This is a genomic window from uncultured Pseudomonas sp. (assembly GCF_913774235.1).
In the GTDB taxonomy this organism is placed as follows: domain Bacteria; phylum Pseudomonadota; class Gammaproteobacteria; order Pseudomonadales; family Pseudomonadaceae; genus Chryseomonas.
In genome coordinates this window covers 1-56,341 of record NZ_CAJYDW010000009.1, presented here as the reverse complement: position 1 = coordinate 56,341, position 56,341 = coordinate 1, and the positions used below count along the sequence as shown (strand labels likewise).

Below are 56,341 nucleotides of genomic sequence, written 5' to 3'. Positions count from 1 at the left end.
ACGTCCAGTCCCACGACCGGGTCTGGTACCCCACGGCCCGGGAAATCGCCGATTGGTACTACGCCCACCACTACGAGCGGATGGTCGCCTGGCTGGCCACCCTGAGAGGAGCCTATTGATGACGATCAAACCCGTAGGCGACGACTACCTGGTACGCCCGGCCTATCCGCAGGGCCGCATGGATCACGACTTCTATGCCTGGCGCGACACCTGGGCGGGCGAACGGCTGCGCTGGCCGGAAGGCGTCCGCCTGGGCATCTGGCTGCAGTTGGCCATCGAATGGTTCCCCCTCGACATGAGCGGCACGCCGTTCCTGCCGGTGGGCGCCCCAAGCCGCCCCTGGCCGGACACCCAGACCTACACCCAGCGCGACTATGGCAATCGCATCGGCGTCTATCGTCTGCTCGATGCGCTGTCGGAACGCAAGGTCAGCGCCTCGGCCTTTCTCAATGCGCGGGTCGCCGAGCGCTATCCGATCCTGCTGGACCATCTGCTCGACGACGGCCTGGAGATCGTGGCCGCCGGGCTGGATGCCGCGGCCATTCACCACGAAGGCCTCAGCGAAGCGGCGGAGCGCGAGATGATCGCCGAGGCGCTGGCGCTCTTCAGCGCCCGCGGCATCAGCCCGGTGGCCTGGCATTCGCCGTCCTGGTCGCAGTCCACCCGGACGCCGCGCCTGCTGCGCGAAGCCGGCATCCTGGCCATGGCCGACTGGGGCAACGACGAGGCGCCCTATCGCTTCGCCACGGACGCCGGGTCGATCCTCTCGCTGCCCAGCAGTTACGAGCTGTCCGACCGCGAGTTGCTGGCGAACCGTCACTATCGCCTCGACGAATTTCTCGACGCCCTCATCGGGGCGGCGCAGCGCCTGCTCCGGGAGGCCGAGGACAGCGGTCAGGGACGCCTGCTCACGCTCAATCTCTCGCCTTGGCTGATGGGGCAGCCCTATCGGATCGCCGCCTTCGAGCACCTGCTGGAACAGTTGTTCGCCTTGCCGGGGACGGCGAGCGTGACCGTCCCCCAGATCGTCACCGCGAGCCGGAATCTCTGACCATGTCCCGCACGACCGCTGCGCCGGATGAGCGGCGCCTGCTCCTGCTGTCGCTGGCGCTCTCCGCGGCCTTCCTCATGGAGACGCTGGACAGCACCATCCTCGTCGCGGCCCTGCCGGCCATCGCCGCGGATTTCGGCGTGCCCGTCCTCAGCGTCAACCTGACCGTGTCGCTGTACCTGATGGTCATGGCCGCGACGATTCCGGCCAGCGGCTGGCTGGCGGATCGCTTCGGCGCCAAGCGGCTGTTCCTCGGCGCCATGGTCGCCTTCATGGTCACCTCCCTGGGCGCCGCCCTGGCCCCCAATCTGTCGACCCTGGTCGCCATGCGGATCCTGCAGGCCATCGCCGGTGCCCTGATGACCCCGGTGGGGCGCTTGCTGCTGATCCGCAATGCGCCACCCGCGCAGTTGGCAGCGGCCATCGCCTGGATGTCCATGCCCGCCCTGGTCGGACCTATCCTCGGGCCGCTGGTCGGCGGCTATCTGGTCACCTATGCCAGTTGGCCGTGGGTGTTCGCGGTCAAGCTGCCCTTCGGCCTCGCCGGGCTGATACTCGCCGCCCGCCTGCTGCCCGCCGATGAACCTCGCCCGGCGCAGCGCTTCGACAGCTGGGGGTTCCTCTACTGCGCCCTGGTGCTGGGCGCCGCACAACTGCTGCTCGAACAGCTGGTGCACCGTTTCCTGAACGCCGAACAGCTAGCCGCACTGCTGCTCGTGATGACCGTCGCGCTGCTGCTGGCGGTACGCCATTTCCGCCGCTGCGCCACCCCCGTACTCGACCCGAGCCTGCTGCGGCTGCCGTTGTTCCGCACGGCCTTCTGCGCCGGCGGCCTTTCGCGCCTGGGCCTGAATGCCCTGCCGTTCCTCCTGCAGCTCCAGTTGCAACTGGGTTTTGGCTGGTCCGCCGCCCGCGCCGGCTGGGTGGTCCTGTGCATAGCGCTGAGTGCTCTGCTGCTGAAGCCGCTGATGCGCCTGGTGCTGGGTCGCTACGGTTTCCGCCGAACCCTGGCCGGCAACGCGGTCCTCGCCGTGCTGACGATGGTGCTACTCGCCGGCTGCACCGCCAATACCCCGTTGCCGCTACTGGTGCTGGTGGTCCTGGTGTTCGGCGTGAGTCGCTCGCTGCAATTCAATGCGATCAACACCCTGATGTACGCGGAGATTCCCAAGTCCCGGCAGAGCGCGAGCACCGCCCTGGGGAGCGTCGGTCAGCAACTGGCCATGGGCCTGGGCATCTCGGTGGCGGCGGTACTGGTCAGCCAGTTGCAGCAACTGGGCCTGACGCTACCGGCCACGGCCATGTCCGGCGCGATGCTCGCCGTCGCTGCGCTCACCGCCCTGTCCGGCTGGCTGTTCCTGTCGCTCGCCCCCGATGCCGGCGCCGTCGTGAGCGGCGCCGGTTCACCCAAGAAAGCCTGACCCTTTCCCTCTCTCGGTACGCAAGGTTGCCCATGATGACCCCCTCCGACCTGTCCAGCCTGAGTCTCACCGAAGCGGCGCGGCTCATCGCCACCCGGCGCCTGTCGTCCGGCGAGCTCACCGAGCGAATGCTGGCACGCCTCACCGTCGTCGACGCGGAGGTCCATGCCTATCTGCGCCATGACGCCGAGGCGGCGCGACGAGCCGCGGCGGCGGCCGATGAACGGGCCAGTCAAGGCACCTTGCGCGGCCCGTTGGACGGCATCCCCTTCGCGGTCAAGGACAACTTCTATACCGCTGGCCTGCCCACCACCGCCGCCTCGCGCGTCCCGCAGCGGCACGACCCGGACCTGCAGGCCACGCTGGTCACCCGCCTGCAAGCGGCCGGGGCGATCCTGCTCGGCAAGCTCAACACCTGGGAATACGGTACCGGCACGGGCGCCGTCTACGACGACCTGGCCGTCCCGCCCGCCCGCAACCCCTGGAACACGGCGCACTATACCGGCGGCTCTTCGAGCGGCTCGGCGGCCAGCGTCGCCGCCGGCACCGCGCTGTTCTCGCTGGGCACCGATACCGGGGGCTCGGTGCGGCTACCGGCCGCCGCCTGCGGCGTGGTCGGCTTCAAGCCCACCTTCGGCCGCCTCAGTCGCCACGGGATCATGCCCAACTGCTGGAGTTTCGATACCCCAGGCCCCCTGACCCGCTCGGTGGCGGATGCCGCCCTGGTCTACGACGCCCTGGTCGGTCACGATCCCGCCGATCCCGTCAGCTTGACCGCGGCGGCTACCCCGACCGCGCCGCAATTGGAGCAGCCGATCACCGGCTTACGCGTGGGCCTGATCAGCCAGCTTTCCGCCGAGCTGGTCCCCCATCCGTCCATCCAGGCAGCCCTGGAGCAGGCGGCCGAACTGTTCCGGCGCGCCGGTGCCGAGGTGGTCGACATCGCCCTGCCCATCGCACCGGCCGAATACCGGGCGATCAACCTGCCGATCAATCGCAGCGAAAGCTTTTCCATCCACGAGCAGGACTATCTGCAGCACCGTCACCTGATGGGACGCTCCCTGCGCGAAAAGCTGGAATGCGGCTTCTACCTCCGGGCGGCCGATTACCTCGCTGCCCTGCGCCTGCGCCGGCAGATCGTGGCACGCACCGATGAGCTCTTTCGCCAGTTCGACATCCTGTTGCTACCCATCATCCTCGCCCCGGCGCCCCGCCTGGACGATGCCGCCGCGGTGGAGGCCTTCACCACCCGCTCGGCGGGTAGCCCCTTTTCGCTGACCGGCCACCCGGCGCTATCGCTGCCCCTGGGCCTGGCCGCCAACGGCCTGCCCGTGGCGGTCCAGCTCGCCGCCGGCTATTGCCGCGAAGACCTGCTGCTGCGCGCCGCGCGCACGCTGGAACGCGGTGCCACGGCGGCCGGCATGACCTCGCCCATCTTCGCCTACCCGGGAGTTCCCCAGCATGACCGATAACCCCTACCCGCTGGCCGACCTGGAGAGCACGGTCGAACTCCTGTGGCACTACTGCACCGGAGTCACGCCCGACACCCCGGAAATCCGCCACCTCGCGCGCGCCCTGTTGCTCGCGGTCGAGGCCGGCCGCCGTCTGCCCCGCCTCAACGACAAGACCCAGGGGCCGCTGTTCTCCCTCGATGAGTTCATCGAGCCGAGCGCGAACTCGCCGCAACCTTAAACCACCTGCCCTTCGCTCCCTTAGCCGCTCAGGAAGATCATCATGCGCTCAGCTCCCCAGATTGCCGCCTGTCTCGCCGCCCTGTTCATGACCTGTCAGACCTTCGCCGCCGATGCGCTCAAGAGCGCACTGGACGGCAATGCCCCGCCCTATGCGATGCCGCGCCTCGATGGCAGCGTGGAAGGCCTGAGCGTCGACATGACCGCGGAGATCGCCAAACGCCTCGGACGCCCCATCACGCTCGACAAGCTGCCCTTCACCAATCTCATCCCGGCCTTCCAGGCCGGCGCCTACGACATGCTGTCGGTGCCCCTGATGGTGACCGAGGAGCGGGCACAGAGCTTCGCCTTCACCGAAGGCCTGTGGTCCGCGGATCTGCAATTCCTGCAACCGCGCAGCAAACCCAGGATCACCGATTTCAGCCAGTTGCGCGGCCAGATCATCGCCACCAACAAGGGCAACGCCTACGACCGCTGGGCCCGCGACAAAGCCGGCGAGTACGGCTGGAACGTGGAGTCCTACGGCTCGCTGAACGAGGCCGCGCTGGCGGTCCAGGCCGGCCGGGCCGCCGCTGCCCTGGTCGATACCGCGACCGGGCTGACCATCGCCAAGCGCCTGCCGACCTTGCAACTGTCCGAACTCAAGATCGCCACCGGCAAGTTCTACAGCTACGCCGTCTCGACCCGCGACCCCGGCCTGCGTAACCAGATCGAGCAGGCCATCGAGTGCATCAAGCGCGACGGCACCGCGGCCAAGCTCTATGAGAAGTGGCTGGGCGTCACCCCGCCGGCGGGCAGCCTGGAGGTCACCCCACAACCCGGGGTCGGCCCCGTCGGCTTCGCCCACTACGACCCGACGCCCCTGCCGTCGACCTGCCAGTGATCCACGCTAGGAATCGACCATGAGCGCACAACCCCTGCTTAACATCCAGGCCCTGTACAAATCCTATGGCGATCAGCAGATCCTCAAGAACGTCACCCTCAAGGTGGCCAAGGGCGAGGTGGTCTTCCTGATCGGGCCCTCGGGCTCGGGTAAATCGACCCTGCTGCGCTGCTGCAATCGCCTGGAAGAGCCCACGGACGGGGCCATTCTCATGGAAGGCACCAACCTGCTCTCGCCCAAGACCGACCTGAACCAGATGCGCCAGCGCATCGGCATGGTCTTTCAGCAGTTCAATCTCTATCCGCACCTCACCGCCGAGGAAAACGTCATGTTGGCGCTGCGGCTAGTGCAGAAGAAGAGTCGCGAGGAGGCGCGCAGCATCGCCCACCGCGAGCTGGACCGCTTGGGCCTGTCGGCGCGCCGCACCCACTACCCCGCGCAGCTCTCCGGCGGCCAGCAGCAGCGCGTGGCGATCGCCCGCGCCCTGGCGCTGGGCCCCTCGCTGATGCTGCTCGACGAGCCGACCTCGGCCCTCGATCCGGAGTTGGTGGGCGAGGTGCAACAGGCGATCCAGGACCTCAAGCAGGCCCAGATGACGCTACTGGTGGTGAGCCACGAGATGCGTTTCACCCGGGAATTCGCCGATCGCGTCGCCTTCATGCAAGGCGGCGAAATCATCGAGCTGGGTACACCGGCCGAATTGCTGGCCAAGGGCCCCGACAATCCCGCCTATCGCTTTCTCGCCCAGGGACTCTGACCGCCATGGACACACTCGGCTTCCTCCATCTGTTCTTCGATCCGGGAATCGCCCTGCGCTATCTGCCGCAACTGCTCGCGGGTGCCTGGGTGACGCTATCGCTGTCCGTGGCCATCATCTGCAGCGGCCTGCTGCTGGGCCTGGCGCTGGCCCTGCTCAGGCTCGTCGCCCACCGCGTGGTCGTCGAGCTGCTGCGGCTGCTGATCGACGCCCTGCGCGCGGTGCCTCCGCTGGCGGTGATCCTGCTGTTGTTCTTCGGACTGCCCAGCCTGAATCTGGTGCTCTCGGCCTACGGCGTGATCTGGCTGACCCTGACGCTCATCCTCGCGGCCTTCGCCGAGGAGATCTTCTGGGCCGGCATCAGCGCCATTCCCCGCGGGCAATGGGAGGTGGCGCGCAGTACCGGACTCACCCAGACCCAGACCCTGACCGCGGTGGTACTGCCGCAGGCGGTGCGGCTGTGCGTACCGCCGCTGACCAACCGGGCCATCGCCATCACCAAGAACACCGCCCTCGGCAGTGTGGTGGGCATGCCCGAACTGCTCAACGAAGCCCAGACCGCCCTGTCGTTCTCGGGCAACGCCACCCCGCTGATCGTCGCCACCGTTGGCTATCTGCTCATCTTCATGCCGCTGATGGCACTCGCCGGCCATCTGGAGAAACGCATGCACTGGGGGCGCCGCCGATGAACGAGCTGCTGGAGCAATTTTTCAACCTCGACATCATGCGGGAGGCCCTGCCCTACCTGCTCAAGGGGCTGCTGACGAGTCTCGCGCTGACCCTGGTCCTCACGCCGCTGGGCGTGCTCCTGGGCCTCGGCCTGGCGCTCGCCTCCAAGCACCGCAATCGACTGCTGCGCAGCCTGGTGCGGATCTGGGTCAACGTGTTCCGCGCCATTCCGCCGCCGGTGCTGATCATCCTGCTGTTTTCCAGCCTGACCTTCATGCAGTTGAACCTGCCCGCGCTGGTGTGCCTGGTGGTGGCGCTGGCGCTGAACAGCTCGGCGTACTACTGCGAGATCTACCGCGCCGGCCTGGACTCGGTCCCGCCGGGCCAGGCGGAGGCTGCCCTGGCGACCGGCTTGAACCGCTTCCAGGTGCTGGTCTTCGTGGTCCTGCCCCAGGCGACGCGCACGGTATTGCCGGATCTCATCTCCAACACCATCGAAGTCGTGAAGAGCACCTCGCTGGCGGCGCTGATCTCGGTGACCGATCTGCTCTATGCCGCCAACACGGTGCGCTCGGTGACCTACAACACCTCTCCGCTGACGCTGGCGGCGCTGCTCTACATCGTCATCCTGCTGCCGGCGGTGCGCCTGGCGACCCGTCTGGAGCGACGACCGTCCGGTTGAGAGGGTAGCCCTGGGCGCGCCGGCCCCTAAACGGCACCGACGGCCGCGCCTGGCCCACGAACCGAACCGTACGGGGGTACGCCGGTTCCGGGCGCGGGGCGTCGTTCACCAATCCCTGAACCAGCAATCGAGCGCCCAAGGTCGCTCGGGCGCCCGGCCGTGCCTGGACCGCGGATAGACACGGCTCTCCTTCAACAAGAAGCCTCGGGCCACGCCCCGTCGACAACAACAACCTCTGCCATCTCTACCGCTGCCAACTATAAACTTCAGCAAGGGCAAATCATCATGGATCGTTTCGTAAGCGGAATAGTTCTGGCCAGTCTTTTCTCCAGCAGCGTAGTTCTTGCGGACAACGCCCAGGAAAACAGCAAGGGCTTCATCGAAGACTCGAAAGCCACGGCGCTGTATCGTAACTTCTACTTTTATCGAAACTATTTGAACGAGAGTCCGCAACAGCAAAACTATGTCAAGGAGTGGGCCCAGGCACTCATGCTCAATTACCGCTCCGGCTATACCCAGGGCCTGGTCGGCTTTGGCCTGGATGCTCAACTCTACGAGGCACAAAAGCTCGACGGTGGTGCCGGTACCGGGGGCTCCGGCCTGATGCCACGCGAGCCGGATGGCAATTCCCGCAGCGACCAGACCAAGGTCAACGGCGTGGTCAAGGCCCGCATAAGCAATACGGAAATACGCTATGGCCAGCAGCAACCCCTCAACCCGGTGTTCGGCTATTCCGACTTGCGCCTGCTGCCCCATAGTTTCACCGGCTGGAGCCTGAACAGTAAGGAAATTGCCAACATCCAGATAGAAGCAGGCCACTTCACCGCGTCCAGTCCGCAAACCGCGGAAAATCACGACGCAGAACTGGGCTTGGCGTTCACCAATAATCGCTTTCTTTACACCACGCGTTCGGCCACCTATGGCGGAATGATCTATACGCCCACCAAGACGTCCACGATTTCGCTCTACGGCCTGAACTACGAGGACATCTGGAATCAATATTATCTGGGCTACATCTTCACTCATCCGATAAACAAGGATCTGGCTTACGACCTGGCGTTCAATCTCTATCGAACGCTGGCCAGCGGCGAGCGCAAGGCGGGCGACATCGATAACACCACTAGCAGCCTGACCCAGGGGCTGTCCTATCGCGGCCACCGGCTGGGCTTCTCCTACCAACAGGTATGGGGCGACGAGCCCTTTGATCACGCCGGCTCGCCCGGCTCCTATGGGCAGATCTGGCTGGCCAATATCAACCAGTATCAGGAGTTCAACGGGCCGAACGAAAAGTCCATGCAGCTGCGCTATAGCTACAACTTCGCCAATCTGGGACTGCCGGGGCTGACCTTCATGACCCGCTATACCAAGGGGTGGGATATCGACGGCACCCGGGCGAGCGTCGCCTATGCCGGACGCTATGGCGCTGGCGTCAAACAGTGGGAGCGCGATATGGATATCAACTACGTGGTGCAATCCGGGAAGGCCAAGGGCTTGTCCTTCCAGTTGCGCTACGCCGTGCATCGCACCTCGGGCGTCTCGGCCTTGCGCGATCTGGACGATGTCCGCTTCATCACCCAATACCCCTTCAACCTGTTCTAGCCCGTGCCCACCCAGACGAAGCGCAACCTGTTGCGCTTCGTCAGGGCACCTCGCCCGGTACGACCAAACGGCTGCCTGTCCTGACCGGCCAGGACAGGCTTCAGCCCCGCCGCAACCTGATCAGGGTGATCTCGCTCGGCGCGCCGAAGCGCAGCGGCGGGCCCCAGTAGCCGGTGCCGCGGCTGATGTAGACGGTGAGTCGGCCCAGGCGGTGGATGCCGGCTACCCAGGGTTGCTGGAAGCGCACGAAATACATCCAGGGCCAGAACTGGCCGCCATGGGTGTGACCGGAGAGCTGCAAATCGGCGCCGGCGGCCTCGGCCTTGGGCGCCGAGCGCGGCTGGTGGGCCAGCAGCAGGCGGAACAGCCCTTCCGGGGCGCCGGCGAAGGCAGCCGCGGCATCGCTTCTGTGGCTGGGGACGTAGAGCGGCGCCGAGTAGTCGGTGATGCCGGCCAGCACGAAGGGCGTGCCCTGATATTCCAGCACCCGGTGCTCGTCGATCAGCATCGCCAGGCCCTGCTCGCGCCAGGCGCGTACCCAGGCTTCGGCGCCGGAATAGTATTCGTGGTTGCCGGTGATGGCGTAGGTGCCCAGGCGCGCCTTGAGCCCTTGCAAAGGCAGGAATTCGTGCCGCAGCTCGGCCACGCTGCCATCCACCAGGTCGCCGGTGATGGCCACCAGGTCGGCGTCCAGGCCGTTGACCCGGTCGACGATGCGTTGCAGGTAGCCGGCCTTGATCGTCGGACCGATGTGCAGATCGCTCAGCTGCACGATGCGCAGCCCATCCAGGCCGGCGGGCAGCGCCGGCAGGGCCAGCTCCACCTCCTTGACCTTCGCCGTGCGCCGGGCGTTGTAGACACTGCGCAGCGCCACCAGCAGCACCAGGCCCAGCACCGCCCAGGCGCTGCCGCTGCGCCAGGCGGCGTCCAGCGGCTGGCCGACCAGACTGGCCAGTGCCAGGACCAGGCCGCGCAGCAGGCTGAAGATCGCCAGGCTGGAAAACACCCCCATGGCGATCAGCGCCGCCCAGGCCAGGAGTCGCGAACTCATGTCCCGCGAGCGAAAGCCCAGGGGGACCAGCACGAAGGACAGGAGCAGCAGGAGCCAGAACGGCAGCTGTCCGGCCAGCGACAGGCCGAGATCGCCGATCAGGCTGACGCCGATGAACAGGTGCAAGGCAAAGAGGACCAGGTACATCGCGGTACGGGAGCGGAACATGGAGGGCCCTGGGGCAAGGAGAAGGTCTTACCTTAGCACCCTACCGGTCACGCTCCGGAGCCCCGGGTTGTTTCCGACTACAACGATTCAGCCGGTATTCAGCACCGCTCCGTTTCCCCTGCCTGGACGGCCCGATCCGCCCGGCGCCCCAGGTAGAAGCCCAGCCAGGCCCAGAGCGCGGCGCAGCCGGCGCCGACCAGCGCCGGCAGCCAGGCGCCGTGGCCGAGCAGGTCCAGCAGGCTCTTGGCCCAGCCGCTGGCGGCGTCGCCGGCGCGATAGACCACGGTGTCGATGAAGTTCTTGGCCTTGTACTTGGTCTCGGCGTCCAGCGGCGCGAAGAGCATCTCGCGACCGGGACGGATGAAGGCGTATTCGCCGATGCGCCGCACGATCATCAGGCCCGCCAGCATGGCGAAGGTGGGCAGCAGCGCGAGCCCCACGAAGCCCACGCACATCAGCAGCGGCACCCCGGCCAGCAGCACCCGCACACCCAGGCGCTGGGCCAGGCGGCCGGTGATCAGCACCTGGCTGGCCAGGGCGCCGGCCTGGACCACGAAGTCCAGCAGGCCGAACACCTGCACCTGGCGCGCGCGGTCGGGGAACAGCTCGGCCACCAGTCGCGCCTGCTCGAAATAGAGAAAGGTGCTGACCGTGGCCAGCAGGATGACGAAGGCGCTGACCGCCAGCAGATAGGGCGATGCCAGCACCCGGGTGAGACCACTGAAGGGATTGCCGGCCACCGGGCGCCGAGGACTTTCCGTCGGCGGCGCATCCGGCCGCCCAGCGCCGCGGGTCTCGCGCCAGTCCATCAAATAGGCCTTGAGTGCCAGGGCCAGGAGCAACAGCGCGGCGGCCAGCAGCGCGAGGCCCGCCTCACCGACCAGGGGCGCCAGGGCGGCGGCCAAGACAGGGCCGAGCAGGCCACCGACACTGGCCCCTGCGGCGATGAAGGCGAACAGCCGCCGCGCCTGGGCGCCGTCGAAGACATCGGCCATCAGACTCCAGGCCACCGAGACCACGAAGAGGTTGTAGACCGAGATCCAGACGTAGAAGGTGCGCGCCAGCCAGACGCTGTCGCCCAGGCTGGCGAAGCAGGCGGCGAAGGCCAGCAGATTGAGGGCGAAGAAGCCGTAGACCCAGTCGACGAAGCGCCGCCGTGCCACCCGCGAGTTGAGCCAGGCGAACAGGGGTACGGCCAGCAGCATGACCACGAAGGTGGCGGTGAACAGCCACTGCAGATTTTGCACTCCGCCGGCGATGCCCATGGCCTCGCGGATCGGCCGCAGCATGAAATAGCCGGCGAACAGGCAGAGGAACAGCGCGAAACCCGCTAGGGCCGCGGACGACTCGCCGGCGCGGGCGTCGAGGACGCGACCGAGCCAGTCCTTCATCTAGGCGAACAGCCCGGCGATGGCCTCGCGCTGGCGCGCATCCGGCAAGCGCCCACGGCCGGCCTGGAGGTTGTCGACCATGTAGCGCGGATTGCTGGTGGCAGGAATCACCGCGGTCACCGCCGGGTCGGCGAGGATGAACTTAAGTAGCAACTGCGCCCAGCTGGTCGCGCCCAGTTCGGCCGCCAACGGCGGCAGCGGCTTGCCGCGGGTACCGGAGAGCAGGTTGCCGCGCTGGAAGGGCCGGTTGATCAGCACAGCGATGCCCTGGTCACGGCAATAGGGCAACAGGTGCCGCTCGGCTTCGCGCTCGCCCACCGAATAGTTGAACTGCACGAAGTCGACCTTCTCCTTTTTCAAGGTGGCGAGCAGATCGTCCAGTGCCGCCTCGCGATAGTGGGTGACGCCCACGTAGCGCACCTTGCCAGCCTGCTGCTGTTCGCGCAGCAGGGCGAGCTGATTGGCGGTGTCCTGCAGGTTGTGCACCTGGACCAGATCCAGGCGCTCGGTCTGCAGGGCCTGGAAGCTGGCGGCCAGTTGCGCCGCGCCGCGTTCGCGCCCGGTGGAGGACACCTTGGTGGCGAGAAAGACCCTTTCTCGGGCCTTGGCCCGCTTGACCAGTTCACCAGCCACCCGCTCGGAGTTGCCATAGCTGGGCGCCGTGTCGATGAGGCTGCCACCGCCGTCCAGCAGCGCCTGGAGCACCTCTTGCAGCGGCGCCAGGGCGGCGTCGTTCAGCTCGACGTTCAGGTTGCCCGAGGTGCCCAAGCCAATGACGGGCAAAGCCTCGCCGCTGCGCGGGATCTTGCGGGTCAGCAACGGCTCGGCGGCCTGGGCGCTCTGCCACAGCCAGGGCGCGGCCGTCACGGCGGCGGCCAGGGCGGTGGTGGTCTGCAGAAAATGGCGACGGGTCGGCATGACGGGCCTCGCGACGGGCAGTTAGGAAGGATGACCTTTGAGTTAAGCGGTTCTTCCAACCGATCGCCCGTTGGGCTCATTGCGGCATGTTGCGAGGAGATGACAGTCGAAGCCGCCTACTCGGCTGGCTCCCGTAGTGTGGACACCGGCGCAGCCTTGTCCACTAATGGCGTTGGCGCTCACCTGTGGAAAACGCTGCGCGGTTTTCCACGCTACGAATCGCTCTGGCTCTCCCTGTAAATACCGTAGCCTCAGGCTAGCGTCCCGTCCCCGTCAGTGAGGCCGAGTGCAGGTGTCGTGGAGGGGGATGCGAGGCAGGACGCCGAGCAAGGCGCGAGGGGCAGGAGGCCCCTTCGTGCCGTGCCCCCGGAGCGGCACCGGAGTGAGGGGACCCGGAGCGCAGCGGAGGGCCGATGCGTGGGGACAGCGGTTTTGGTTACTTTTGCCGCGACTGGCAAAAGTGACTCGCCCGGGTGGGCGAAACAAGGGGCATCCAGACACTCGATAACCAGCTGATGCACCCGCCCCCACAATGTATTTCCTACCCAGCAAGAATGCCGTGATCCACCGGAGGCAGGCTGCCGTCACCGCCCAGGTAACGATCATAGAAATCCCGCACCGTGACGTTCTTGTGCTTGGCCTCGAACATGATGTCGAAGCGGTCGAGGAACTGGCAGGCGTAGCGATTGCACCAGTCGTTCCACATCATGTCGCTGTGGCCGTAGAGCAGCCGCTTGCTGATCTGCTGCAGCAGGAACTTGATGTCGATCCGCTCGCTGGGCGAAACGCCCATCTCCATCAGAGCCTCCGGTGGCTGGGAGTAGTGCATGGCCGGGCGCACGCCGCGCCAGCTGTCGATGATCCGCGCCACCCGCGGCTCCCAGGGATCGATATAGGCCTCTTCGTGGATCCAGCAGTGGTGGATGTCCAGCACCACCGGCGCGAGGTCGGCCAGTTGCAGGCAGTCGTCGACGCCGTAGGTCTTTTCATCGTTCTCGAAGGTGATGCAGTTGCGCGCCTCGGTCGAAAGACGCGGCCAAACCGCGCGGATGCCGGGCACGCCCAGGCGACCGGCGATATGCACGTTGCACTTGAAGTCCTGGAAACGCTGGCCGTAGCCCATCAGGCGGATCATGTCGGCGTGGTACTCGAATTCCGCCAGGCTGTTCTCCACTACCTCGGGGCGATCCGAGCCCAGCACGCAGAATTGCCCGGGGTGCAGCGACAGCCGCACATCGCGGCGGCGTGCCAGTTCGCCCAGCCGGCCGAAGCGATCTTCCAGCAGCGCCTGCAGCTCCTGGGAGCGATAGAAGTAGGCGAATTCGGCGTGGCTGTAGAAGGGCAGCAGGTCGCTGCTCAGGCGCAGCATGCGCAGGTTTTCCGGCTGATCAGCGACGTGCTCAACGAATCTGAGCTGGGCATCCAGGTTATGGGTGACCACGTCCAGCAACTTGGCCTCGGCGGCGGCGCGCTCGACGCTGCCCAGCCAGCGCAGGGTGGTGGTGCGGGTATTGAAGGCCCGCTCGACCTGCTCCAATTCCTTGAGCGACAGGCTGCGCTCGGGGTGACGGTACATGCAGGCGAAGCCGATTCGATACATGGGACGCTCGGGACAAGGACTATGAGTGTTAGTCCGCAGGGCGCCGCTTGGGTGCGGGTGGGGTGATGGGTGGAGGGCCTTGGCGTTTGGCGTCCGGGTTTGCCCTCACCCCGGCCCTCTCCCGGAGGGAGAGGGGGTGGTCCGGTAGGAGGTTGGCTATAGGTGTTCGGGACAATCGCGGCCATGGGCCGCTCCTACAAAAGCCTCGTCCCTGTAGGAGCGGCCGCATCGGCGGACCGCCATGGCCGCGATAAAGCCCCCTACCCCGGCCCCAACCAGACCGTCAGGGCATGCAGTACCAGCCCCACCAGGCCACCGACCAGGGTGCCGTTGATGCGGATGAATTGCAGATCCTTGCCGACGCTCTGCTCCAGTTGCTGGACCAGTTCGCCGGTGTCCCAGGCCGCCACCCGGTCGGCGATGTAATCGCCGATGCGCTGGCGGTTGCGGTCGATGAAGGGCGGGGCCACGGCGATCAATTGTTCGTTGATCCAGAGGCGCATGGCCTCGTCGCGACTCAGAGTCTCGCCCAGCTCGGCCAGCAGCCGGCCCAGGCGGCGGCGGATGCGGGAATCCGGCGCGGCAAGATCGGCCTGCAGCCAGTTCACCAGCTCGTCCCACAACTCCTGCAGATAGCCGGCCAGCGCCGGGTGCTCCAGCAGGCGGTCGCGCAACTGCTCGCCGCGCAGGCGAAAGGCCGGGTCCTGCTTGAGGCGCTCGATGAAGCCGACCAGATAGCCATCGAAGTGTCGGCGCAACTCGTGCTCGCGATCCTGGCTGACTTCGCCGATCAGCCGCGATACCGCCTGCACCACCTTGATCGCCGACCAACGCCCAACCCGCTCGTCCAGGCCCAGGTACTTGAGGGTGCGCAACTCGCCGCCGATGGTGCGGGCGATCAGCGCCTGGGTGTCCTCGTTCTGCAACAGGCGGTCGATCTCCTGCAGCACCTCGTCGAGCACCGCCTGGTGGCGGCCGTCGGCGGTCAGCACATCGAGCAACTCCCCGGACAGCGCCGCCACGTCTAGGCGTTGCAGCCGCTCCACCGCCACCCGGCGGATGAAGGCCTGCACCCGCAACTCGCGCAGGGCTTCCAGGGAATAGCGGGCGACACCGGTGGCCTGATTGGCTACCGCGACGGCATTGGCCGGCTGGCGCAACCAGCCGGCCAGGCGCCCGGCGGCGTCCAGTTCTTCCAGCTTGGCCAGTACCTGGGGCGTGGCGAGGAAGTGCAGGCAGATGAAGTCCGACAGCTTGCGCCCGACCCCCGCCTTGTTGCGCGGAATGATGGCGGTATGGGGGATCGGCAGGCCCAGGGGATGGCGGAACAGAGCGGTCACCGCGAACCAGTCGGCGATGGCGCCGACCATGGCCGCCTCGGCGAAGGCGGCGGCGTAGCCCCAGGCCGGATGGCGCGCCTCCAGGGCGGTGGCCAGGCAATAGAGCGCGGCCGCGAGAAACAGCAGCAGCAGAGCGATGAGCTTCATGCGCCGGACCGGGGTAAGGCGGTCGCGGGAGAGCGTGGTCATGACGATGGGGCGGTCCTCTTGCGTCGAGCGGAGTGCTGGGTAGAAAGCGGCGCCCGGGCGGAGTTTCCGGCGCGCCTTCACGGTGCGACCCGGCTCCATCCTAGCGCAGCCCCCGGGGAGCGGGCGCCGAAAGGTTCGCCCTCGCGCGAACCAATGGCGAAGGTCCGCTTCGCGACCGGGCTTTCGCCATCGTGCCAGAGCCTCGCGCCGAATGACGCAGCGAACCAATTTTCAATGGCATCGGCCTTGCACCCGTCCCTGGTATCCGGATTCCCCGGCGATTGCGCTGGCAGCGCGTTTCGCGCCGGGCGATCGCCCAGACCTAAGAGGCAAAGGTTCGATGCAGATCCATACCGACGACAGTGCCCGCCTGGCCCTGGATGCCCTGCGCAACCTGGTGGCCCAGCAGAGCAGCGTTCCCGACAAGCCGCTGCCGCCGGAGCGCGAGCTGGCCAGCGAATTCGGCGTCAGCCGCCGCTCCATCCGCCGCGCCCTGGCCGTGCTCGAAGCCGAGGGCCAGGTCTGGCGTCGCCAGGGCAAGGGCACCTATGTCGGCCCCACGCCGCCCAGCGCGGCCCTGACCCTCGCCCAACTCTCCGGGCGCACCAACTTCAGCGAGGTAATGGAGGCGCGGCTGCACCTGGAGCCCAATCTCGCTGCTCTAGCCGCCCAGCGCGCCAGTGGCGAGCAGCGCGCCCTGATCCGCCGCATGGCCGAGCGAACGGCCTTCGAACGCCTGGGCAGCAGTGAGGACGCCGATGCCATCGAGTTGTGGGACAGCGCCTTCCACCGCAGCATCGCCGAGGCCGCCGGCAACCGCCTGTTGCTGGACCTCTTCGAGATGCTCGACGCCATCCGCCTGGACCCGATCTGGCGCGACCTGCGCCACCGGGCGCGCAACGCCCAGCGCCTGCTGGCCTACCACGACGACCACCAGGCCCTGGTGGAAGCCCTCGATGCCCGCGATCCGGTGCGCGCCGCGGCGGTGATGCGCGCCCACCTGCGCGCCCTGCAACTGGCCCTGGACAGCGTGCTGCAACAGACCCTGGAGCAGGCCCTATGAGCGCCCCGGTATTGGTGGTGGACGACCTCAGCGTACGCTTCGCCGGCGCCCCGGCCGCGGTGGTGGAAGGCCTGAGCTTCACCGTGCAGTCGGGCCGTACCCTGGCCCTGGTCGGCGAATCCGGCTGTGGCAAGAGCGTGACCTCCATGGCGCTGATGGGGCTCCTGCCGCCGAGCGCCCGCATCCAGGCCCGCCAGGCGAGCTTCATGGGCGAAGACCTGCTGGCCATGCCAGCGGCGCGCCGCAGCGACCTGCGCGGCGATCGCCTGGCCATGGTGTTCCAAGAGCCGATGACCTCGCTGAATCCGGCCTTCACCGTCGGCGAGCAGTTGATGGAGACGGTGCTGCGCCATCGCGGCGGCAGCACCCAGGCCGCCCGCCAGCGCGCCCTGGAGATGCTGGAAAAGGTGCGGGTGCCGGCCGCGGCCCAACGGCTGGCGGCCTATCCCCACGAACTCTCCGGCGGCATGCGCCAGCGGGTGATGATCGCCATGGCACTGGCCAACGATCCGGCGCTGATCATCGCCGACGAACCCACCACGGCGCTGGACGTGACCATCCAGGCGCAGATCCTCGAACTCATCGCCGGCCTGCAGGCCGAGACCGGCAGCGCCATGATCCTCATCACCCACGACCTCGGGGTGGTCGCCGAGGTGGCCGACGAGATGGCGGTGATGTACGCCGGCCGGGTGGTGGAATCCGGGCCGGTCGCCCAGCTGTTCGACGATCCTCAGCACCCCTACACCATCGGCCTGATGGGCTCCATGCCCTCGCTCGGTCCGCGCACGGGGCGTCTGGCGACCATCACCGGCCGGGTACCGACGCCCGCCGAGATGCCCGCCGGTTGCCGCTTCGCCAGCCGTTGCCCCTTCGTCCTCGACGCCTGTCGCCAGGCCCCGCCACCGCTCGTGGAACTCGCCCCGGGCCAACAGGTGGCCTGCCTCCGCGCGCCCCTGGAACAGCACCTGGAGACCAGTGCATGACTGCCGTGGAACGCCCCATCCTCGAAGCCATCGGCCTGACCAAGCACTTCGGTGGCCAGGCCGGTTTCCTGCAACGCCCGCGGCTACCGGTACAGGCGGTCAGCGATGTCTCCTTCGCGGTGCGCCGCGGCGAGACCCTGGCGCTGGTGGGCGAGTCTGGCTCGGGCAAGTCGACCCTCGGCCGGCTACTGCTCAACCTGCTCGCCCCCACCGCCGGCGATGTCATCTACGAAGGCCGCAACCTGGGCAACCTCAGCCCGACGGCGCTGCGCCAGGTCCGCCAGGAATTGCAGATCATCTTCCAGGACCCCTTCGCCTCGCTGAATCCGCGCATGAGCGTGGCCGACATCGTTGGCGAGCCGCTGTGGCTGCATAAGCCGCTGGATCGCCACCAGCGCGGGGAGCGGGTGGCCGAGCTGCTGCGCACCGTGGGCCTGGCGCCGGAACTGGCGGGGCGCTATCCCCACGAATTCTCCGGCGGCCAGCGCCAGCGCATCGGCATCGCCCGTGCCCTGGCCGCCGAGCCGCGGCTGCTGCTCGGTGACGAACCGGTCTCGGCGCTGGACGTCTCGGTGCAGGCCCAGGTGGTGAACCTGCTGGAAGACCTCAAGGCGCGCTTCGGCCTGACCCTGATCATCGTCGCCCATGGCCTGGGCGTGATCCGCCACATGAGCGACCGGGTAGCGGTGATGTACCTGGGCGAGATCGTCGAGCTGGCGCCGGTAGAGGCGCTGTTCGAGACGCCCCTGCATCCCTACACCCAGGCGCTGCTGGCCGCGGTGCCGGTCAGCCATCCGCGGGCGCGGCGACCACGCACCCTGCTCGGTGGCGACCTCCCCAGCCCCACGGCGCCGCCCAGCGGCTGTCGCTTCCACACCCGTTGCCCCCACGCCCGGCCGCTGTGCCGCGAGGCCAAGCCGCTGCTCGAAGCCACCCCCGGCGAGGCCCGCGTGGCCTGCCACTTCTGGCGCGAGATCGCCGGCGCCGGCGCCGCACCGCCGCCCGTGATCGCCAGCAGCCCGGCCTTCACCCGCCGCCTGGCCCTGTTCAACCGTCATCAGTCCCTTCTGGAGTCCACCCTATGAAAGCCTCCGCCTGGCTCACCGCCACCCTTCTGCTCCTGGCCGGCGGCTCCGCCCTGGCCGAGACCACCCTGCGCATCGGCATCCAGGACGATCCCGACGTGCTCGATCCGCACCGCTCGCGCACCTATTCCGGGCGGCTGGTCTACACCGCCCTGTGCGACAAGCTGGTGGACGTCTCGCCGCAACTGGAGCTGGTCCCCCAGCTGGCCACCGCCTGGCAGTGGAGCGACGACAACCGCAGCCTGACGCTGCAACTGCGCCCCGGCGTGACCTTCCATGACGGCGAGGCCTTCGACGCCGCCGCGGTGAAATTCAACCTGGACCGCGCCCGCACCCTGCCCGACTCCCTGCGCAAGAGCGAACTGGCTTCGGTGGATACCGTGGAGGTGGTCGATCCCCAGACCGTGCGCATCCGCCTCAAGCAACCCGACGCCACCCTGCTCGCCCAGCTTTCCGACCGCGCCGGCATGATGCTGGCGCCCAAGGCCTCCGCGGGCGACGTGGGCAGCAAGCCGGTCTGTTCCGGGCCCTATCGCTTCGTGCAGCGGGTGCAGCAGGACCGCATCGTGCTGGAGCGCTTCCCGCAGTACTGGAACGCCGCCGCCTACCACTTCGACAAGGTGGTCTTCCTGCCCATCCCGGACACCTCGGTGCGCCTGGCCAACCTGCGCTCAGGCGACCTGGACATCATCGAGCGGGTCGCCCCCACCGACGTCAAGGGCCTGCAGGGCCAGGCCGGCTTCACCCTCTACAACACTCCGGGCCTGGGCTACATGCAGTTGATGGTGAACATGGCCAACGGCGACCGGGCGAAGAATCCCTTCGCCGGCGACAAGCGCGTGCGCCAGGCCTTCGACCTGGCGCTGGATCGCGACGCCCTCAACCAGGTGGTGTTCGAGGGCCTCTATGCGCCCAGCGTGCAGCCCTTCCCGCAGAGCAGCCCCTACTTCGACAAGGCCTTCGCCGTCCCGGCCCGCGACGTGGCGCGCAGCCAGGCGCTGCTCAAGGCCGCTGGGGTCAGCCTGCCGGTCAAGGTGGAGCTGAAGATCGCCAACAACCCCATCGCCCAGCAGGTGGGCCAGCTGATCCAGGCGATGGCCGCCGAGGCCGGCTTCGAGGTCAACCTGGTCGCCACCGAATACGCCACCCTGCTGGCCGAACAGCACGCCGGCAACTTCCAGCTCGGCCTGAGCGCCTGGTCCGGCCGCCCCGATCCGGATGGCAACGTGCATCAATTCGTTACCTGCAAGGGCAACCAGAACGACGGTCGCTACTGCAATGCCGCGCTGGATCAACTGCTCGACCAGGCTCGCACCATCAATGACCAGGCCCAGCGCAAGGCGCTCTATGCCCAGGCCCTGACCCTGCTGCGCGAGGAACTGCCGGTGTTCTACCTCTATTTCGACCCGCGCATCATCGCCACCCGCGCCGACCTCAAGGGCTTCATCCCCAATCCCGACGGCCTGATTCGCCTGGCCGGCGTCAGCCGCGGACAATAGCCATGCTGCGCCTCTTCCTGCGTGGCCTGCTCAGTGCCCTGCCGACCCTGCTGCTGGTGTCGCTGTTCGTCTTCACCCTGCAGCAACTGCTGCCGGGCGATCCGGTGCTGGCCATGGCCGGCGAGGAACGCGATCCCCAGGTGCTGGAATTCCTGCGCGAGAAATACCGGCTCAACGATCCCGTGCCGGTGCAGTACCTGCACTGGATGGGCGGGGTACTGCGCGGCGATCTGGGCATCTCGCTGCGCACCGATCAGCCGGTGACGGCGCTGATCGCCGAGAAGCTGCCGGTGACCCTGGAGCTGTCGCTGCTGGCCATCCTCATCGCCCTGGCCATCGGCATCCCCACCGGCATCCTCGCCGCGGTGCGCCGCGGCACGGCGGTGGACTACGGCGCCAACCTGGTGGCCCTGTCCGGCATCTCCATCCCGCACTTCTGGCTCGGCATCCTGTTGATCCTGCTGTTCGCGGTGAAGCTGCAATGGCTGCCGGCCTCCGGCTTCGTGCCCTTCCACGAGGACCCGCTGCGCAACCTGCGCACCCTGATCCTGCCCGCCTTCGTGTTGGGCGCCGGACTCTCCGGCACCCTGATGCGCCATACCCGGGCGGCCATGCTGGAGGTACTGCGCGCCGACTACGTGCGCACCGCCCGGGCCAAGGGCCTGCGCGAGCGGGTGGTGATCCTGCGCCATGCGCTGCGCAATGCGCTGATGCCCATCGTCACCCTCACCACCCTGCTGTTCGGCGAATTGCTCGGTGGCGCGGTGCTCACCGAGCAGGTCTTCAGCATCCCCGGCTTCGGCAAGATGATCGTCGACGCCGTGTTCAACCGCGACTACGCGGTGGTCCAGGGGGTGGTGCTCTGCGTGGCGGTGGGCTTCGTGCTGCTCAACCTGGTGGCCGACCTGCTCTACCGCCTGATCAATCCGCGCCTGAGGCAAGCCGCATGAACGCCCTGACCCTGCCCCGCCCGGCTACCCTGAGACCCGCCCGCTCGCCCTTCTGGCGCAAGTTCAGCGCCAACCGCGGCGCGCTGCTGGGCGCCGCGCTGATCCTGACCTTCGCCCTGGCCGCCCTGCTGGCGCCCTGGCTGGCCCCCTTTGATCCGCTCAAGACCAGCTTCCTGGCGGTGCGCAAGGCACCCTCGGCGCTGAACTGGCTGGGCACCGACGAACTCGGCCGCGACCTGCTCTCGCGGCTGCTGTGGGGCGCGCGCAGCTCGCTGCTGGCCGGGGTGGTCTCGGTGGCCATCGCCCTGCTGGTGGGCGTGCCCCTGGGCCTGGTGGCCGGCTACTTCGGTGGCTGGCTGGACGCCCTGGTCTCGCGCCTGGTGGAAGCCCTGCTGTCCTGTCCGTTCCTGGTGCTGGCCATCGCCCTGGGCGCCTTCCTCGGGCCGAGCCTGGGCAATGCCATGATCGCCATCGGCCTTTCCGCCATGCCGGTGTTCGCCCGCCTGACCCGTGGCCAGGTATTGGCCATCCGCCACGAGGACTACCTCGAAGGGGCGCGCGCCATCGGCCTGCCGGATCGCTGGATCCTCTGGCGCTACGTGCTGCCCAACATCCTCTCGCCGCTGGTGGTGCAGGCCACCCTGACCATCGCCGCCGCCATCCTCGCCGAGGCCAGCCTGTCGTTCCTCGGCCTCGGCCAGCAACCGCCGATGCCCTCCTGGGGCTCCATGCTCAACACCGCCAAGAACTTCATGGAGCAGGCGCCCTGGATGTCCATCGCCCCGGGGGTCTGCATCTACCTCACCGTGCTGGGCTTCAACCTGCTGGGCGACGGCCTGCGCGACGCCCTCGATCCTCGTCACCAATGAGATCCCTACCCATGCTCGATCTGGACTATCACAACCCCTATTCCTCCGCTCGCTCGCCGGTCATGGGCCGCAACCTGGTGGCCTGCTCCCAGCCGCTGGCCGCCCAGGCCGGAGTGGAGATGCTGCGCCGCGGCGGCAACGCGGTGGACGCCGCGGTGGCCGCCGCCATGGTGCTCACCGTGGTGGAACCCACCGGCTGCGGCATCGGCAGCGACGCCTTCGCCATCGTCTGGGACGGCAAGCAGGTGCAGGGCCTCAATGCCTCCGGCCGCGCGCCGCGGGGCTGGACGCCCGACTTCTTCGCCGGCCAGAGTGCCATGCCGGCCCGCGGCTGGGGCGCCGTCACCGTACCCGGCGCCGTCTCCGCCTGGGTCGCCCTGGCCCAGCGCTACGGCAAGCTGCCGCTGACCACTCTCGCCGCCCCGGCGATCCACTATGCCCGCGACGGCTTCCTGCTCACCCCGGTGATCGCCGAACTCTGGCGCCGCGGCGCCGAGCAGCTCAAGGACCAGCCCGGTTTCGCTGCCTGCTTCCTGGCCAACGGCGTGCCCCGCGCCGGCACCCTGGTACGCCTGCCCGATCATGCGCGAACCCTGGAGGCCATCGCCGCCAGCGAAGGCGCCGCCTTCTACCAGGGCGAACTGGCCCAGGCCATGGCCCGCCATGCCCGCGAGCACGGCGCGGTGCTGGACGAAGAAGACCTGCGCGCCCACCGGGCTGACTGGATCGACACCCTCTCGTTGCCCTTCGCCGGCGCCGTAGTGCACGAGTTGCCGCCCAATGGCCAGGGCATCGCCACCCTCGCAGGCCTCGGCATCCTGGAAGCCGCCGGCATCGGCGACGACCCGGTGGACAGCCCCGCCACCCTGCACCGCGCCATCGAGGCCATGAAGCTGGGGCTGGCCGATCTCTACCAGCACGTCACCGATTCCGCGCACATGCGCGTCCAGGCCGAGCACCTGCTGGATCCGGCCTACCTGCGCGAACGCGCCGGGCTGCTCGGGCCGCGCGCCGGCGATCCCGGCTATGGCGCGCCACGGCCGGGCGGTACCGTCTGTCTGTCGGCAGCTGATGAGAGCGGCATGATGATTTCCTTCATCCAGTCCAACTACATGGGCTTCGGCTCGGGCGTCGTCGTGCCGGGCACCGGCATCAGCCTGCAGAATCGCGGCGCCGGCTTCACCCTGGCGCCGGACCACGTCAACAGCGTGGCGCCGGGCAAGCGGCCCTTCCACACCATCATCCCCGGCTTCGCCATGAACGCCGACGGCACCCCGCTGATGTCCTTCGGCCTGATGGGCGGCCCCATGCAGGCCCAGGGGCACCTGCAGCTGATGCTGCGCATCCTCAAGTACCGGCAGAATCCCCAGGCCGCCGCCGACGCGCCGCGCTGGCGTCTGGAGGGCGGCCGCCGGGTCGCGGTGGAAAGCAGCCTGGACCCAGCCACCCTGGCAGCCCTGCGGGCCCTGGGCCACGAGTTGACCGTGGAAGAACCGTCGGGCGTGTTCGCCTTCGGCGGCGCCCAGATCATCCAGCGCATCGCCGGCGGCTACGTGGGTGGCTCCGACCCGCGCAAGGATGGCCTGGTGGCGGGGTACTGAGGCCTCGGCGTCAGCCGTCCAGCCTGACCCAGCGCTCTTCCTGCGCCGACTGGCGCGCGGCCTGGGCCAGGCGTTCTACCTCCCAGGCTTCCTGGAAGTCGACCCCGGTATGGTCAGGGTTGCCGCCCAGGGCTTCCAGCAGCGAGCGGACCTCCAGGGTCTTGAGTTCGTTGTAGCCGAGCTGATGGCCGGGGGCCGGGCAGAAGGCGGCGTAGTCCGGCAGGTGCGGGCCGGCCAGCAGGGTGCGAAAGCCGGCCAGGCCCGGGCGGTCACCCACCTGGTAGAGGCGCAGTTCGTTGAGTCGCTCCTGGTCGAAGACCAGGGTGCCGCGGGTACCGCAGACCTCGACCGCCAGGCGATTCTTGCGGCCGTGCTTGAGCCAGCTGGTGGTCAGGGTGCCGCGGGCGCCACTCGCGAAGCGCAGCAGCAGGTGCGCCTGGTCGTCGATCTCCACCGCCCGGGTGCCGCCCTGGTGCGGCCGCTGGCCATGGGCGGTGTGCAGATCGGCGCAGAGCGCCGCCACCGGGCCAAGCAGGAAGCGCGCCAGCGACAGGATATGGCTGCCCAGGTCGGCCAGGGCGCCGCCGGCCTGGCGGGTCTCGCAACGCCAGGTGAAGGGGCCCTGGGGATCGCCCATGAAGTCTTCGCTGAATTCGCCGCTGAAGCTCACGATCTCGCCCAGTTCGCCGCTCTCGATCAGCTCACGTGCCTGCTTGAGCATGGGGTTCTGCAGGTAGTTGTAGCCGACCCGGTTGACCACCCCGGCCTGGCGCGCCGCGTCGCGCATCCGGGTGGCTTCCTCCAGGCTCACCGCCAGGGGCTTCTCGCAATAGACCGCCTTGCCCGCCGCCAGGGCGGCCAGGGCCATGGGCGCGTGCAGCAGATTGGGCGTGGTGATGGCCACCAGTTCGACCTGCGGATCGGCGATGAGGCGTTCCCAGTCGCAGCTGCGGATGAAGCCCCAGTCATCGGCGCACCGCGCGGCGCGCTCTGGATCGGCGTCGGCCAGGGCCACCAGCCGGGGGCGTACCGGTAGGGTGAAGCTGCTCGCCGCATGCTGGAAGGCCTGGGCGTGGGCGTGGCCCATGAAGCCGGTGCCGATCAGACCGATGCCGATGTCGCGCATGTCGTTCTCCGTCAGAGGGGGATAGAAAGACCCGGCAGACGAAGCCTTAGCCTGCCGGGTAAAAGAATGGGTGAGTGATGGAAGAGCACCCTCACCCCAACCCTCTCCCAGGGGGAGAGGGGGAAAAGCAGTCGGGTGCAAGGCTGGCTCTCACCCCGGCCCTCTCCCAGGGGGAGAGGGGGAAAAGCAGTCGGGTGCAAGGCTGGCTCTCACCCCGGCCCTCTCCCAGGGGGAGAGGGGGAACGCGGCGGGTGCAAGGCTGGCCCTCACCCCAGCCCTCTCCCGGAGGGAGAGGGGGACAAACTAGCCTCAGCGCTTGGCTTTGCGCTTGTTGCGGTACTGGTCGATGACCACGGCGACCACGATGATCACGCCCTTGATGATGTCCTGGATGTAGGCATCGACGCCGAGGAAGGTGAAGCCGCTGGCCATCACCCCGAGGATCAGGGCGCCGATCACGGTGCCGGTGATGCGCCCTACCCCGCCCGCCAGGCTGGTGCCGCCGATCACCGCCGCGGCAATGGCGTCCAGTTCGTAGGACATACCCATGCCGGCCTGGCCGGTGGCGGCGCGGGCCGAGGCCACCACCCCGGCCAGTCCCGCCAGCAGGCCGGCGATGCTGTAGACGATGATCAGGTGCTTCTTGACGTTGATGCCGGAGATGCGCGCGGCCTGCATGTTGCCGCCGATGGCATAGGTGTACTTGCCGTACTTGGTGTAGCGCAGGGCGATGTGGAAGATCACCGCCACGACCAGGAAGATGATCACCGGCATGGCACCCGCGCCGATGGCGGTGTAGCTGTCGGAGAGCATGCTGATGGGCTGGCCTTCGGTGTAGTAGCGCGCCAGGCCGCGGGCCGAGACCATCATGCCGAGGGTGGCGATGAAGGGCGGGATGCCGGTGACGGCGATGATGCTGCCGTTGATGGCGCCGGCCAGCAGCCCCACCCCGAGGCCGGCCATGACCGGTACCCACACCGGCAAGTCGGTCAGCGAGGGAAACACCGCCCGGCCGAAGTCCGAGGTCTGGGCCAGGCTCGCCGCCACCATGGCCGATAGCGCCAGCACCGAGCCGGAGGAGAGATCGATACCGGTGGTGATGATCACCTGGGTCACGGCGATGGCCAGCAGGCCGATCACCGACACCTGCAGGATCATCAGCACCAGGCGCTGGGAATTCATCAGGAAACTCTGGTCGCGCAGGACCCAGCCGAAGGCCTCGAAGGCCAGGCCGATGCCGAGCAGCACCAGCAGGATGCCCAACTCGGTGGGGATGCGGCGCCGGGAGCGCGCGGCGGGTAGCTCGGCGGTTTTCTTGTCCAATAGGGCACTCATCTTGTTCTACCTCTTTGTATGCCGGGAGCGGTGGGCACGGGCCCGCCGCGGGTGATGCGTTCTAGTGCAGGACGGGATTGCCCGAGGCCAGGTGCATGACCCGCTCCTGGGTCGCCTCACCGCGATCGAGAAAGCCGGTGACGGTGCCTTCGTGCATCACCATCACCCTATCGCTCATGCCCAGTACCTCGGGCAATTCGGACGAAATCATGATCACCGCCAGGCCCTCGGCGGCCAGCTTGGCGATCAACCGATAGATCTCGGCCTTGGCGCCGACGTCGATGCCGCGGGTGGGTTCGTCGAGGATGAGGATGCGCGGCCGGGTCATCAGCCAGCGGGCGATGAGCGCCTTCTGCTGGTTGCCGCCGGAGAGGTTGGCGATGCACTGGTCCAGCGACGGCGTCTTCACCCGTAGTTGCTGGCGCATCTCCTCACACAGCTGATCGAGGCGCTGCTGCTGCACGAAGCCGCCACTGGCGAAACCGTTCAGCACCGCCACCTCCATGTTTTCCCCCACCGAGAGGCAGGGAAAGATGCCGGTGTCCTTGCGGTCCTCGGTGAGCAGCGCCAGGCCTTTCTGGATCGCCACATGGGGGTCGCTCATCCGCACCGGCTGGCCGTCGATGCGGATCTCGCCCGCCGTGGCCGGGGTCACGCCGAACAGGGTCTCGGCGACATTGGTGCGGCCCGAGCCCATCAGCCCGGCGATCCCCAGCACCTCGCCGGCGCGCAGATCGAAGGAGACCCCGGAAAACACCCCGTCCAGCGCCAGGTCGCGCACCGCCAGCAGCACCTCGTCGCGCGGCGCGGTCCGTTCGGGAAACAGCTGGGTCAGCTCGCGGCCTACCATCATGGCGATCAGGCCATCGCCGTTCATAGTGTCGGCGCGCTGCAGGCCGATGTACTGGCCATCGCGGAACACCGCCACCTCGTCGGCGATCTGGAACACCTCGTCCATCTTGTGGGTGATGTAGACGATGCCCTTACCCTGGGCCTTGAGGTCGGCGATGATGGAAAACAGGTGCGCCACCTCGGTCTCGGTGATCGCCGAGGTCGGTTCGTCCATGATCAGCACCTCGCTGTCGTAGGACACCGCCTTGGCGATCTCCACCATCTGCCGCCCGGCGATGGACAGCTCGCCCACGTTGTCATCCGGGTCCAGGGCGATGCGCAGGCGGTCCAGCAGCGCCTGGGTCTGGCGGCGCATCTTGCCGTGGTCCACCAGGTGCAGGGCATTGAGCGGTTCGCGACCCAGCCAGATATTCTCGGCGACGGTCATGAAAGGCATCAGGTTGAGTTCCTGGTGGATCATGGCGATGCCCGACTGCAGCGCCTGCAGCGGTGTCTCGAAGCGCACCGGCACGCCGCGCAGCCGCACCTCGCCGGCATCCGGCTGGTAGATGCCGGCGATGATCTTCATCAGCGTCGACTTGCCCGCGCCGTTCTCGCCCATCAGCGCCAGCACAGTGCCGGGGCGCACCCGTAGCTGGACATGGGACAGCGCCTTGACGCCAGGAAACTCCTTGGTGACGTCGACGATCTCGAGCAGGTATTCGCTGGACGCTGCGGTGGCTGGCAGGACGCCCGGCGCGGCGGCGGTGGCAGAACTTAGCATGGTCACGCTCTCCTCGCGGCCCGCCACCGGGCGGCCCGCGGCTTAGGTCATAGACGCTGGAACTGCGGGTAGTGGTCGGGGGTAGCGGCTGGATCGACGTTGCGGCCCTGGAGCTGCTGGGCGCGAATCAGGCCGACGAGGCAATGGGTAACGGCGACGCCCAGGCGCAGCGCGGCCACGGCGACCGCGCTGAAGGTCAGCAGAAGGCCGAGGCAACAGGTGAACGGAATGCGGACAAGCGCGAGCGCCAGGAGAGCGGACGACATGATCACACCTTCTTATTGTTGTGGCGGCCTGCGCGAGCGAAGGCCTCATCGGATCTAGCCAATGCCTCGACTTTGATTGGAATTTATTTTCCAGTCAACAGATTTTTGGAAATTATTGTACTAACGGCAAGCAATAAAAAAGGCTCCCTCACGGGAGCCTTTTACGGGCGGGAGCCACTCTCTTCAGGGTGCCCGTAGCCGTCACGCCCGCACCTTTGCAGACGTGACGACCAGCAGTGTTCCCTACTGCTTGAGCTTGGCCTGGAACTCGGCCACGTTCTCCGGGGTGATGAGCTGGTAGGGAATGGTCACGTTCTGTTCCACGTTTTCCTTCTTGGCCATCTTTTCCGCCGCGCTGAGGGCGCCCTCGGCCTGGCCGCGCGCATCCTGGTACACCGAGACGCTCATCAGGCCGCGTTTGATGGCCGCCAGGGCATCGGGGGTGCCGTCCACACCGCCGACCAACACGCCCTGCTTGCCGGCCTGCTTGAGCGCCATGGCCGCGCCGATGGCCATTTCATCGTTGTTCGACAGGATGGCATCGATCTCCTTGCCCGCCAGCAGCCAGTTGCTGGTCAGGTCCATGCCCTTGTCACGCAACCACATGCCGGTTTGCTCCTCGACGATCTTGATCCCGGGATACTTGGCCAGGATTTCCTTGAAGCCGGCCGTCCGTACCTGGGTCGAATTGTTCGATAGCTCACCCAGCAGGATCGCCACCTGACCCTTGCCGCCCAGCTTGTCGGCGATGTACTGCGCCTGCAGATGCCCGGCCTCCAGGTCGTTGGAGGTCACAGTGACCACCCCGGCGGGCAACTTGGGATCGTTCGGCTTGCGGTTGACGAACACCAGGGGAATGCCGGCCTTGGTCGCCGACTCGATCAGATTGCGCGTGGCCGCGGTATCCACCGGATTGACGATCACCGCATCGACCTTCTGGCTGATGAAGCTCTGCACCTGGTTCAGCTGCTTGACCACATCGTTGCGGGCATCTTCGAACTGCAGCGAAATCCCATCCTGCTTGGCTTTCTTGCTCATGTTTTCGCGCAGGTAGGTCAGGTAGTTATCGTCGAAGGTGGGCATGCTCACGCCGATCTTCAGATCGGCCAGCACGGAGGTGCTGGCCAGCAGCAGAGAGACGGCGAGAGCGGCGAGGCGAGGTGTACGGGACATGGACGAAACTCCGTTCGGTAGGCGGGATGGCAAGGCAACAGCGCTGCGCCGACGCGAGGCACACCTGGGCACGCACCGACCTACCCGGGTCGGCGCCTTGTAGGGTGAGCTCGCGATCGACTCAGGCGCGCGTCACTTGAGTCGGTAGAGGACAGGCGCGCCAGGCATGGCGCCGATCACGGCGCCCGACTGTTCGTGACTGCACAGCCGGAGCAGCCAGGCCAGGATGGCCGGCAGTGGCGGAGCGAGTTCGGACGCGGAGGTGTAGCTAACCGAAGGAGAGCTGGAAGTCTTCATGGGGACGGCACCTGATCTTGTTCTTGTTGGTTTACGCCTTGGCCTGGAGACACAAGGTCGTGGTCGTGCAGCTACCTGAAATCACTGTATTGGAATTTTATTTCCAATACAAACGCTATAGAAAAAATATACAGAAATCTTCAGTGCGGGATGAAAACCCTCGCCAGAGCACTGCCACTCGCCATTGGCGCGGACTTTCTACCAGTCCTCCAGCGGGCTAACGGCGGACATGACGGAAACCGCGGCCCGGTCACGAAAGCACCCGGCCGAGGCTGCTTGCACCCTAGCGTCGGACCGCGCTTAGCCGTAGAACGCCGGCCGGCTGGGCAGGCTGATGGGTTCGATAGCGCCACTGTCCTGCGCCTTGACGCAGGCATCGGCGGTCACGGCAGCGATGTAGCCGTCCCAGGACGAGGGCCCGGTCAGCACGCCGGCAGCGAGATCATCGATGAAGGCCTGCAGTTCCACGTCATAGGCAGCGATGAATCTGTCCTTCCAATCCATGAGGATCTCGTTGGACAGCCGCGCCTCGCTGCGCAGTTGTACTGAGGTCGGCTCGGGCAGGCGGGCGATGCCGCGCTCGCCGACGATCTCGCACTGGATGTCGTAGCCGTACTGGCAATTGACGAACACCTCGACGTCGATGCGTACGCCCTTGGCCGTCTCCAGCAGCACCACCTGGGGATCGCGCAGGTGCTCGCGGGCGGCGGGCGCCTTGCGCGGAAAGACCACCTGGGCGGACACATAGTGGTCGTCCAGCAGCCAGGCCAGCACGTTGATCTCGTGGATCAGGGTGTCGGTGATGGCCATGTCGGTGCTGTAGTGCTCGCTCACCGTGGGGTTGCGGTGGGCGGCGTGGATCATCAGCGGCGCGCCGATGCGATCGGCGTCGACCACCGCCTTGAGCTGGCGATAGCCGGCATCGTAGGGCCGCATGAAGCCCACCTGCACCAGCCGCTTGCCGTGGGCCTGCTCGGCCTCGACGATGCGCTTGCAGCCCGCTGCGGTGGTCGCTAGAGGCTTTTCGCAGAACACCGGCTTGCCGGCGGCGATGGCGGCCAGCACGTATTCCTCGTGGGTCGGCCCCCAGGAGGCGACCACGATGGCCTGGACGTCCGCCGCGGCGATCAGCGCATGGCCGTCCGGGTAGACCTCGGCGGCGATGCCCAGCTCCTGGACCACCCGGGTGGCCTGCTCGGCATTGATGTCGGTCACCGCCACCACGCGACTGCCCAGCAGGGTATGGCTCAGGCGCCGGATGTGTTCGCGGCCGATGGCGCCGGTCCCGATGACACCGATGTTCAAGGTCATGACTGCAATCTCCTCATTGGAATTGTTGTGGAGCGAACGGCGATCAGTACTGGCGCGCCTGGGCGGCTTTTTCCTTGAGCACCTGGGCGACGGCGGCGATCTTCTCACTGGTGGAGACCTCGGCCCCGCCCACCCGCCACCAGGACAGGTAGCCGTGCAACATGGTCTTGGGCAGCACCTTGATATCGATGAGGGTGGAGACGGTCTGCCGGCGGGCATCGGCCAGGGCGGCGTCCAGCTCCTCCAGGGTCTTCACCCGGTAGGTCTTGCAACCGTAGGCGGCGGCGCTCATGGCGAAGTCCACCGGCACGAAGTCGCCGTCGAGCCGGCCGGTCTCCGGGTTGCGGTAGCGGAACTCAGTGCCGAAGCTGCCCATGCCGTGACCGACCTGGAGGTTGTTGATGCAGCCGAAGGCCATGTTGTCCAGCAGCACCACGTTGATCTTGCGGCGCTCCTGGATGGAAGTGGCCAGCTCCGAGTGCAGCATCTGGTAGGAGCCATCGCCGACCAGGGCATAGACCTCGCGCTCGGGCTCGGCCAGCTTCACCCCCAGGGCAGCGTTGATCTCGTAGCCCATGCAGGAGTAGCCGTACTCCAGGTGATAGGTGTTGACGCCCTTGCTCTGCCAGGCACGTTGCAGGTCACCCGGCAGGCTGCCGGCGGCGGCGACGATGATGGCGTCATCGTCCAGCCGTTCGTTGAGGCGGCCGAGCACCTGGCTCTGGGTCAGGGAGGAACCGGTCAGGCGGACGAATTCCTCCAGCACCGCGCGCGGCAGGTCGTCGTCGATCTCCGGGACGAAGTCGGCGCCGGTGTAGCCGGCCGCATAGACCCGCTCCACCTCTTGGCGATAGCGCTCTCGGGCCTCCCCCACCTGGGCGCCCCAACCGGCGCGGTAGTCGGTAGCCCCTAGCGCCTCGGTGAGGGCCAGAAGCGCCTCGCGGGCATCGGCCACCACGGCCAGGCCGTCGAGCTTGCCGGCGTCGAAGGCGGCCACGTTGAGGTTGAGGAATTCCACCTCGGGATGCTGGTAGAGCCATTTCGAGGAGGTGGTGAAATCGGTGTAGCGGGTGCCCACGCCGATGATGAGGTCGGCCTCCTTGGCCAGCAGGTTGGCGGCCAGGCAACCGGTCTCGCCGATGCCGCCGACATTGAGTTCGTGGCTGGAGACGATGGCGCTCTTGCCGGCCTGGGTCTCGGCGAAGGGGATCTCGAAGCGTTCGGCGAAGCGCTGCAGGGCCGCGGCGGCCCCGGAGTACTTCACCCCACCGCCACAGATCAGCAGCGGCTTGCGCTTGCGGGCCAGCAGCCGCACGGCGTCCTCGATGGCGGCAGCCACCGGCGGCCGGCGATCCAGGCGGTGCACCCGCTTGGCGAAGAAGTAGTCGGGATAATCGTAGGCCTCGCCCTGGACATCCTGGGGCAGCGCCAGAGTCACGGCGCCGGTCTCGGCCGGATCGGTCAGCACCCGCATGGCATTGATCGCCGCGCTCATCAGTTGCTCGGGTCGATTGATGCGATCCCAGTATTTGCTCACCGCGCGGAAGGCGTCGTTGGTGCTGATCGACAGGTCGTGGAATTGTTCGATCTGCTGCAGCACCGGATCGGGCTGGCGACTGGCGTAGACGTCCCCGGGCAGCAGCAATAGCGGGATGCGGTTGGCGGTGGCGGTGGCCGCGGCGGTCAGCATGTTGGCCGCGCCCGGGCCCACCGAGGAGGTGCAGGCATAGATCTGCCGGCGCAGCTTCTGCTTGGCGAAGCCGGTGGCGGCATGGGCCATGCCCTGCTCGTTGCGGCCCTGGTGCACCACCAGCTCGCCGGCGTCCTGCTCCAGCGCCTGGCCGAGGCCCAGTACGTTGCCATGGCCGAAGATGGTGAAGATGCCGGCGACGAACTTGGTCTCGACACCGTCGACGCTGAGGTACTGGTTATCGAGAAATTTCACCAGGGCCTGGGCCATGGTCAGACGTTGGGTGCTCATGGATTCACCTTGTTGTTATGGGAGTCGCGGACTGGCCGATCACGCCGACGCCGCGGTGCAGCTTAGCCGCTCCTGCAACAGGCGCATGCTCTGCGCCAGCGCCGGCGCGACATCAGGTAGCGCCTGGACACTGGCGGCGAAGGGTTCGAAAGACAGCGCACCACGATAGCCATCCTCCAGCAGGCGCTCGAGCTGGGCCGCATTGCCCAGGCGATCGACCGCCTCGACCAGCACCCGATGGGCATCGCGCAACTGCTCCACCGGCACCTCGGCGGCTACCCCGGAAATATGCACCAGTCCGGTCAGTTCGGCGAAGTACTCGGTCTCGCCGGCCAGGTGGTGATGGAAGGTATCGTGTACCAGGCGGAAGACATCCAGTCCGCCAATGGCGCGGATGGCCTCCACCGCCTGGCGCTTGAAGCGCAATGCGCTCTCCGGAAAACCCAGCGGCTCGACGAAGCCCAGCACGCCGTGGTCGCGAAGGATCGGCGCCAACTCGCTCAGGGCGGTGCGCAGCTCCCGGGCGCGCTGGGCCGCGTCGCGGTGGTCACCACTATCGTTGAGCGGGCAGAGCACCAGTCCCTCGGCGCCGCAGTCCCGGGCATAGGCGGCCAACCGCAGCGCCTGGGCGCGGCGTTCGTCGTTCCAGACGTCGAAGGGATAGAGCGCATTGATCGACAGGATGCGCAGACCCGCGGCCTGGCACAGCGCCCGCACCTCGGTCGCCGGGGTGCCATCCTCCAACTCGACGCCGGGGAGATCGTTGCGGATCTCCACGGCGTCGCAGCCCAACTGCCGGGTCAGTTGGAGGAAGGCTGGCAACGTGAGGGACGGCGCCACCATGCGGTTGAGGGCGAAACGCAGGGGTCGACTCATGGCAGGGACTACTCCGGCAGAGGGAAGGCCTTACTTGGCGGTGGGCATGCTGAATTCGGCGCCCTTGGCGATGCTGTCGGGCCAGCGCTGCATCACGCTCTTGTAGCGGGTGTAGAAGCGCAGGCCTTCCTCACCATAGGCATGGTGGTCGCCGAACAGGGATCTCTTCCAGCCGCCGAAGGAATGCCAGGCCATAGGCACCGGGATGGGCACGTTGATTCCGACCATGCCGACCTTGATGGTGCGGGCGAAGGCGCGGGCTATGCCGCCGTCGCTGGTGAAACAGGAGACACCGTTGCCGAATTCATGGGCGTTGATCAGTGCCACCGCACTGGCGAAGTCCGGCACCCGCACGATGCCCAGCACCGGGCCGAAGATCTCTTCCTTGTAGATAGTCATCTCCGGGGTCACGCCGTCGAACAGGGTGGCACCGACGAAGAAGCCATTCTCGGCACCGGGGACCTTGAAGCCGCGCCCGTCCACCAGCAACTTGGCGCCCTCTTCCACCCCTTTGGTGATATAGCCCTCGACCTTGGCCTTGTGCTGGCCGGTCACCAGCGGGCCCATGTCGGCATCAGACTCCACGCCATTGCGCACCCGCAGGGCATCGATGCGCGGCAAGAGCTTCTCGATCAGGGCGTCGCCCACCTCGCCCACCGCCACGGCGATGGAAATGGCCATGCAGCGCTCGCCGGCCGAGCCGTAGCCGGCGCCGATCAGGGCGTCGGCGGCCTGGTCCAGGTCGGCATCGGGCATCACGATCATGTGGTTCTTGGCGCCGCCCAGGGCCTGGACGCGCTTGCCGCGGCGGGTGCCTTCCTGGTGGATGTATTCGGCGATGGGCGTGGAGCCGACGAAGGAGATGGCCTCCACGTCCGGGTGCTGCAAGAGGGCGTCCACCGCCACCTTGTCGCCCTGGACCACGTTGAACACGCCATCCGGTAGCCCCGCCTGCTTGAGCAGGTCGGCCAGCAGCAGGCTGGCGGAGGGATCACGCTCGGAGGGCTTGAGGATGAAGGTGTTACCGGTGGCCAGCGCCATGGGAATCATCCACAGCGGTACCATCACCGGGAAGTTGAAGGGGGTGATGCCGGCGCAGACGCCCAGCGGCTGGCGCAGGTTCCAGTTGTCGATGCCGCCGCCGATGTTGTCGGTGTAGCTGGTCTTGGCCAGGTGCGGCGCGCCGCAGGCGAATTCCACCACCTCGATGCCGCGGGTCACCTCGCCCATGGCGTCGGACAGCACCTTGCCGTGCTCACTCGTAATGGTGGCCGCCAGCTCCTTGTGGTGCTGGTCGAGCAATTCCTTGAAGCGAAACAGGATGCGCGCCCGGCGTAGCGCCGATTGCTCGGACCACTCCGGAAAGGCCGCCTTGGCCGCGGCGACAGCCTGGTCCACGGTCTGGGCCGTGGCCTGGGCGACCCGCGCCTTGACCACACCCTCGGCCGGATTGAAGACGTCGCTGAAGCGCTCGGCCTGGGTCGAGACCTCGCCGTTGATGTAGTGCCCGATGACGGGGGTGTCGCTCATGTCCTGAATCCTCGTGTCCTGGGGTCGCCGCCATGGCGAAGGCGAAAGGGGTTACCGGGTCAGCAGCCACTCGTGCTGCGGATCGTTGTGGAATTTCCAGATGCGCTTGGGCCCGGCCATCACGTTGAGGTAATAGGACTCGTAGCCATAGGGCACGCTGACCGGGTGATAGCCGCGTGGCACCAGCACCACGTCGTGGTCTTCCACCGCCATGGCCTGGTCCAGGTCGCGCTCGTCGGTGTAGACGCGCTGGAAGACGAAGCCCTGGCCCGGATCGATGCGGTGGTAGTAGGACTCCTCCAGCAGACTCTCCTCCGGCAGGTTGTCGCGGTCATGGCGATGGGGGGGATAGCTGGAGGAATGCCCGGACGGGGTACGCACCTCCACCACCAGCAGCGAATGGGCCGCCGCCGTGTCCGGCAGGATGTCGCAGACATAGCGGGTATTGGCGCCCTTGCCGCGGGTGGAGCGCGCCATGTTGGCCGGCTCGATCAGCCGCGGTGGCAGCCGGTCTGCCACCACCGGATTGCCCGGCGAGGTACAGATGGCGATTTCGGCGGTGCTGTCGGCGGTCACCCGCGCCTCACTGCCGGGCGGCAGGTAGGCGGCATAGGGCGAGACGTCTTCGAAGACGCTCTGGCGACCGGCCAGCCCCCGCCAGGCGAAGTCGCCCAGTTGCGGATGCCCGCCTTCGATACTGGCGCCGCCGCTGAGCAGCACGATGCAGACTTCCAGATCACCCGCCACCACCGGCAGGGATTCACCCGCCTGCAGGCGATGGGCCGCGAAGCCGACGTACTTCAGGGCACCGGCCGGTACCCTGACGAGGTCGCGGGAGGTCTTGTCAGCTTTGACGAGCAGATTCATCGCGGGTCTCCTCAGGCGGTTGCCTGCGCCACCAGCTGGCGCAGATGGTCATAGCCCTTCTTGGCGTATTCGTAGGCCGGCGCCACGGCCGGGTCCTGCTCGGCCTCCACCACCAGCCAGCCCTGGTAGCCGCCGGCCACCAGCACCTTGAGCAGCGCCGAGAAATCGATATCGCCATCGCCCGGCACGGTGAAGGTGCCGTTGAGGATGCAATCCGGAAAGCTCCACTGATTGTTGCGCGCCAGTTGCACCACGGGCTTGCGCACGTCCTTGAAGTGCACGTGGCAGACCCGGTCGAGATGCTGCTGCAGCACGCTCAGCGGCTCGCCACCCCCCATGTAGCAGTGGCCGGCGTCGAACAGCAGGCCGACATCCTTGGAGGTCAGCGCCATCAGCTGGGCGATGTCCTCGGGCGACTCCACATAGGCACCCATGTGGTGGTGGTAGGCCAGGCGCAGGCCCTGGCTCAGGGTGAAGGCGGCCAGACGGTCGAGCTTCTCGGCGTAGGCCTGCCAGGCGGCGTCGCTGTGGAAGCGCGGCCGTTCGATCAGGGGCACGCGCTGGCCCTGGATGGAGCCGGCCACCTCGCCATAGACCAGCACCTTGGCACCGTTCTCGGCCAGCAGCCGGCAGTGCGGACGGATCGCCTCTATCTCGGCCTCGACGTCACGGTGCGCCAGGCCACTGGAATACCAACCGGAGACCAGCTCCAGGCCATGCTGGCCGAGCACCTGGCCCAGCGCCTTCGGCTCGCTGGGAAACTTGCCGCCCAGTTCGAAGCCCTGGAAGCCGATCTCCTTGCCCTCACGCAGGATGGTTTCCAGCGGAGTGTCGCCACCCAGGGCCGGCAGGTCATCGTTGGCCCAGGAGATGGGATTGATGCCGATCTTGAGTCTTTGTTGTTGTGCGGTCATGTCAGCCTTGCTCGTCGGATGGCGATCAGGCGCGGGCGTCGCGCCAGGCCTGGATCAGGAATTCGAAGTTGCCGCGGATCTGCGCGATCAACCCGGCGTCGTCGATCTCGCCGGCCAGCCAGGCCCGGCTCGGCTGGCCGAAGATGGTCCGGCCCACGGCGAAGCCACGGCAGGTCGAACTGCCCCGGGCCTGGCGGAACCCCTCGGCCAGCTCTTCCGCCGGAGCGTTCAGCCCCAGCAGCACCACGCCCTGGCAATGGGGGTCGCGTTCGGCGATCAATTCGTCGAGCTGCTGCCAGACCGCCGTCGGCTGCGCCTCGATCTTCCACCACTCGGGATAGATCCCCAGGTTGTACAGGCGCTTGATGGCGCGATAGAGCACATCGGGCCGGGTCGAGGCGTGCTGCTTCGGCGGGATGACCTCCAGCAGCAATTCATGACCACTGGCCTGGGCCGCCTGGTACAGCCCCTTGAGCTGGGCTTCCTGCTCCAGGCGCAGCAGCGGCTCGTCGTCAGGGTGGAATTGCACCAGGCACTTGATGATCTGCTCGCCCGGCCAGCTCAGCAGATTACTGCCCACCGAGCGACCGTGTTCGAAGGCCAGCGGCCGCGAGTTCTGCAGCTCCACCGGCCGCGCCACCCACCAGCCACGGCCGGTGGCGGCGTTCAGCGCATCCTGGCCGAAGCGCTCGTCGGCCAGCAGCCCGACATTGGCCGCCACGCCCTGCCGCGCCAGATCCTGTTCGACCTGCTCGATGGCCTGGACGAACAACTGCTTGAGCGCCGGAATCCGCGCCGGATCGGCGCCCACCTGCTGGGCACACTCCACCAGCTGATAGCGATGGTCGAAGGCGAAGATGAACAGCTGTTGCCACTCGCGGCGCCGAACACTGACTCGATGCAGCCGATTGAGCACGGGATCGAGGTCCGGCCGGGTGATGGGCACCGGGCTGTTGTGCAGATAGTCCAGCTCCGCCAGGGTCGGCATGGCCGGGGCGCAGGCGTGGCGCGACACCACCAGGCCACCGCAGGCATTGGCCAGGCGGCAGCACTCGGCATCGTCGCCGCCAGTGAGCCAGCCGCGCAGGAAGCCGGACATGAAGGCATCGCCGGCGCCCAGCACATTGAGCACCTCGACGCGGATGCCACGATGGATCTCGCCGTCTTCCAGCCGGGCCGGAATGGCGCCGTGGATCACCGTGCAGCCCTGGGCACCGAGCTTGACCACCAGGGTCGCCGCGGTCACCTCGCGCACCCGGCGCAAGGCGCTGAGCAGATCCTCGCTGCCGCCGGCGATCTGGAATTCCTCTTCGGTGCCCACCACCAGGTCGAAGCGCGGCAGGATGCGCTGCACGTGGGCGCTGACCTCGGCGCTGGCGATGAAGCGGGTCTCGCCATCGGCCTTGCCGGTCAGCCCCCAGAGCACCGGGCGGTAATCGATGTCCAGCACCCGCTTCACGCCGTGGCGCTCGGCATAGTCCAGCGCCCGACTACTGGCCTGGAACACGCCGTCGGTGGAGAAGTGGGTGCCGGTGATCAAGAGCGCCTTGGCGCTGGCGATGAAGGCTTCGTCGATGTCGTCCGCGGACAGCGCCATGTCGGCGCAATTTTCGCGATAGAACACCAGGGGGAAGGTCTCGCGATCCTTGATCCCCAGCAGCACCATGGCGGTCAGTCGCTCGCGATCCACGGTGATGCCGCGGGTGTCGCAGCCCTCGCTCGCCAGCTGCTGGGTCAGGAAACGTCCCATGTGATCGTCGCCGACCCGGGTCAGCATCGCCGACTTCAGCCCCAGCCGGGCGGTGCCGAAGGCGATGTTGGCGGAGGACCCACCCAGATACTTGGCGAAGCTGGCGACCTCCTCCAGCGGCGCACCGATCTGCTGGGCATAGAGATCGACGCCCAGGCGTCCGAGGCAAATCACGTCCAACGGGCGCCCGCTGGCGAAGAATTGGTCACCCATGGGTGGCTCCTGCTTATTGTTATCGCCGCGATCGCTGCATCAGGATCGAGCTTGTTCGGAATGAACCCAGGCTAGAACGCGAAAACACAAAAATCAATATTTTTTTCAAATAGAATTTTATAGAATTAATTTTCCAATCGGCCGCCAGAGCTTTCCCGTCCGCCACTTCGACGACATCCGGCGAATGGGTTACCTTGCCGACAGCACAGATAAGAGAGAAAGCCTCCATGTCCTCCGAGACCTTGCCCGACGACATGCCCTCGGGCGGTCCCCACGCCGAACCGCCCCTCAGCGTCGAGCTGTTGCTGGCCGCCATCGCCAACGACTACGAAAGCCTGCCCCGTCAGCTCAAGCGCGTGGCGGTCTACGTCAGCCAGCAAAGCGACCGGGTGATGGTCGACCGCATCAGCGATATCGCCAGCCAGTGCGAGGTACACCCTTCGGCCATCGTGCGCTTCTGCCAGAGATTCGGCTTCAAAGGCTTCAGCGAGATGCAGGCGCTGTTTCGCGAGGCCTATACCCACAAGACCACGCCGGTGCAGAACTACCAGCAGCGCATCCGCAACCTGATCGCCAACAAGAGCAAGAACGAGAGCGGCAGCGATCTCGCGCGCGAATGCATCAACGCCACCCGCTCCGGAATCGAGCGACTGGGCGAGGAACTGGACGACGCGGCCTTCGACCAGGCCATCGAACTGCTGGTGAATGCCGAGAACATCTATGTGGTGGGGGTGCGCCGCTCCTTCGCGGTGGCCGACTATCTGGTCTACAACCTGCAGCACACCAAGAAGCGCATCCATCTCATCACCGGCCTGGGCGGCGGCTATCGCGAGCAGATGCGTAGCATCGCCCAGGGCGACCTGCTGATCGCCATCAGCTTCAGCCCCTACGGCAAGGAAAGCCAGCAGTGCGTGCGCATCGCCCAGCATCACAAGGCCAAGACCCTGATCATCACCGACAGCACCCTGTCGCCGCTGGCCAAGCGCGCCGACGGCCTGCTGCTGGTCAGCGAGGGCAGTGCCTTCGCCTTCCGCTCCCTCACTGCCACCCTGTGCCTCTGCCAGGCGCTGTTCCTGGCGCTGGCCTACCGGCTCGAATTGAAGATGGACGATATCCAGCTCGCCCAGGACGACGAGGACTGACCCCCGCGCCCTGCCCGGTCATCCGCCGCCCCGCCGTCCTGGCAGGTGAATGGCCGGAAGGCGGAAGCCCATCCATGCAAACGCCCGGCTCATCGTCGCTGGCCGGGCGGTTGCGTCACACCGCAGACGTCAGCGTAGCCAATACTTGTCCACGTACTTCTGGATCTCCTGGCGCATGAAACGACTGGACTCGTCGGCCCGATCCTCCCAGCCGAACACGCAGGAGGTGACAATGCCGTCGAAACCCACCTTGGCCAGGGAAGAGAAGAACAGATCCCAGTCGATCTCGCCCTGATACATATCCATGTGCTGATGCACCGTGACCTGCGCACCAGGCGGATTGACGATGTAGCGCATCCCGGAAGACGCCTTGTGATTCCAGGTATCGGCGACGTGAACGTGGTTGATGAGCGTGCCGGCGTCCTGAATCATCTGCGCCATGTCGTCGCCGAAGTAGAAGGTATGGGGCGCACAGTAGAGGAACTTGACGTTATTCGAGCCGATGCTCTTGAGCATGTCGACAGCCGGGTGCAGCGTCTCGCACCAATCCTCGGGATGGGGTTCCACGTTCAGGGTGATGCCTTCGCGCTCCAAGATGGGCACCAGCTCCTCCATGGAGCGCCACCAGGCCGCCTCGCTGGACTCGTGACTGTGGCTACCACCGCAGCAACTGATGCGATGGCCCCGCTCGGGCGAAGGACCGCGGCCGAACTCCGAATTCATGGTGTCGCAGCCCATCTCAACGGCGACCTGGATGGCTTCCTTCCAATAGCTCACGGCGGCCTGGCGCTCGTCCTCGTGGGGGCTCGCCCACCGGTACATGGGCAGTAGCGAAGCCAATTGCACACCATGGTCCTTGAGCGCCTTCTTAAATTCGGCGATGCGCTCCCGGTGCGCGCGCGGTCGTTTCCACCAGGGCAAGAAATCTTCCCGCGGCGCCAGCTCGATGTAGTCGAAGCCCGCTTCCGCGACGTGGCGGCAGGTCTCCGCCAGGCTCAGGTTGCGGAACATGTAGGGATCTATGGCTATTTTCATTGTGTTTTCCCCTTGTCTTGAAAATCGTAGAACGGCAAACCGGCCCTAGGCGGAGCCGGTCCTGGGCCCTAATAATCGATCCAGACCCCACCGCGATCGGCGGACTCCACGCAGCGTTCCACCCAGCGCACGCCCTCGACCCCGGCATGGATGTCTGGATAGCGAATCTGCACCAGGGCCGCCGTGTCGCCACGGTTGGCGGCATCCATCGCCAGGGCGAAGCGGTAGTAGAGATTGGACCAGGCCTCGAACAGCCCCTCGGGATGGCCGGCGCCGATACGGTCGTCCAACAGGGCGTTGGCGTGCAGATAGCCCATGCCGCGCTCGAGCACCTGCGCAGGCTGGCCCTGCACCTCGAAGCTCAGCTGGTTGGGCCGCTCGTCCCACCACTCCAGGCTGGCGAGCGAACCGATCACCCGCACCTTCTGGCCGTGCATGGAGCCGGCATTGACCGCGCTGGACCAGACCCAGCCCATGGCGCCCCCTTCGTATTCCATCAGGGTGTAGGCGTTATCTTCCAAAGGCGCGCGGCTCTTGACGAAGCTCTGCCGGTTGCATTGCAGCCGCTTGATCTTGAGATCGGGCAGCAGGGTTTCGGCGATGTACAGCGGATGGGTCCCGACATCGCCCAGCACATAGCTCGGCCCGGCCAGGCGCGGATCGACCCGCCACTTGGTGGCCTCGCTCTGCGCCTCCACCGGCGTACTGTGGAAGCCATGGGCGAATTGCATGTGCACCATGCGGATCTCACCGAGCTGGCCGGCGGCGATCATCTCCCGCGCCTGCTCGATGAGCTGGTGGCCGGCATAGCCATAGGTCACGCCGACGATGCGGTTATGCGCCTGAGCGATCTCGCGCAGGGTCTCGGCTTCCGCCAGCGTGAAGCACAGCGGCTTCTCGCAGACCACGTGCAAACCGGCTTCCAGGGCGGCCTTGGTGATGGCGAAGTGGGTGCCGTTGGGAGTGGCCACGGAGATCGCCTCGACGCCATCCGCGCGCCCGGCTTCCCCGGCGATGAGGCTCTGGTAGTTCGCATAACAGCGCTCGGGCGCAACGCCCAGGGTTTCGCCGAAGGCCTGGCCGCGGGCCGGGTCTATGTCAAAGGCGCCGGCGACCAGGACGAAATTCTGGTCACGCAGGGCGGCGGAGCGATGGATGTAGCCGATCTGGCTGTTCACTCCACCACCGACCATGGCCCAGCGCAGGGGGCGGGAAAGACGCTTGCTGCCGTTGATCATCTGCTGAGTCCTTGTTATCGGAAACCGGCACGGGTGAGATAGGCGCGGCTCTCGGCCACGTCGTCGAGACTGCCGTTGGCGTTGCGCGGGTCGCGCTCCTGCTCCACGGTGATGTAGCCCTGATAGCCCAGTTCCTCGATCAGCGTGCGCAGCGCGGGATAGTCGATGACACCCCGGCCGAGCGGGCACATCACCCCCTGGGCGCAGGCCTCGAAGAAGCGGATACGCTCGTTCAGCACCCGGTCGAACACCCCTTGATCGATGTCCTTGAAGTGCAGGTAATCCAGGCGCGACTCGTATTGCCGCAGGGTCGCAGCGGGGTCCATGCCGGCGTAGTAGAGATGCCCGGTATCCAGGCAGAGTCCGGCGATCTCGTGCGGAATATCGTCCACCAACCGCGCCAGCTCATCGGCGAATTCGATGTAGCCACCGGCATGGGGATGGATCACCGCCCGCACGCCATACTCCTGCCAGGCCAGGGTCGCGATGGCGCGAATATGCGCCATCAGGGTGTTCCAGGCCGCATCGTCCAACCGCGGCGCGCGATCGGAATGGCCGGCGGCGTAGTCCCGCTCGTCATGGCCCCAGTCGATCACCACCAGATAGGGCAGCGGGAAATGCTGCCCGGCTTCCGGCTCCACCGCGGGCAACTGCTTGAGCAGGGCGCAGATGTTGTGGGTCTGAGTCAGCAGCGAGGGCAGATTGGCCGGATCGACCAGGTCGTCGAAAATGGTACCGGCCACCACGTGCAGGCCGTTCTCGCTCAGGACCTGGCCGACCTCGGCGGCATCCAGCGGCAGATAGCCATAGGGCCCCAGCTCAATGCCACGGTAGCCGGCCAGGCCCGCCTCGCGCAGGACCAGCCGCCAGGGCGGCAGGAAGGGATTCTTGACGTCATCGACGCCCCAGCAACAGGGCGCGGTGGAGATGTGAATAGCCATGGGGCGGCTCCGATATTGTTGTTTTGGCGCCTACGGCAGGCGTGTTCCGGATGCTAAGACGGGCCCACCAGGGCTGCTATAGTGCGCGGCGCGAACCTGTCAAAACCTCTCATGGCCAGGCGAGGAGCCTTTCATTTCATGTCAGATTCCGCAGCTACTCGTCGCCCCACCATGGCCGACGTGGCCCGCGCGGCCGGGGTCAGCCTTTCGACCGTCGACCGGGTGCTCAACCTGCGCGCCAACGTACGGGCGGACACCGCGCAACGCATCGCCACCGCCGCGGCCAAGCTCGGTTTCCATGCCCAGGGCGTCATCGAGCAACGCCTGCGCCACGATAAGCCGACGCTACGGCTCGGCTTCCTGCTGCAGAAAAGCGGCGTGGCCTTCTATCAGGGCCTGGCCCAGGCCTTGGCCGAGGCGGCGGCAGCCACCGCACGCGCCCGGGTGCGAGTGATGATCGGCTATCTGGATGACCTGGACCCGCTGGCGGTGGCCCGCCGTATCGAGGCCCAGCGCGGCGAAGTCGATGCCCTCGGCGTGGTGGCGGTCGACCATGTGGCGGTACGTGAAGCGGTGTCGGAACTGCGCCTGAACGGCATGCCCGTGCTGGCGATGATTTCCGAATTGGCCACTCGCGCCGGCGCCGGCTACCTGGGCGTGGACAACCGCCGGATGGGGCGCGTCGCCGGCTGGTTCGTCACCCGCCTCGCCCGGCAGCCCGGCCCGGTGGCGGTGATGGTGGGCAGCCAGAGATTCCAGTGCCAGGAACTCTGCGAACTCAGCTTTCGCAGCTACCTGGCCGAGGCGCCGGGCGACTGGGAGCTGCTGGCGTCCCGCCTGACCCTGGAAGACCCGGGCTACGCCCGCGGCAATACCCTCGACCTCCTGGCCGCCTATCCAGACCTGACGGGTCTCTATGTGGCCGGCGGCGGCATCGAGGGGGTGATCCAGGCCCTGCAGGACTTGCACGGTCAGGGTTTGCCACTCCCGACCGTGGTCTGTCACGACCTCACCCCCGTCACCCGGCAAGCCCTGCGCAGCGGACTCGTCCAGGCCGTCCTCTCCCATCCTCGAGAGCTGTTGGCCCGGCGCGCCGTGGATGCCCTGGTGGCCGCCAGCCTGGATAACGGCCAACCGGGCTACGAACTGCTGCCCCTGCAACTGGATGTGCCGGAATGTCACTAGTGCGGGCTATCGCCTGGAGCTGAAACCGGACGAGGACGACGGGGGCACCCCGTTCAGGGCCGAGTGCCGGTGCGCAGCGCCAGTGACAACCGCAGGCCAAATACCCGAAACACCGAGTCCAGCGTCTTCACCGTCGGATTGCCGGTTCCATGCTCCAGCTGCAGCAAGGCGCCGAGGGAAATCTTGCACATTCGCGCGAAAGGCGCCTGGTTGAGTCCGGTCACCTCGACCCGCAGCCGGCGCACGGCGGTGGCGAAATCGAGTTTGCCGTCGATCACGCCCTGGCAGATGTCGGTGATCAGCTGATCGCGCTCCGCGACGTCCAGCGGCCTTACCATAACCCCCACTCCTGCAGCCGCTGTTCCATTCGCAACCACGGCAGGCGCTGCTCCTGCTGACGGACGTCCGCGGGCACCGCCGTCAGCAGATCAGGCAAGGCCAGAAACCCCCGGGCCTGCTCGCGCAACCGGGCGAAGAGCCAGCCTGGCGCCTCGGCTCGGTATCCTCCGCGATTCGCCAACTGGCGTTCCAGATCATCGCAAAGACTGCGCCAGGGCGGCGATCCCGCCTGCTCTCCACGCCACTTGGTGCTGCGGCTGATCCCCTCCAGATCCAGCACCATGGGCGCCAGGTCATAGATAGGCGCCAGCTCCAGCCGATCAGCATGGCGCAGCACGCTTAGGTTGCGCCCATGGTTGTCGGAGTTGCCCAGAATTCGATTGAGCAGATCGCGCCGCACGTATTCGAACACCAGCGCCTCCACCTCGTTGCCCTGACCAGCGAGCTCCCAGAGTTCGACCAACCGCCCCACCACCTCCTCATGAATCAGATACGAGCCCGGCTGGGTATTCCCGCATAGGGAGTAGATGGACTCCAGCGCGATGCGCTCGACGCCAGCCGCGCTGACCCGGCGATCGAAGCGCGGCAACCAGAGGCTGGGCTTCTCACCCTCTTCAAGGGCCAGGCCTTCCAGCGCTATGGTGTTCAGGCCCAACTCACTCACCGCTCGGTAGTAGTGATACTCGGTACGGAGGATGTCGCGATCTCGGGTGGTCGCCTGACCGCGGGCGAACTTGACCAGCCAGTGGCAGTGCGCCTGATCGTCCGCCAAGGCGGCATCAGCGTGCAGTTTTCCCTGGACATCTTCGGTCAGCAGCAGCTTGGGGGCCTCACCGCCAGCGCCGGTCGCGCCGCCCATGGCCGCGCCCTGCTCATAGGCGTATTCGAGAAAATCGTCGGCGCGGGCTATCACTTCATCCCGTGAAAATGCCCGGGAGACCGAAACTTGCGGCACTACGGAGCTCTCGATTCGTAGGTGGCCTATAGGTGCTGGCGTACAACGTGCCAGCAAGAAGAGCTCCGGGTCCCAGTCGGCCGGCCGCTCGTGACCGAAACGCCGCTCCAGCCAACGACGCGCGGCTCCTGCGGGCAACAGGTCATAGACGAAGGCGGGCAGACCGGTATCGCGCCAGGCCGTCCAACTCAGGCGTTGCGCTGCACTGACCGATACCGCGAAGGGCGAATCCAGCCGCTCATAGTGCTCGGCCAGATAATTGGGCTCGTAGCCACTGATACATAAGGACTCCGCCTGTCGCCCTGGCTGCGCGAAGGTTAGCGACAACGCATCCTGCCAACGCCCCTCGACGAACGCCTGAACTTTGAGCTTCATGCCAAGACTCGAAATATCAATTTAATGAAAATGATCCTAGCCTTAAGCCCCTATTTTATCAATAAAATGAAAATTATTGGTCATAGGCCTAGATCAAATTACATTAAAATAGAACTCTGCCATTCAGTGAAACGGGTAGCGGCAGAGTCTGCGACAGCGATACCCAGACTTGCGGTACCCCTCGCTTAACCCTCTGATCGGTCAGTGAAAATTCTTGGACTACGGGCTTGACAGCGACTCCCGCCTTGCCAATAATGCGCGCCTCGGATGGCTACGTAGCTCAGCTGGTTAGAGCATAGCATTCATAATGCTGGGGTCCGGGGTTCAAGTCCCTGCGTAGCCACCACCTATTTCCAAGGGTCAGCGTAAGCTGACCCTTTTTTATTGCCCGCGAAAAAGCCTAGCCGGTGCACCGCTCTTGGTCCCTTCTCCCCCTGGGAGAGGGCCAGGATGAGGGCGCCGCCGCCCCATTCATTGCCAATGGCTGGCTTTTCCACCCCCATGAAAAAGCCAGCCCGCTATCGCGACGGCTGCGGTTACCGCCAATCCTCCCGGCTGCACCGCTCCTAGTCCCCTCTCCCTCCGGGAGAGGGCTAGGGTGAGGGTACCGCCCCCCGTCCATTGCCAATGGCTAGCTTTCTCACACCCACAAAAAAGCCCGGCCTGAGCCGGGCTCCGTTGCAGCTGTCGTCGTTACAAGGCGACCTTCTGCTTGCTGGGCGCCTCCTCGCTCTCGACCGCCTCGCTGTCGATGGACTGCACCAGCGCCCTGGAGCTGAAGGCCCGCAGATCGCGCAAGAAGTTGTCGCGCCAGGACGCCAGGTCCGCCTGGCGGATCACGCGCATCATGTCCTCATAGCGCGCCTTGCGCTCGTCCAGCGGCATGCGCAGCGCCCGATCAAGCGCCTCGGCCATGCCGATGTGGTCGTAGGGATTCACGATCAGCGCCGAATTGAGTTCGCGTGCCGCCCCGGCGAAGCGCGACAGCACCAGCACGCCCGGATTCTCCGGGTCCTGGGCCGCCACGTACTCCTTGGCCACCAGGTTCATACCGTCACGCAACGGCGTCACCAGGCCCACGTCGGACGAGCGGAACAGCCCCATCACCGTGCGCCGGTCGTAGCTCTTGTTCAGGTAGCGGATGGGCGTCCAGTCCAGCTCGGAGAAATGGCCGTTGATATGACCGGCATGACTCTCCAGTTGGCGACGGATGTTCTGGTAGGACACCACGTCCGCCCGCGACGACGGCGCGATCTGCACGAATTGCACCGCGCGATGATGCTCGGGGAAATGCTCCAGCAGCTTCTCGAAGGCCTGGAAGCGCTCCACCAGACCTTTCGAGTAGTCGAGCCGGTCGACGCTGACGATGGTCTTGTAGGGCACGCCCTCGATGCTGCGCGAGATGAACTGGCGCCGTGTGCGATAGGACTCGGCCTGCTTCTGGATCACGTCCGGCATCACCCCGATGGGATAGACGCCGACGCGGAAATTATGACCATAGGCGGTCAGGCTGCCGTCCTTCTCCAGCACCCCGCGCACCTCGCGGGTGATGTAGTCCTGGAAGGCCAGTTGGTCGGTATCGGTCTGGAAGCCGATCAGGTCGTAGAAGCACAACGTTTTCAGCAATTCGTTGTGCGGCGGGATGGCGGTGAGGATTTCCGGTGCCGGGAAGGGAATGTGCAGGAAGAAACCGATGCGGTTGCGGATGCCCAGCATGCGGCAGGCTTCGGCGAAGGGAATCAGGTGATAGTCGTGCACCCAGATGATGTCGTCGGGCTTGAGCAGCGGCTTCAGGCGTTCGGCCATGGCCATGTTGACGCGTCGATAGCCGTCATACTCTTCACGGTTGTAGCGCGCCAGGTCGATCCGATAGTGGAAGATCGGCCAGAGGGTAGCGTTGGAAAAGCCACGGTAGTAGTGGTCGTAGTCGCGCTTGGTCAGGCCGAAGGTCACGTAGTCGATATTGTCCTTGGTCTGGGTCTTCGCCGGTCCGTTCTCCTTGACCGTCTCGCCGTTCCAGCCGAACCAGATGCCTCCCGACTTGCGCAGGGCATCCAGGACACCCACCGCCAGGCCACCCGCGGTCGCCTTGCCTTCCTCGATCGGGGCTACCCGATTCGATACCACCACTAAACGGCTCATCCTAATCTCCTTGCTTATAATGTGGCGCGAGGTCGCGACTCAGGTCCTGCAGCCAGCGGGCAACTGCCTCCACCGACGGCAGGCGGGCCTTGGCGACCGTTTCCCCTTCCCCTACCTTGACGGACAAGCCGCCTCGCGCATTGACGACAGCGAACCCTTCTTCGTCGGTACGATCATCACCGACGAACACCGGCAGGCAGCCGGCAAAGGGTCGCAATTCCATGAAACGGGCAACGGCCTCGCCCTTGCTCGCCGCAGCGGGCTTGAGTTCGAAGACGCACTTGCCGGGTTGCAGCTTGAATTCAGGGTGCTTGGCCGCGATGCCTTCGGCCAGTTCGCGCACCAAGGCTTCTTTCTCAGGCGCCTGACGATAATGCAAGGCGAAGGCCACGCTCTTGCGCTCGAGTAGCAGCTCGGGATGCGGCGCCAGGGCCGCTTCCAGATGCTCGCGGACCTGCGCCAGCAGGTCAGGCTCGAGGGTCACGCGATGGATCTCGCCGTCCGGATCGCGCCACTCGGCGCCATGTACACCCGCCGCTGGCAATCGCAGCGGCGCCGTGAAGCCATCGATCTCCGCCAGCGGTCGGCCGGATACCACGGCCACGGCATGTCGACGGGCCAGTCGCTCCAGCGCAGCGAGGGTTTCGGCGGGAATGAAGACCTGTTCCGGACGTGGCTGCAGTTCTGCCAGGGTGCCATCCAGATCGAAGAAGAAGGCCAGCGGCTGGCCCGATGAGGTGAGGCTGTCGAGGTCGATCATGCAAGGTACGACTGCCGGGTCACCGTATGGTTTCGTTCACGCCGCCCGGCAGCGCCAAGGAATTCCTCCGGCCGCCTCGCAGTCCCAATCAGGGAGACGCTCTAGCAGCCAAGCCTTTGGAGACCACGATGAACAAGCCCGACATCACCAAGACCCCCGAAGAGATCGACGACATCCAGGACCGCATGGGTGATATGCGCGAACTGGACTTCAGCGAGCGCAAGGATGATCGCGGCGGTCGCATCGGCGACGAACTGGACGAGCGCGATTATCAGGGCCAATTCCCCGAAGAGCGCGTGCGCCAGGCCGGCCTGACCGGCGGCGAAACCCTGGATCACCAGCCGACGATGGACGATGCCAGTCCGGAAACCCTGCTGGATGAAACCGGCGCCCGCTCACCGAGCGACTACGGCGACGCCTGGCCCAACGACAAGGACCTGAGCGTGGTCGATGACCGTGATATCGGTGGCGGCGCCGGCCAGGATGAAGCCGAGCTGGGGCGCAGCCATCCCCTGGACGGCCAGGCCTGGGACGGCGAAGCCGACGAGCCCAACGAAGCCGAAACGCAACGCGACGCCCGCTACGCCGACCTGGACGCCAACGACGAAGACCTTGCAGGCGAAACCAGTCTGGATCTGGACGAAAAGCGCGCCGATCACTGATCGACGCCGCCTGGGCTAGTCCAGCAAGGTACTGGCCATCACCAGTGCATCTTCCCGACCGCCGACCGCGGGATAGTAATCCCGCCGGCGGCCGATCTCGTTGAAGCCGTAGCGCTCGTACAGTCGATAGGCCGCCTGGTTGCTGGCCCGCACCTCCAAGAAACATTCGTTGGCCTTGGCCTTGCGCGCCTCCTGCATCAGATGTTCGAGCAAACGCAGGCCCAGGCCGCGGCCCTGATTCTCCGGCTTGACGGTGATGTTGAGCAGATGGGCCTCGTCGAGGATCACGTTGATCACCCCATGTCCCACCTGCTGGTCGCCTACCAGCATCACCCAACAGTCGTAGGACTTGAGCGCATCGAGAAAGATGCCGCGTGTCCAAGGGTGGCTGAAGGCCTGGTATTCGATCTTCAATACCGTGTTCAAATCGGCTTCGGTCATACGCCGAAAGCGCACCGCATCGTTCATTACTTATCCGTCCAGCGACGCCGCACAGGGCGCATGGCTTGCCAGAGCGCGGCCTTGGCAGCCGGCTCTTCCATCAATATCTCCAACCCCGGCACAAGCCAGGCGGGCCCCAGCGCCGTCTCCCGCTCCACGCCGGTCTCGTCGTGCGGCTCGACCCCACTGTAGCGCCGCGCCGCGCCGCCGATCAGCCAGAGGCCGAGCCCCTCGCCCAGCCGCTCCTGGTGCGCCGCCACGAAGCTCTGCACGAACTCGGCAGCCGCCGCGGGCCCCTGGTCGAGTTGCCCGCTGTTGAGCAGCGGCCAGCGAATGGGTTCTTCGCTGACGATTCGCGGCACGTCCGGCAAGCCCGCCGCACGCAGCAGGTCGCGCAGCAGCAGATAGGCGGGATCGCGCGCGCCCAGGGCATCCCCGGTCGGCAACTCTAGCAACAGCAGGCAGCGCCCGGCCTGCAGCAGTTGCAGGGCGAAACGCGGCGCCGGCTCACGCGGGGGCGGGGGCATGCGTTCGACTTCCGGCTCGACCACGACGGTCGCGGCCGGCTTGGCCGGACCAGGCCGGGGAATCTCGATGCGCGGGCGGGTGGCGGCCGGCGCCTCGACAGCGGGCGGAGCCGCCGGAGCCGGCTCGGGCCGCACCACTCTGGCGACTACGGGCGCCGCTTCGACCTCTTCCACCCACAGCGCCTCCGGTCGCGAAGGCGCGGCGAAGGGCAAGGGCGTGCGCGGCACCCAGACATCCAGGTCCAACGCCTGCAGATAGGCACGACGACGCGCCTCGGCGGCGAGCGACGGGGAAGCGGAAGCGGCGGCGTCGGACATGGGCGGATCCTTGGGACACGCGGCGAGATAATTCGGGGCGGCATTGTCGCGCGGATCGCCTGGGATCGAAAGGCCGCCCTGCCCATCGGTCCCACCGCTGTCACATCGAAGGCTCTGGCGTCTGGAGTACAATGGCGCTTTTGCCTGGTGCGGTCCCCACCATGATCGACCCCAAACGCGTCCTGCGTACCCTTGCCGAACACTGGCACCTCATCGATCCGCTGTGCGCCCATTTCGACAGCGGTACCCTGGGGCTGGCCGAGTTGCGCGCCCGCCTGGCCGAGCAGTTACCCGAGCGCACGCCGGCCGACCTCACGGCCCTGCTCGACACCTGGATTCGCCTCGACATCCTGGTACCGGTGGCCAAGAGTCCCAACCGCTTCGAACTCAACGGCCAGATCCACGACTTCCTCGGCTATCTGAGACGCGAGCATCGCCTCGGCCTGTGCCTGGAGATCGAAGCCTACCTGCGCCACCTGGAACGCCTCGCCGGCCATATCCGCGAGGCCTTCGACAATCGCGATGGCCCGGACCTGGCGCGCCAACTGCGCCTGCTGGACATGCGCGTGCGCGACGTCCTCAAGAAGCTGGCCAACGACGGCCACGCCCTGGAAGGCGTCGCCGAGCGCGCCAAGACCAGCGACCGCCAGATCCCGCTGCGCCAGCGCTATGCCGAGGTGTTGGCCACCTGGGACGAATACGTCGAGCCGATGATCCAGCTGGTGGCCGCCGACGGCGCCTTCGAGCGCGGCGTCTATCGTGTCGAACAGGTGCTGCTGCACCTGCTGGGCGAACAGCAGCGCCTCGGCCACCTGGTCGACGACGATCTGCTGCTGCGCACCCAGGCGCGCATCCTGGAGATGCACAACGCTGCCCAGTTGGCCCTGCGACGTGCCCGCGAATTGCTGCTGCCACTGCGCGAAGAAGCGCGCCGGCACAATGCCGTTACCCGCGGCGCCGCCCTGGCCCTGGCCGCCATCCGCCGCAAAGGTCTCGATGCCGTGCCCCAGGCCGCCCTGCCGCTATTCAGCCGGCCGCAAAGCGTCTTTCTCGGTACCGCCGCCCAGGTGGAGAGCTACGTCTACGCCCTGGCCCGCTTCGAGCCCAAGCCGGCACGCTTCCCCAGCCAGTCGGGTCGTTCGCGTGACACCCACCGCCCGGCGGCGCCACGCACGGTGCGCGAGATGCTCGACCTCTGCCAGGACGCCCTACCGCTGCCCGACCTCATGGCCTGGCTGCTGGAACAGGAACCCGCTGGCGACACCGACGAGCTGCTCTACTGGTTCTCGCGCCTGTCCCGCGATGCGCGCTTCCAGCGCCAGCGCCTGGACCGCCGTCACTACGACACCCTCGAACACCGCGTCAGCCTGTGCTCCTACGCCCTGGCCGCCCGATCCTCTGCGAGCGATGCCCATGCAACTTGATCTCAACGAAATGACCCAGCTCGCGCCCATCTTCCGCGAGCTGTTCAAGGGCTATCACCTGTCCCGCAGCGAGCCCGAGTGCTACGCCCAGCTCAGCCAGCAGCAGGACCAGTACCGCGCCCTGTTCCGCGCCCTCGGCTTCGAGCTGGTCTGCGATCCGCGCGGCTTCTACTACTTCGTTCCCGAGCAGATGGGCACCCAGGTCAACAAGACCGCCCAACGTCTGGCGCTGTTCACCTTCATCCTGGTAGAGCATCTCGCCGACCAGGGTCGCGACCCCCTGGCCGTGCTCGACGGCGGCACCCTCGGCCGGCCCGAGCTGCCGGCCCTGCTGGACAAGTACCGCGACCTCTTCCTGCAGGCCGAGGTCACCACCCAGGACGAGCTGGAAGAAAAGATCCTGCGCCGCCTGACCCAGCTCGGCTTCGCCCTGGACAGCAACGGCAGCTACCGCTTCCTGCCGCCCATGCACCGTTTCCTCGACGTCTGCCTGGCCGTGCAACAGGACCGCGACCTGGCTGCCAGCCTGCACGCCAGCGACCTGCCACTGCCAGCACCGACCCTGGCAGGCGATGAAGAAGGCGCCGAGGACGGCAGCGACGAGGATGACGAAGAGGCCGCCCTGGCGCGCGCCATCGCCGAAGAACGGGAGTTCGACCTATGATCCGCTACGGCATCAGCCGCTTCGCCCTGCTCAACACCGCCGGCTACAGCCTGGGCCTGTTCCCGCTGGAGCAGCCGCTGTCGGTCTACGGCGCCAACAACCTGGGCAAGAGCGCCTCGATCAACGCCCTGCAATTCCCCATCCTGGCGCGGCTCTCCGACATGAGCTTCGGCAAGTACAGCAGCGAGCAGTCGCGCAAGTTCTACTTCGCCACCGACACCAGCTACATCCTCGTCGAACTGCGCCTGGCCCATGGTCCCCACGTCATCGGCGTGGCCGGACGTGGCCCGGGCGGCGGCTTCGGCCACCAGTTCTTCGTCTATGCCGGCGAACTGGACCTGGCCCACTACCAGCGCGACGGCACCTGCCTGCGCCAGCGCGAGCTCTTCGCCAACCTGGAGCGCGCCGGCCTCAAGGCCTATGAGGTCAAACCCGAGGAATTGCGCCGCCTATTGGTCGGAGGCCATACCAGCATTCCCCTGGACCTCACCCTCATTCCGCTCAGGTCCACCAGCGAACAGAGCCTCAAGACCTTCCGCGCCCTGTTCATCAACCTGCTGCACATGCGCGAGATCACCGCCGCCAAGCTCAAGCAGCTGTTCCTCGACGCCTTCGAGCACAGCCTGAGATCCGGCAGCGTCGACTATATCGCCGCCTGCGAAGAAGCCTTCCGCGACGTCCGCCGCATGGAGCAGGACTACCAGTCCCTGGTCGCCGCCGGCCCGCTGGTGGAAGCCCTGGCCAACGGCGTCGAACAACGCGACCGCCTGCGCGGCAAGCTGCACCGCCTCTCGCCGCTGCTCGACAGCCTGCTCGGCACCTGGCAGCACTACGCTATCGACCGCCGTGACGAACTCCTGGCCCAGAGCGAGCACTACCGCCTGGAGCAGGACAGCCTGCAGCAGAACCAGCGTGACGGCACCAGCGAACTGATGCGTCTGGAGCGCGAAGTCAGCGGCTTGCAGCGCTGGCTCGCCGAACTGGCCCAGCTCAAGCATCGCTTCGCCCTGGTGGATTCCACCGCGCCCCTGGAAGCCCAGCTACTGGCCGCCAAGGACGCCCACGACGAACTGGCCGGCGCCCTCTCCCAGTCGCGCCAGTTCAGTAGCGAAGACCTCGACCAACGCGTTCGCGAACTGGAGCAGCGCCTCAAGGGCCTGCGCCAGCAACTCGACCACGCCGACAACAACAGCTATGCCCGTCTGCGCGAGGAATTCAGCCAGGCCGACGTCGAACGCCTGATGCGCCTGTTCAACGGCCAGCTGTTCAGCCTGCCGCTAGGTCCCAAAGGTGTCGAACTGGCCGAAGACGGCAGCTGGCTGAAGACCCTCGAAGGCATACTGGAACGCTTCGAAGGTGATCGCTTCGAACTGCCCGGCCTGTCCCTCGATCTCTCCGGCATCGAACCGCCGACCCTCCAGGCCCTGGCTGACCGGGCCGCCCTGCGCGACCAGAAAGACCGCCTGGAGCGCGAGCTCAAGCAGCTCAAGGCCCAGCAGGGCGTCATCGCCGACCGCCAGGCCAGCAAGGCCCAGGCCGAAGCTCTTTACCAGCAGGTCCTGGATGCCCAAAAGGCCCTGGAAGATTTCCGCCGCTGCCAGACTCTGAGCGCCGAGGAAAACGAAAAGCTCGAACAACTGGCCCAGTTGGAAGCCGCCCAGGACGAACTGCGCCGCGCCGGCGACGCCTTCACCGAACGTGTTCAGCAACTCTCCGCCAAGCTGCAACTGATCGGCCGTCAACTGGCCGACCTGGAAGCCAAGGACCGCACCCTGGCCGACGCCCTGCGCCGTCGCCAGCTGTTGCCTACCGACCTCCCCCAGGGCACGCCCTTCATGGAAGGGGTGGACGATTCCCTGGAGAACCTGCTGCCGCTGCTCAACGACTACCAGGACACCTGGCAGGCCCTGCAGCGCGCCGACACCCAGATCGAAGCCCTCTACGCCCAGGTCCGCCTCAAGGGGGTGGCCAAGTTCGACAACGAGGAAGATCCCGAGCGTCGCCTGCAACTGTTGATCAACGCCTATGCCCATCGCCAGGACGAAGCCCTGACCCTGGCTAAGGCCCGCCGCGCCGCCGTCACCGACATCGCCCGAACCCTGAGAAACATCCGCAGCGACTACGACAACCTCGAACACCAGCTGCAGCTGTTCAACAGGGAGATCAACCGCAAGCAGGTCTCCAACCTGGAGAGCTTCCGCATCGTCCTGGCGCCGAACAAGGACGCTCTCAAGCACATCGACCAGATCATCCACAGTGCAGGTCAATACGAGGAAGGCGAAACCCTCTCGGTGTTCGACCTCACCCAGGACAGCGCCCAGGACCAGAAGAACGAAGAAGCTCGGGACTATCTGGCCCGATTGGTAGCCGCCAACGGCAACCAGCTGGGCCTCAAGGACCTGTTCGAACTGGCCTTCGAGATCACCAAGCAGGGCGGCCAGCCGATCCTCCATACCGACATCGACGGCGCGGCCTCCAACGGCACCACCATGACCATCAAGGCACTGACCAACATGTACCTGTTGCTGCATCTGATGGACCGGGAACGCGCCGCCAAGATCCGCCTGCCCTACTACCTGGACGAAGCCGCCGACATCGACGAACGCAACCAGCAGGCCCTGATCGAGACCAGCCAGCAACTGGGCTTCGTGCCCATCCTGGCCAGCGTCAAACCCCAGGTCAGCGCCCAAGTGGCCATCGACCTCGAAGCCGGCAGCGGCCCCGGCGGCATCTACATCGACGAGGCCGACTGGAAATACATCGCCAAACGCGACCTGGCCCTGCCCGAACCGGCTTGAGCCCCTCCAGAAAGCAGAAAGCCCGGCACCTGCCGGGCTTTTTCATAAGCGACCGCTGCTGATACAACAGCATTCGTAGGCGCCTTGTTTATGCAGCCCTGGTGATTCGTCGACCCTTCAATTTCCTAGAACCCCGTAGGAGCGAGCCAGAGCGGTCGCTACAGCGCACCGGCATGACCGCGATAAGCCAGTTGCCCCTACAGACGTTGCACCTTATGAGCGGCGATAGGCCAGGCTGTTGTGGCTCTTGCGCTCTTGCAGACGCTCAGCAGCACATTATCCAGCAGGCACCCTCAAGCCTCCGCCACTCGGCTCTGGTCCCCTCTCCCCCTGGGAGAGGGCTAGGGTGAGGGCACGCCTGACTTCGGAGCCTCGGGAGAGATAAAGAGAGAAAGGTTACGAGATCCACATGGAGTACGTCCCGCTAGGACTGACCCGCTCTTCACAGCGCCGCGCGCCCAGCTCGCTCACGGAGCATCCAGACAACCTTGCAGGGCTGCAGCCCTGACTCGGCCTGTCGAGCTTTTTGTGACGTACTGATTCAGGGTCATTGATAGCGACCACTGCCCTATCGCGGCAATAGGCCGCTCCTACAGACGTTGTACCGTAGGAGCAGTGATAGCCCGGCGCAGCCGGGCTGCTTTTGCTCTTGCGCTCTTGCAGACTCTCAGTCGCACGTCA

At 66.5% G+C, this 56,341-nt stretch carries 50 protein-coding genes and 1 tRNA gene (1 of these 51 cut by a window edge); 24 read left to right on the top strand and 27 right to left on the bottom strand.

Annotated features, from left to right (window positions below):
• From QZ471_RS08495 to QZ471_RS08450, 10 genes are all read left to right on the top strand, one after another.
• Positions 1–119 carry the 3' end of a polysaccharide deacetylase family protein gene (locus QZ471_RS08495; protein WP_295462662.1) on the top strand. Its footprint begins 811 nt before the window's first position, so only the last 119 of its 930 coding nucleotides appear in the window; its start codon lies off the left edge, out of view; it ends in the stop codon at positions 117–119.
• Positions 119–1,051, top strand: coding sequence for a hypothetical protein (locus tag QZ471_RS08490; protein WP_295462660.1), 933 nt, complete (start codon positions 119–121; stop codon positions 1,049–1,051). Before QZ471_RS08495 ends, QZ471_RS08490 begins: the two co-directional genes overlap by 1 nt.
• 2 nt (positions 1,052–1,053) lie before the next feature.
• Positions 1,054–2,472, top strand: a complete 1,419-nt coding sequence (locus QZ471_RS08485) for an MFS transporter (protein WP_295462658.1) — start codon at positions 1,054–1,056, stop codon at positions 2,470–2,472.
• Positions 2,473–2,504: 32 nt separating this feature from the next.
• Entirely contained in the window at positions 2,505–3,944 is a 1,440-nt protein-coding gene (locus QZ471_RS08480) for an amidase (RefSeq protein ID WP_295462656.1), read from the top strand.
• The gene (locus QZ471_RS08475; RefSeq protein ID WP_295462654.1) at positions 3,934–4,164 is read left to right on the top strand and encodes a hypothetical protein; all 231 of its coding nucleotides are present in this window, start codon (positions 3,934–3,936) and stop codon (positions 4,162–4,164) included. Before QZ471_RS08480 ends, QZ471_RS08475 begins: the two co-directional genes overlap by 11 nt.
• A gap of 42 nt (positions 4,165–4,206) precedes the next feature.
• Positions 4,207–5,046 carry a transporter substrate-binding domain-containing protein gene (locus tag QZ471_RS08470; RefSeq protein WP_295462652.1) on the top strand — a complete coding sequence of 280 codons (840 nt, stop codon included), beginning with the start codon at positions 4,207–4,209 and terminating at the stop codon, positions 5,044–5,046.
• Between the two features lie 19 nt (positions 5,047–5,065).
• Entirely contained in the window at positions 5,066–5,803 is a 738-nt protein-coding gene (locus tag QZ471_RS08465) for an amino acid ABC transporter ATP-binding protein (protein WP_295462650.1), read from the top strand.
• A 5-nt stretch (positions 5,804–5,808) separates the two neighbouring features.
• Complete coding sequence (locus tag QZ471_RS08460; RefSeq protein WP_295462648.1) at positions 5,809–6,492, top strand: ABC transporter permease subunit; 684 nt, start codon at positions 5,809–5,811, stop codon at positions 6,490–6,492.
• Positions 6,489–7,154 (top strand): amino acid ABC transporter permease, encoded by a 666-nt coding sequence (locus tag QZ471_RS08455; protein WP_295462646.1) that lies wholly within the window; start codon positions 6,489–6,491, stop codon positions 7,152–7,154. Before QZ471_RS08460 ends, QZ471_RS08455 begins: the two co-directional genes overlap by 4 nt.
• A gap of 285 nt (positions 7,155–7,439) precedes the next feature.
• Positions 7,440–8,753 carry an OprD family outer membrane porin gene (locus QZ471_RS08450; RefSeq protein ID WP_295462644.1) on the top strand — a complete coding sequence of 438 codons (1,314 nt, stop codon included), beginning with the start codon at positions 7,440–7,442 and terminating at the stop codon, positions 8,751–8,753.
• Positions 8,754–8,853: 100 nt separating this feature from the next.
• Here the strand turns inward: QZ471_RS08450 and QZ471_RS08445 are convergent, their stop codons facing one another.
• The 5 genes from QZ471_RS08445 to QZ471_RS08425 form a co-directional block, all read right to left on the bottom strand.
• The gene (locus QZ471_RS08445) at positions 8,854–9,972 is read right to left on the bottom strand and encodes a metallophosphoesterase (protein ID WP_295462642.1); all 1,119 of its coding nucleotides are present in this window, start codon (positions 9,970–9,972) and stop codon (positions 8,854–8,856) included.
• A gap of 98 nt (positions 9,973–10,070) precedes the next feature.
• On the bottom strand, positions 10,071–11,363 hold the full coding sequence (locus tag QZ471_RS08440; protein ID WP_295462641.1) for an MFS transporter: 1,293 nt from the start codon (positions 11,361–11,363) through the stop codon (positions 10,071–10,073).
• Positions 11,364–12,281, bottom strand: coding sequence for an aldo/keto reductase (locus tag QZ471_RS08435; protein ID WP_295462638.1), 918 nt, complete (start codon positions 12,279–12,281; stop codon positions 11,364–11,366).
• A 541-nt stretch (positions 12,282–12,822) separates the two neighbouring features.
• Positions 12,823–13,881: a UV DNA damage repair endonuclease UvsE gene (gene uvsE, locus QZ471_RS08430; protein WP_295462636.1), complete on the bottom strand. Its 1,059-nt coding sequence runs from the start codon at positions 13,879–13,881 to the stop codon at positions 12,823–12,825.
• A gap of 260 nt (positions 13,882–14,141) precedes the next feature.
• Entirely contained in the window at positions 14,142–15,410 is a 1,269-nt protein-coding gene (locus tag QZ471_RS08425; RefSeq protein WP_295462634.1) for a DUF445 domain-containing protein, read from the bottom strand.
• Positions 15,411–15,750: 340 nt separating this feature from the next.
• On the opposite strand from QZ471_RS08425, the gene QZ471_RS08420 reads away from it, so the two are divergent.
• The 7 genes from QZ471_RS08420 to QZ471_RS08390 are packed head-to-tail and all read left to right on the top strand — an operon-like array spanning position 15,751 to position 23,460.
• A complete protein-coding gene (locus QZ471_RS08420; protein WP_058760639.1) occupies positions 15,751–16,473 on the top strand; it encodes an FCD domain-containing protein in 723 nt (240 codons plus the stop codon).
• Positions 16,470–17,456: an ABC transporter ATP-binding protein gene (locus tag QZ471_RS08415; protein ID WP_295462631.1), complete on the top strand. Its 987-nt coding sequence runs from the start codon at positions 16,470–16,472 to the stop codon at positions 17,454–17,456. The genes QZ471_RS08420 and QZ471_RS08415 overlap by 4 nt, the downstream gene beginning before the upstream one ends.
• Complete coding sequence (locus QZ471_RS08410) at positions 17,453–18,541, top strand: oligopeptide/dipeptide ABC transporter ATP-binding protein (protein ID WP_295462629.1); 1,089 nt, start codon at positions 17,453–17,455, stop codon at positions 18,539–18,541. The genes QZ471_RS08415 and QZ471_RS08410 overlap by 4 nt, the downstream gene beginning before the upstream one ends.
• Positions 18,538–20,040, top strand: a complete 1,503-nt coding sequence (locus QZ471_RS08405; protein WP_295462627.1) for an ABC transporter substrate-binding protein — start codon at positions 18,538–18,540, stop codon at positions 20,038–20,040. Before QZ471_RS08410 ends, QZ471_RS08405 begins: the two co-directional genes overlap by 4 nt.
• 2 nt (positions 20,041–20,042) lie before the next feature.
• Positions 20,043–20,990, top strand: a complete 948-nt coding sequence (locus QZ471_RS08400) for an ABC transporter permease (protein ID WP_295462625.1) — start codon at positions 20,043–20,045, stop codon at positions 20,988–20,990.
• Positions 20,987–21,859, top strand: a complete 873-nt coding sequence (locus QZ471_RS08395; protein ID WP_027601987.1) for an ABC transporter permease — start codon at positions 20,987–20,989, stop codon at positions 21,857–21,859. Before QZ471_RS08400 ends, QZ471_RS08395 begins: the two co-directional genes overlap by 4 nt.
• Positions 21,860–21,870: 11 nt before the next feature.
• Positions 21,871–23,460: a gamma-glutamyltransferase family protein gene (locus tag QZ471_RS08390; RefSeq protein WP_295462621.1), complete on the top strand. Its 1,590-nt coding sequence runs from the start codon at positions 21,871–21,873 to the stop codon at positions 23,458–23,460.
• A gap of 10 nt (positions 23,461–23,470) precedes the next feature.
• Here QZ471_RS08390 and QZ471_RS08385 read toward each other — a convergent pair whose 3' ends face one another.
• The 13 genes from QZ471_RS08385 to iolC form a co-directional block, all read right to left on the bottom strand.
• Entirely contained in the window at positions 23,471–24,586 is a 1,116-nt protein-coding gene (locus QZ471_RS08385) for a Gfo/Idh/MocA family oxidoreductase (protein WP_295462619.1), read from the bottom strand.
• Between the two features lie 309 nt (positions 24,587–24,895).
• On the bottom strand, positions 24,896–25,921 hold the full coding sequence (locus QZ471_RS08380; RefSeq protein WP_295462617.1) for an ABC transporter permease: 1,026 nt from the start codon (positions 25,919–25,921) through the stop codon (positions 24,896–24,898).
• A gap of 61 nt (positions 25,922–25,982) precedes the next feature.
• Complete coding sequence (locus QZ471_RS08375) at positions 25,983–27,536, bottom strand: sugar ABC transporter ATP-binding protein (RefSeq protein WP_295462615.1); 1,554 nt, start codon at positions 27,534–27,536, stop codon at positions 25,983–25,985.
• Positions 27,537–27,583: 47 nt separating this feature from the next.
• Positions 27,584–27,802, bottom strand: coding sequence for a hypothetical protein (locus QZ471_RS08370; protein ID WP_295462613.1), 219 nt, complete (start codon positions 27,800–27,802; stop codon positions 27,584–27,586).
• A 243-nt stretch (positions 27,803–28,045) separates the two neighbouring features.
• Entirely contained in the window at positions 28,046–28,975 is a 930-nt protein-coding gene (locus QZ471_RS08365; RefSeq protein WP_295462611.1) for a sugar ABC transporter substrate-binding protein, read from the bottom strand.
• A 132-nt stretch (positions 28,976–29,107) separates the two neighbouring features.
• Positions 29,108–29,272, bottom strand: a complete 165-nt coding sequence (locus tag QZ471_RS08360) for a hypothetical protein (protein ID WP_295462610.1) — start codon at positions 29,270–29,272, stop codon at positions 29,108–29,110.
• Positions 29,273–29,572: 300 nt separating this feature from the next.
• Positions 29,573–30,583 carry a Gfo/Idh/MocA family oxidoreductase gene (locus tag QZ471_RS08355; RefSeq protein WP_295462608.1) on the bottom strand — a complete coding sequence of 337 codons (1,011 nt, stop codon included), beginning with the start codon at positions 30,581–30,583 and terminating at the stop codon, positions 29,573–29,575.
• A 43-nt stretch (positions 30,584–30,626) separates the two neighbouring features.
• Positions 30,627–32,564, bottom strand: coding sequence for a 3D-(3,5/4)-trihydroxycyclohexane-1,2-dione acylhydrolase (decyclizing) (gene iolD, locus QZ471_RS08350; RefSeq protein ID WP_295462606.1), 1,938 nt, complete (start codon positions 32,562–32,564; stop codon positions 30,627–30,629).
• Between the two features lie 39 nt (positions 32,565–32,603).
• Positions 32,604–33,440: a TIM barrel protein gene (locus QZ471_RS08345; protein ID WP_295462605.1), complete on the bottom strand. Its 837-nt coding sequence runs from the start codon at positions 33,438–33,440 to the stop codon at positions 32,604–32,606.
• A 30-nt stretch (positions 33,441–33,470) separates the two neighbouring features.
• Entirely contained in the window at positions 33,471–34,970 is a 1,500-nt protein-coding gene (locus QZ471_RS08340; protein WP_295462603.1) for a CoA-acylating methylmalonate-semialdehyde dehydrogenase, read from the bottom strand.
• Between the two features lie 51 nt (positions 34,971–35,021).
• A complete protein-coding gene (gene iolB, locus QZ471_RS08335) occupies positions 35,022–35,837 on the bottom strand; it encodes a 5-deoxy-glucuronate isomerase (RefSeq protein ID WP_295462602.1) in 816 nt (271 codons plus the stop codon).
• 11 nt (positions 35,838–35,848) lie between these two features.
• Complete coding sequence (iolE, locus tag QZ471_RS08330) at positions 35,849–36,751, bottom strand: myo-inosose-2 dehydratase (RefSeq protein ID WP_295462600.1); 903 nt, start codon at positions 36,749–36,751, stop codon at positions 35,849–35,851.
• A 25-nt stretch (positions 36,752–36,776) separates the two neighbouring features.
• Positions 36,777–38,714, bottom strand: coding sequence for a 5-dehydro-2-deoxygluconokinase (gene iolC, locus QZ471_RS08325; protein ID WP_295462598.1), 1,938 nt, complete (start codon positions 38,712–38,714; stop codon positions 36,777–36,779).
• A 227-nt stretch (positions 38,715–38,941) separates the two neighbouring features.
• Here iolC and QZ471_RS08320 point away from each other — a divergent pair, with 227 nt between their 5' ends.
• The gene (locus tag QZ471_RS08320) at positions 38,942–39,856 is read left to right on the top strand and encodes a MurR/RpiR family transcriptional regulator (protein ID WP_295462596.1); all 915 of its coding nucleotides are present in this window, start codon (positions 38,942–38,944) and stop codon (positions 39,854–39,856) included.
• Between the two features lie 129 nt (positions 39,857–39,985).
• Here the strand turns inward: QZ471_RS08320 and QZ471_RS08315 are convergent, their stop codons facing one another.
• The 3 genes from QZ471_RS08315 to QZ471_RS08305 all read right to left on the bottom strand — a co-directional run bounded on the left by QZ471_RS08315 (position 39,986) and on the right by QZ471_RS08305 (position 43,070).
• A complete protein-coding gene (locus tag QZ471_RS08315; protein ID WP_295462594.1) occupies positions 39,986–40,891 on the bottom strand; it encodes a sugar phosphate isomerase/epimerase in 906 nt (301 codons plus the stop codon).
• A gap of 68 nt (positions 40,892–40,959) precedes the next feature.
• On the bottom strand, positions 40,960–42,129 hold the full coding sequence (locus QZ471_RS08310) for a Gfo/Idh/MocA family oxidoreductase (RefSeq protein WP_295462592.1): 1,170 nt from the start codon (positions 42,127–42,129) through the stop codon (positions 40,960–40,962).
• Between the two features lie 14 nt (positions 42,130–42,143).
• Complete coding sequence (locus tag QZ471_RS08305; protein ID WP_295462590.1) at positions 42,144–43,070, bottom strand: TIM barrel protein; 927 nt, start codon at positions 43,068–43,070, stop codon at positions 42,144–42,146.
• A 138-nt stretch (positions 43,071–43,208) separates the two neighbouring features.
• Between QZ471_RS08305 and QZ471_RS08300 the strand changes: the two genes are divergently transcribed.
• Positions 43,209–44,255 (top strand): LacI family DNA-binding transcriptional regulator, encoded by a 1,047-nt coding sequence (locus QZ471_RS08300; protein WP_295462588.1) that lies wholly within the window; start codon positions 43,209–43,211, stop codon positions 44,253–44,255.
• A 53-nt stretch (positions 44,256–44,308) separates the two neighbouring features.
• On the opposite strand, the gene QZ471_RS08295 is transcribed toward QZ471_RS08300, so the two are convergent.
• Both QZ471_RS08295 and QZ471_RS08290 read right to left on the bottom strand, forming a co-directional pair.
• The gene (locus QZ471_RS08295; protein WP_295462586.1) at positions 44,309–44,593 is read right to left on the bottom strand and encodes a helix-turn-helix transcriptional regulator; all 285 of its coding nucleotides are present in this window, start codon (positions 44,591–44,593) and stop codon (positions 44,309–44,311) included.
• Positions 44,587–45,924, bottom strand: coding sequence for a HipA domain-containing protein (locus tag QZ471_RS08290; RefSeq protein ID WP_295462584.1), 1,338 nt, complete (start codon positions 45,922–45,924; stop codon positions 44,587–44,589). Before QZ471_RS08290 ends, QZ471_RS08295 begins: the two co-directional genes overlap by 7 nt.
• 269 nt (positions 45,925–46,193) lie before the next feature.
• On the opposite strand from QZ471_RS08290, the gene QZ471_RS08285 reads away from it, so the two are divergent.
• Positions 46,194–46,270: transfer RNA gene (locus QZ471_RS08285), tRNA-Met, on the top strand.
• Between the two features lie 347 nt (positions 46,271–46,617).
• Here the strand turns inward: QZ471_RS08285 and otsA are convergent.
• Both otsA and otsB read right to left on the bottom strand, forming a co-directional pair.
• On the bottom strand, positions 46,618–48,066 hold the full coding sequence (otsA, locus tag QZ471_RS08280; protein WP_295462582.1) for an alpha,alpha-trehalose-phosphate synthase (UDP-forming): 1,449 nt from the start codon (positions 48,064–48,066) through the stop codon (positions 46,618–46,620).
• A gap of 1 nt (position 48,067) precedes the next feature.
• Positions 48,068–48,826, bottom strand: a complete 759-nt coding sequence (otsB, locus tag QZ471_RS08275; RefSeq protein ID WP_295462580.1) for a trehalose-phosphatase — start codon at positions 48,824–48,826, stop codon at positions 48,068–48,070.
• Positions 48,827–48,954: 128 nt separating this feature from the next.
• Between otsB and QZ471_RS08270 the strand changes: the two genes are divergently transcribed.
• On the top strand, positions 48,955–49,488 hold the full coding sequence (locus QZ471_RS08270; protein WP_295462578.1) for a hypothetical protein: 534 nt from the start codon (positions 48,955–48,957) through the stop codon (positions 49,486–49,488).
• A 15-nt stretch (positions 49,489–49,503) separates the two neighbouring features.
• On the opposite strand, the gene rimI is transcribed toward QZ471_RS08270, so the two are convergent.
• Both rimI and QZ471_RS08260 read right to left on the bottom strand, forming a co-directional pair.
• Complete coding sequence (gene rimI, locus QZ471_RS08265; RefSeq protein ID WP_295462577.1) at positions 49,504–49,956, bottom strand: ribosomal protein S18-alanine N-acetyltransferase; 453 nt, start codon at positions 49,954–49,956, stop codon at positions 49,504–49,506.
• Positions 49,956–50,774: an energy transducer TonB gene (locus QZ471_RS08260; RefSeq protein ID WP_295462575.1), complete on the bottom strand. Its 819-nt coding sequence runs from the start codon at positions 50,772–50,774 to the stop codon at positions 49,956–49,958. Before QZ471_RS08260 ends, rimI begins: the two co-directional genes overlap by 1 nt.
• Positions 50,775–50,935: 161 nt before the next feature.
• On the opposite strand from QZ471_RS08260, the gene mksB reads away from it, so the two are divergent.
• Genes mksB through mksF form a run of 3 tightly spaced genes read left to right on the top strand, consistent with a single transcriptional unit; the run spans position 50,936 to position 55,660 of the window.
• Entirely contained in the window at positions 50,936–52,198 is a 1,263-nt protein-coding gene (gene mksB / locus QZ471_RS08255; RefSeq protein ID WP_295462573.1) for an Mks condensin complex protein MksB, read from the top strand.
• A complete protein-coding gene (mksE, locus tag QZ471_RS08250) occupies positions 52,188–52,862 on the top strand; it encodes an Mks condensin complex protein MksE (RefSeq protein ID WP_295462571.1) in 675 nt (224 codons plus the stop codon). The genes mksB and mksE overlap by 11 nt, the downstream gene beginning before the upstream one ends.
• Positions 52,859–55,660, top strand: a complete 2,802-nt coding sequence (gene mksF / locus QZ471_RS08245; protein ID WP_295462569.1) for an Mks condensin complex protein MksF — start codon at positions 52,859–52,861, stop codon at positions 55,658–55,660. The genes mksE and mksF overlap by 4 nt, the downstream gene beginning before the upstream one ends.
• The last annotated feature ends 681 nt before the right edge of the window (positions 55,661–56,341 follow it).

What these genes read in the sequence shown, in the direction of transcription:
- QZ471_RS08490 (WP_295462660.1), top strand. Translation starts at nt 119, where the DNA reads ATGACGATCAAACCCGTAGGCGACGACTACCTGGTACGCCCGGCCTAT.
- QZ471_RS08485 (WP_295462658.1), top strand. Translation starts at nt 1,054, where the DNA reads ATGTCCCGCACGACCGCTGCGCCGGATGAGCGGCGCCTGCTCCTGCTG.
- QZ471_RS08480 (WP_295462656.1), top strand. Translation starts at nt 2,505, where the DNA reads ATGATGACCCCCTCCGACCTGTCCAGCCTGAGTCTCACCGAAGCGGCG.
- QZ471_RS08475 (WP_295462654.1), top strand. Translation starts at nt 3,934, where the DNA reads ATGACCGATAACCCCTACCCGCTGGCCGACCTGGAGAGCACGGTCGAA.
- QZ471_RS08470 (WP_295462652.1), top strand. Translation starts at nt 4,207, where the DNA reads ATGCGCTCAGCTCCCCAGATTGCCGCCTGTCTCGCCGCCCTGTTCATG.
- QZ471_RS08465 (WP_295462650.1), top strand. Translation starts at nt 5,066, where the DNA reads ATGAGCGCACAACCCCTGCTTAACATCCAGGCCCTGTACAAATCCTAT.
- QZ471_RS08460 (WP_295462648.1), top strand. Translation starts at nt 5,809, where the DNA reads ATGGACACACTCGGCTTCCTCCATCTGTTCTTCGATCCGGGAATCGCC.
- QZ471_RS08455 (WP_295462646.1), top strand. Translation starts at nt 6,489, where the DNA reads ATGAACGAGCTGCTGGAGCAATTTTTCAACCTCGACATCATGCGGGAG.
- QZ471_RS08450 (WP_295462644.1), top strand. Translation starts at nt 7,440, where the DNA reads ATGGATCGTTTCGTAAGCGGAATAGTTCTGGCCAGTCTTTTCTCCAGC.
- QZ471_RS08445 (WP_295462642.1), bottom strand. Translation starts at nt 9,972, where the DNA reads ATGTTCCGCTCCCGTACCGCGATGTACCTGGTCCTCTTTGCCTTGCAC.
- QZ471_RS08440 (WP_295462641.1), bottom strand. Translation starts at nt 11,363, where the DNA reads ATGAAGGACTGGCTCGGTCGCGTCCTCGACGCCCGCGCCGGCGAGTCG.
- QZ471_RS08435 (WP_295462638.1), bottom strand. Translation starts at nt 12,281, where the DNA reads ATGCCGACCCGTCGCCATTTTCTGCAGACCACCACCGCCCTGGCCGCC.
- uvsE (WP_295462636.1), bottom strand. Translation starts at nt 13,881, where the DNA reads ATGTATCGAATCGGCTTCGCCTGCATGTACCGTCACCCCGAGCGCAGC.
- QZ471_RS08425 (WP_295462634.1), bottom strand. Translation starts at nt 15,410, where the DNA reads ATGACCACGCTCTCCCGCGACCGCCTTACCCCGGTCCGGCGCATGAAG.
- QZ471_RS08420 (WP_058760639.1), top strand. Translation starts at nt 15,751, where the DNA reads ATGCAGATCCATACCGACGACAGTGCCCGCCTGGCCCTGGATGCCCTG.
- QZ471_RS08415 (WP_295462631.1), top strand. Translation starts at nt 16,470, where the DNA reads ATGAGCGCCCCGGTATTGGTGGTGGACGACCTCAGCGTACGCTTCGCC.
- QZ471_RS08410 (WP_295462629.1), top strand. Translation starts at nt 17,453, where the DNA reads ATGACTGCCGTGGAACGCCCCATCCTCGAAGCCATCGGCCTGACCAAG.
- QZ471_RS08405 (WP_295462627.1), top strand. Translation starts at nt 18,538, where the DNA reads ATGAAAGCCTCCGCCTGGCTCACCGCCACCCTTCTGCTCCTGGCCGGC.
- QZ471_RS08400 (WP_295462625.1), top strand. Translation starts at nt 20,043, where the DNA reads ATGCTGCGCCTCTTCCTGCGTGGCCTGCTCAGTGCCCTGCCGACCCTG.
- QZ471_RS08395 (WP_027601987.1), top strand. Translation starts at nt 20,987, where the DNA reads ATGAACGCCCTGACCCTGCCCCGCCCGGCTACCCTGAGACCCGCCCGC.
- QZ471_RS08390 (WP_295462621.1), top strand. Translation starts at nt 21,871, where the DNA reads ATGCTCGATCTGGACTATCACAACCCCTATTCCTCCGCTCGCTCGCCG.
- QZ471_RS08385 (WP_295462619.1), bottom strand. Translation starts at nt 24,586, where the DNA reads ATGCGCGACATCGGCATCGGTCTGATCGGCACCGGCTTCATGGGCCAC.
- QZ471_RS08380 (WP_295462617.1), bottom strand. Translation starts at nt 25,921, where the DNA reads ATGAGTGCCCTATTGGACAAGAAAACCGCCGAGCTACCCGCCGCGCGC.
- QZ471_RS08375 (WP_295462615.1), bottom strand. Translation starts at nt 27,536, where the DNA reads ATGCTAAGTTCTGCCACCGCCGCCGCGCCGGGCGTCCTGCCAGCCACC.
- QZ471_RS08370 (WP_295462613.1), bottom strand. Translation starts at nt 27,802, where the DNA reads ATGTCGTCCGCTCTCCTGGCGCTCGCGCTTGTCCGCATTCCGTTCACC.
- QZ471_RS08365 (WP_295462611.1), bottom strand. Translation starts at nt 28,975, where the DNA reads ATGTCCCGTACACCTCGCCTCGCCGCTCTCGCCGTCTCTCTGCTGCTG.
- QZ471_RS08360 (WP_295462610.1), bottom strand. Translation starts at nt 29,272, where the DNA reads ATGAAGACTTCCAGCTCTCCTTCGGTTAGCTACACCTCCGCGTCCGAA.
- QZ471_RS08355 (WP_295462608.1), bottom strand. Translation starts at nt 30,583, where the DNA reads ATGACCTTGAACATCGGTGTCATCGGGACCGGCGCCATCGGCCGCGAA.
- iolD (WP_295462606.1), bottom strand. Translation starts at nt 32,564, where the DNA reads ATGAGCACCCAACGTCTGACCATGGCCCAGGCCCTGGTGAAATTTCTC.
- QZ471_RS08345 (WP_295462605.1), bottom strand. Translation starts at nt 33,440, where the DNA reads ATGAGTCGACCCCTGCGTTTCGCCCTCAACCGCATGGTGGCGCCGTCC.
- QZ471_RS08340 (WP_295462603.1), bottom strand. Translation starts at nt 34,970, where the DNA reads ATGAGCGACACCCCCGTCATCGGGCACTACATCAACGGCGAGGTCTCG.
- iolB (WP_295462602.1), bottom strand. Translation starts at nt 35,837, where the DNA reads ATGAATCTGCTCGTCAAAGCTGACAAGACCTCCCGCGACCTCGTCAGG.
- iolE (WP_295462600.1), bottom strand. Translation starts at nt 36,751, where the DNA reads ATGACCGCACAACAACAAAGACTCAAGATCGGCATCAATCCCATCTCC.
- iolC (WP_295462598.1), bottom strand. Translation starts at nt 38,714, where the DNA reads ATGGGTGACCAATTCTTCGCCAGCGGGCGCCCGTTGGACGTGATTTGC.
- QZ471_RS08320 (WP_295462596.1), top strand. Translation starts at nt 38,942, where the DNA reads ATGTCCTCCGAGACCTTGCCCGACGACATGCCCTCGGGCGGTCCCCAC.
- QZ471_RS08315 (WP_295462594.1), bottom strand. Translation starts at nt 40,891, where the DNA reads ATGAAAATAGCCATAGATCCCTACATGTTCCGCAACCTGAGCCTGGCG.
- QZ471_RS08310 (WP_295462592.1), bottom strand. Translation starts at nt 42,129, where the DNA reads ATGATCAACGGCAGCAAGCGTCTTTCCCGCCCCCTGCGCTGGGCCATG.
- QZ471_RS08305 (WP_295462590.1), bottom strand. Translation starts at nt 43,070, where the DNA reads ATGGCTATTCACATCTCCACCGCGCCCTGTTGCTGGGGCGTCGATGAC.
- QZ471_RS08300 (WP_295462588.1), top strand. Translation starts at nt 43,209, where the DNA reads ATGTCAGATTCCGCAGCTACTCGTCGCCCCACCATGGCCGACGTGGCC.
- QZ471_RS08295 (WP_295462586.1), bottom strand. Translation starts at nt 44,593, where the DNA reads ATGGTAAGGCCGCTGGACGTCGCGGAGCGCGATCAGCTGATCACCGAC.
- QZ471_RS08290 (WP_295462584.1), bottom strand. Translation starts at nt 45,924, where the DNA reads ATGAAGCTCAAAGTTCAGGCGTTCGTCGAGGGGCGTTGGCAGGATGCG.
- otsA (WP_295462582.1), bottom strand. Translation starts at nt 48,066, where the DNA reads ATGAGCCGTTTAGTGGTGGTATCGAATCGGGTAGCCCCGATCGAGGAA.
- otsB (WP_295462580.1), bottom strand. Translation starts at nt 48,826, where the DNA reads ATGATCGACCTCGACAGCCTCACCTCATCGGGCCAGCCGCTGGCCTTC.
- QZ471_RS08270 (WP_295462578.1), top strand. Translation starts at nt 48,955, where the DNA reads ATGAACAAGCCCGACATCACCAAGACCCCCGAAGAGATCGACGACATC.
- rimI (WP_295462577.1), bottom strand. Translation starts at nt 49,956, where the DNA reads ATGAACGATGCGGTGCGCTTTCGGCGTATGACCGAAGCCGATTTGAAC.
- QZ471_RS08260 (WP_295462575.1), bottom strand. Translation starts at nt 50,774, where the DNA reads ATGTCCGACGCCGCCGCTTCCGCTTCCCCGTCGCTCGCCGCCGAGGCG.
- mksB (WP_295462573.1), top strand. Translation starts at nt 50,936, where the DNA reads ATGATCGACCCCAAACGCGTCCTGCGTACCCTTGCCGAACACTGGCAC.
- mksE (WP_295462571.1), top strand. Translation starts at nt 52,188, where the DNA reads ATGCAACTTGATCTCAACGAAATGACCCAGCTCGCGCCCATCTTCCGC.
- mksF (WP_295462569.1), top strand. Translation starts at nt 52,859, where the DNA reads ATGATCCGCTACGGCATCAGCCGCTTCGCCCTGCTCAACACCGCCGGC.